Consider the following 57,671-nt stretch of genomic DNA (forward strand, 5'->3'; position numbering starts at 1 on the left):
AACTCATAAACAATGCGTAAGCGCCACGGTAATTAGGCTGAAGGGCTTACATAACCTAACACAATGCATCGCGTTGTGATTAATACAACAAGCTAAAAAACGTCCTGAAAGGACAGCATAGTCAACATTAATCACATCGCTCTACATTCCCGTAGGTAGAATGCGTATGCGGCGACAGAAAAGGAATATCTAAGTTGGCAGAACGAAGAATAAACAAGGCTCCTATAAAAAGTGCAAACCAAGGAATGAGTTTTTGACTGTTGAACCTAAAGTACTTTTTAAGGTAAACGCCACCTAATGAAATGAAAAGCATCAAAGGTGTAGTACCTAAACCGAAAAGCAACATAAAGCTTGCTCCAGATTGTGCCGTGCCCGAGTTAAGTGCAGTTGCTAGTGCCAAGTAGACCATTCCACAGGGAATTAAACCATTCAGCATACCTGCAAAAAATCCCCAAAACGGCAGCTTAAAAACCTTGCCCATCAGCTTACTAATTGGGAGTACCATTTTATTTTGCACTTTTTGAAAAGAACTCACGTACCTCCCACTCAACTGCGCTATCGTAAAAAGTATCAATACAATGCCTATGATTAAGCTGAGCGTTTCTTGCTTTGCAAAAACTGAAAATGTATTGCCAACCAAGCCAACCAGTAAACCTAGTAAAGTATAAATCGATATTCTTCCTAACTGATATAACGATACTTGGAAAACATTATGCCAAAGCTTTTTTTTGTCTAATGGCAAGCCAAGCACAATTGGTCCGCACATAACGGCACAATGTACACTTCCCAAAAAGCCCATTAAAAAAGCCAAGGGTATCAAACTCATATCGTGATATCTTTGGTAAATAAATAGTCTTTGCCGCTAGAGCGCCATTCTATTTTTAACGACCATAGTCCCCTGTCTAAGTTTGAAGTTTCTATAATGATCGAGTTTTCATCTCCCACAGTTTTACCGCTCGTATTTACATCTTTCTTTTTAGCCGATGGACGCATTAACGTAAGCTGATAATCTGCCGCGTCTTTTAACTTCAAAACGATTTGACTTTGGCCAACAGTAACCTGGGGAATAGCATCATCGTTTAAAACATTGCTTTTCGCTGCGTATTCCTTATCGTAGTTGATGCCTTTTTCATAGTAATCTTCTTCCACTAAGGCATCGTTATCGTGATTTTTGAACATATAAACCACCATTCCTATAATGAACGACATGAACAATGCCATGCCTAAAATTAATTTCGTTCCCCAATTCATTACTTAAATTGCTTTATTGATAAATTGTTTAATTGTTGATTAACTGAAAACTGTCAATTGTTCACTGCCAACTGGCTAAGGTTGCGAAAAAAACGTTGTGCTTGTTTCACTAATCACCTTCCCTTCTACCACTATTTCAAATTTAACTTTACTTTTAAAATCTTCAATGTTTTTAGGCTGCTTAATTAAGAAGAAAGTTAAATGTGCTGAGCCTTCTTTTGGCAAAATTGTATCTGCTTGTATAAATTCAATTTTATCTTTCGCATCGTCGGATTTGAACATAAATTTCATATCCTTATTGGTTTTATTAATTAGCTCGGCGTTGTATAAATTGGCAATACTGCCATCTGGGCGTTTTTGATATAGCGTTCCACTGGCTCTTAAAACAGTCGTCTGTACATCTTCTCTTTTATAAATTAAGGATGAGAAAATGATCATCACCACTGCCAAAACAGCGGCATACCCCCAAGCTCTAGCACCTAATTTAAATTTGTTTCTATGTTGTATAAAATCGTGAGTATAAAAACCGATTAGTTTTTCGGGTTTACCTATTTTGATCATTACTTCATCGCAGGCATCAATACAAGCAGTACAATTTACGCACTCTAGCTGTGTACCTTGCCTAATATCAATTCCTGTTGGACAAACATGTACGCACAAATTGCAATCTATACAATCTCCTTTCAAACTTTGGTCTAGGTTCTTTTGGATACGGCCTCTAGGCTCGCCACGTGTTTCATCATAAGCTACGATCAAACTTTTATTATCCAACAAAACGCCTTGCAATCTGCCGTAAGGGCAAATAACCGTACAAACTACTTCTCTTACGTAAGAAAATACGAAGTAAAAAATAAAAGTAAATATCCAAATTGAGATAAAACCTACGGTATGTTCGCTGATAGGCTCTGTAATGATCTGGTATAATTTATCGGAACTAATGATATAAGCAAGAAATACATTGGAAATCAGAAAGGAAATCGCCAAAAACAAAAAGTGCTTAAATCCTTTTTTAAAGACTTTCTCCGCATTCCACTCTTGCGCATCTAGCTTCTTCTGTTGGTTGGCATCCCCTTCTATCCAGTACTCTATTCTACGGAAAACCATCTCCATAAAAATAGTTTGCGGACAAACCCAACCACACCACAACCTGCCTAAAACTACGGTAAAACAGACAATAAACAACACCAAAATCAGCATTGCTAAAGCAAAGAGATAAAAATCTTGCGGTGTGAAGATGAGGCCGATAAATACAAACTTCCTTTCTAAAAAGTTAAGCAGTACTAATTGCTCGCCATTGAGCTTAATAAAAGGCAGGGAAAATAAAAGCAGAAGCAATACATAACTTACCCATTTCCTTTGGTTGTATAATTTACCAGAGGGTTTTTTAGGGTAAAGGAATGTTCTGCCTCCGCTCTTTTTATTGTTATTTTGGATTTTTGCCATCTCTATATCTTTCTGCACTTGTTCTTAAAAGATTGCTTCGTCGTTCCTCCTCGCAATGACGACAAAGGTTCCGTCATTTCGACCGTAGCGGAGAAATCTTTGGACTATTCAAAAGAGCCTATTCAAAGATTTAACTCCGTTGATTTCCAATTCTCCATTTCGTTGCACTCCAGTCGAAATGACGTATTATTAAAGCAAACCTAATTAGCTACAGCTTCTGCCGCAGCTGGGTCATATTTTTCACCTTGTGGTGCTTTTGCATTTGCAGGTTTAGAACCTTGTAAAGAGATAATGTAATTGGTTACTGCACTGATATTTGCAGAGCTCATATTTTTCTCCCAAGCCACCATACCCTTTTCTGGCGCACCATATTTTACCAATTTGAAGATATCTTTTACGCTACCACCATGTATCCAAAACTCATCTGTTAAGTTTGGTCCTACCAAGCCTTCGCCAGCAGCACCGTGACAAGCCACACAATTCGCATCGAAAACACCCTTGCCTACCGCAATTTGCGATGGATCTATCTTCACAGAGTTTTCATCAACAGACGAAGTAGATTTAGCTAGAAACTTTTGTTTTGCGATATCGGCTTTTGCCATTTCGGTCTTGTACTCATCATCTTGTCTTTCGCCATGCTCACCAATATGATAATAGTAAAGATATCCTGCAGCGAAAATTAATGTACCATAGAAAAGCACGTTAAACCAAGCCGGAACAGGATTATTCAACTCCTTAATGCCATCGTAAGAGTGCGGAATTTCTAAATCCTTTTCTGCCGAAAGTGGTTTTAAACTCAACAACTTGTTCCAAATACTAGGTTTTTCACCGTGTTGTTTTACCCATTCTTCGTACTCTAAAGCTCTTTCTTCCTTCGTTTTATACGGCGTTGGATTTTTACTTTCTTGGTAAATTACCTTAAAACTTTTATACAATGTGATGGCAACAAACAACAAGATAATTGAAAATACCAACAAGGTGATGATTAGTAATTCTGTTGTGCTCATGCCTAAAGATGGCTCTGCAATAACTACCTTTGTTTCTTCTTCGGCAGCGGCAGCAGCTTCTTGTGCAAATGAACCAAAAGCTGTAGCCAAGAACATCATTAATAAACTAAACTTCTTCATATCCATCTGTTGTTTGAGGTTCGTTAAAAGGTAGATTACTCATTTCTGCAACTTGTGCTTTACTCATTTTGATAAGATAAATACCCACCAAGATGAAGAAAACCATAAATATGAGCAGTGATGCGATGAGATAAAACTCACCGCCTGCTAGATCTTTTATTTGCTTAAACATAATTTTTACTGGTTAGATGGAATAGTTGTTTTGTTAGCTTTGATATCGGTACCCATACGTTGCAGGTAAGCAATTAGGGCAATGATTTCTCTGTCGCTCTTTACTTCGATATTGTTTTGCTTCAAATCTGCAGCAATTGCGTCTGCTTGCTCTTTCAATTTAGCTTGCGCAACTTTATCGAAATTTTCTCTGTATGGTACACCCAATGTTTGCATTGCTCTAATCTTAGCTTCAGTCATGCTGATATCTAATTTTTGAGTAATTAACCAAGGGTAAGCTGGCATAATACTACCCGGCGACATAGACGTTGGATCTAACATGTGGTTATAGTGCCATGCGTTAGAATATTTACCACCAATACGGTGCAAATCTGGTCCGGTACGCTTACTTCCCCATAAAAACGGATGGTCGTACACAAACTCGCCTGCTTTACTGTATTCGCCGTAGCGCTCAGTTTCTGACCTAAACGGACGGATAGTTTGAGAGTGACAGTTCACACAACCTTCTTTGATATATAGATCTCTACCTTCTAATTCTAGCGGAGTGTAAGGCTTCACACTGGCTATAGTTGGCACGTTACTTTCAATAGTGAACGTTGGCATCATTTCTACCATACCACCAATCAAAATCACAATCATAGAAAGCACCATGAATTTCATTGGTTTACGCTCTAACACACGGTGCCATTTTTTATCAGCTGGGTCTTCGTGAGTGATTTCCTTTTCTAATGGCATTGCTTCAGCTTCCTCTTCTGCAACCAATTTACCTTTCAACATGGTTTTAGCCAAGTTGTAAGTCATCGCGATAGCGCCAATTAAGTACAATGCACCACCGATAGAACGTAGCACGTGCATCGGGATAATTTGCAGCGTAGTGGTTAAGAAGTTAGCATATTTCAACAAACCTTCGTCGGTAAATTCTTTCCACATTAAGCCTTGTGTAAAACCAGCCCAATACATTGGAATAGCATAGAATAAGATACCTAATGTGCCAATCCAGAAATGGAAAGAAGCTAGTTTTTTAGAAAATAACTCTGTTTTGTAGATACGTGGAATTAACCAATATAATATACCAAAAGTTAAGAAACCATTCCAACCTAATGCGCCTACGTGTACGTGAGCTACAATCCAATCGGTAAAGTGGGCTACGGCGTTGATTTGTTTCAACGATAACATTGGCCCTTCGAAAGTTGCCATACCGTAAGCAGTAAGGGCAACTACCATGAATTTTAGGGTTACATCTTCACGAACTTTATCCCAAGCACCACGTAAGGTTAACAAACCGTTAATCATACCACCCCAACTTGGTGCAATTAGCATAATTGAGAAAGCTACGCCTAAAGATTGCGCCCATCCTGGTAAGGAAGTATATAACAAGTGGTGTGGACCAGCCCAGATGTAGATGAAAATTAACGACCAAAAGTGAAGAATACTCAATTTATATGAGTAAACCGGACGATTAGCCATTTTAGGCAAGAAGTAGTACATCATACCCAAATATGGTGTGGTTAAGAAGAATGCAACCGCATTATGTCCGTACCACCATTGTACCAAGGCATCTTGCACACCGGCAAAAACATAGTAACTTTTTAAGAAAGATATTGGCAGCTGAAATGAATTTACGATGTGCAACACCGCAATAGTTACAAAAGTAGCAATATAGAACCAAATGGCTACGTAAAGGTGTCTTTCTCTACGTTTGATGATGGTACCGAACATATTGATACCGAAAACCACCCAAATTAAGGTGATGGCAATATCAATTGGCCACTCTAGCTCTGCATACTCATGCGATGAGGTAATACCTAAAGGCAAGGTTATAACCGCCGAAACAATGATTAATTGCCAACCCCAAAAGTGAATTTTACTTAATGCCGTACTAAACATTCTTGCTTTAAGCAAGCGTTGTAACGAGTAGTAAACACCCATAAAAATGGCGTTGCCCACAAAGGCGAAAATTACCGCATTGGTGTGGAGCGGTCTTATACGACCAAAAGTTGTGTACTGGTTGCCCAAGTTCATGCTTGGCGAAAACAGTTGCGTGGCAACAAGTAGTCCTACTAGCATTCCGATGATGCCCCAAACGATGGTTGCAATACCGAAATCTCGTACAATCTTGTTGTCGTAGGTAAATTTTTCTAGCTGCATAATTGAATAGAAATAGAATTTGTAATGTTTATGACAAAGTTATGGCAGTGATGGAGCACTGGTGATGATTAGCATTAGTCGGAAATGTGATTTTTATCACTTTTCTCGTTGATGTCATTTTTCACCTCATCGTCGAACAAAATTCGAACACTTGGTGTGTATACATCATCGTGCTGACCAGTTTTGAGCGCCCAAAAGAAGGCTCCCAGAAAAACCAGTGCTACTAGCACGCTGCAACCGATTAAGAAATAGAGTATGTTCATTTGTTTGGTTAACTGTTGAAATTGTTTAATTGGTTAACTGTTGTTTGGTTCATTGGCCCATTTGTTCATTTGGTTTACTGCCTTTCATAGTACTTTTCTCTCCCTTTTAGGGAGAGATGCCGAAGGCAGAGAGGGTTAAACCTCTCCCTAACCCTCCCGAATAGTCGGGACAGGTACTCCTTGAAAAGGAGAGGAAATCGAGCAGTGCTAACTGCGTAACCCATTCTTCCTTGCAAAATACCTCGTTGCCAAACTTGTAAAACTGATGATTGTAATGGTGCTTATCGGCATTAAAATAGCGGCAACTAAGGGATATAAAGTTCCTTGCACGGCGTAGTAAACCCCTATCAAATTATACGAAGTAGCTATAGCAAAGCTGATTTTTATCGTGGTTAATCCATCCTTACTTAATTGGATGAAATTTGGCAACAAACCAAGCGAGCTACCACTCATAATGGCATCACAGCCCGGTGTAAAGTTGTTGATGTTGTCTGTAATAGCTATACCGAAATTAGCTTGTTTCAAGGCACCAGCATCATTTAAACCATCGCCCAACATCATCACTTTTTTATTTCTGGCTTGCAAAGCTTTAATTTCATCCAACTTTTGCACCGGACTTTGGTTAAACAGCATCGAGGTTGATGGCTTAAATATCTTCTTCAACTGCGGCTCGTCCTTATTCGTATCTCCAGAAAGTACTTTTAGGTCATAATCTTCATTTAAATGGCTTATTAAAGGTTCGATACCTTCTCGCCATTGTTGCTCTACCGAGAAGCAGCCTTTGTATACTTCATCTATCATGATGTGAACACCACCGTTTTCTTTATCTTGTGCTGCCGCAATTTCGAAAGGTAAGCCACGTTTACTTCCAGCGTAAATCATCCTTCCATTTACAACACCCATAATACCTTTACCCACTACTTCGTTGTACTTGGCAATACTGTAAATCTTACTCGGATTTAAAGCTTTTAGCACTTGTCTGCTCAGCGGATGCGATGAATTGTAAAGCAGCGAGGCCACCAACAGCTTCTCGCCCGGAGTTAAATTCCCTTCAAAAGTAATTTCAGAGTGGTGCGTACTGGTCAGCGTTCCAGTTTTATCGAAAACCACCGTATCTAAATCTGCTAATTGCTCTACAGCATCAGTGTTTTTTACGTAGAAACCTTTTTTATCGAACACCGAAAGAATGGCCGAAAGCGTAAATGGCGTACTTAAAGCCAACACGCAAGGGCAAGCCACAATTACTACAGCGGTAAATGCCGACCAAGCTTTTGCATTATCACCCATCCACAACCAATAACCTGTAGAAACAAAAGCAACCACAAATACACCGATACTGAAGTATTTGGCTATGCTATCGTTAAAATTCCTCTTCTTAAAATCGGTTTTGTAAAATTCTTTATTCCATAAACCCGTTAAGTAACTTTGCGAAGCCGGCTTAACTACTTCCAGCTCAATAGCTTCACCCATTTGCCTTCCGCCAGCATACACGATCTCACCCAAAACCTTCTGCTGTGGCTCGGCTTCGCCAGTTACAAAACTCATGTCCAACCAAGCATCCCCCTTCATTAAGATGGCATCAGCTGGCACAAGCTCACCATTGCGTATCAATAGTCGATCCCCAACGACTATCTCGCTAATAGCTACCGGTTTCTCCCGGTTATCTTTGAGGGTAGTTATTGCTATGGGAAAGTAAGAGCGATAATCCCTATCGAATGAAATATGATGATAAGTGCGTTGTTTTACCCATTTACCCATCAGCAATAAGAATACTAATCCCGTTAAGGTATCCCCAAAACCTGGCCCATCATTAAATATGGTAGATATAGCAGTACGTATAAAAAGTACTGCTATAATTAATGCGAGCGGTGTATCCAGATTGATGTATTTTTGTTTTAAACTGGCATAAGCCGATGTAAAATATTCTTTAGCGCAATAGAAGGTTACCGGAATACAGAATGCCAAGTTTAGCCAAGCAAACAAATCTTGAAACTGTTTTTCTAAAGCAGATAAACCAAAATACTCTGGAAAGCTGAACAACATGACGTTGCCCATACAGAAGCCGGCAATGGCAATCTTCCAGATCAGCTGTTTGTTAACTGAGTTTCCTTTCTCCTTTACAACATCTTGTAAACTGATTAACGGCTCGTAACCAATTTGGTTAAGCACTTCTACAACTTGTCTTAAAGATACTTTATCGTGCTTATAGCTAATTGTCACTTCTCTTTTCAGGAAATCTATACGAGAACTGAAAATGGCAGGGTTAATTTTATAGAGATGCTCTAACAACCAAATACAAGAGCTGCAGTGAATGGCGGGAATGTAAAATGTAACTATAGAATTGTCCTTGTCTTTGTAATTGATGAGCTGGGCTATAATGGTTGGCTCATCCAAATATTCGAAATGTCCATCATCTTTTATTCTTTGTCCAGGCGTATCGTTATAAGCGTAATAGTTGCACATATTGTTTTCAGATAAAATCTGATACACGCTTTGGCACCCTACGCAGCAAAAATCTTTCTCGTCGTAGTTTAGCTTTACAGCAGGCAATTTATCACCGCAATGGTAACATACTGAACTTTGGGTAACGGTTGGATTGCTCATTGGTTTGAGTTTTGTTTTTAACTGGGCTTCAAAACACCCCGCCCGTTGGGCACCCCTCGGGAAGAGGGGAATTGCATCCGACATTCCCCTCTTGCAGAGGGGTGGTCGAAGACCGGGGTGTTATCTATACTATCTATATCGCTGCACTAAATAATTGGGTTTTGGGTTGCTGCTGCCATAATCTTTCATCAAAAGCCATGCACACATTACGTAAGAAAGATTTTCCTAATGGAAGTATTTTAACTTCTTTATTTCTGATGGCCACTAGTCTATCTGCTATCATGGGTTGTAGGCGCTCAACTACTGCTGCCGGAATATCATCCACAAAGCAAGTTTCACTTTGGCACATCAAATCAAGAATTTGCCTTCTGATGCGTAAATCTTCCTCGCTTAGCAAATGACCTTTTTGCACAGCCAATTCATCCGACAGAATAAATTTTTTATATTCCTCTACCGTTTTGGCATTTTGGGCAAAGGCTGTACCGCAATCGCTGATGGACGATACTCCCAAGCCCAGTAAAATATGTGTATGTTGATCGGTGTAGCCCATAAAATTGCGATGCAACTTACCTTCCTCACTGGCGATGTACAGACTATCTGTTTTTAATGCAAAATGGTCCATGCCAATTTCTTCATAACCCGCCGCCACTAGCATTTCTCTCCCTTGTTGGTACAAAGCAAATTTTTCATCGCCCTGCGGAATATCTTTCTCTGTAAAATGGCGCTGACCAGCTTTAATCCAAGGCACATGTGCGTAACTATAAAAGGCAATACGATCTGGCTTTAGTGCAATTACTTCATTAATAGTTTCAATTAACCCACCCATGTTTTGACCAGGCAAACCATAAATTAAATCGTAGTTGATAGATTGATAACCGATACTTCGTGCCAGCTCAGTAATTTTTAAAACCTGTTCGGGAGTTTGGTAACGGTTAATCATAAACTGCACCTTCGGATCGAAATCTTGGATACCAAAGCTTACCCGTTTAAAACCCAAGTTATAAAGCACTTGTAAATGATCTGCTGTGGTATTATCTGGATGTCCTTCGAAAGAACAAGCAGCATCGTCATTAAATTTTGAAGCACCCGCAATGGTTTCTAAAAGCTGTTTGAGGTTATCGGCACTGAAGAAAGTTGGTGTACCGCCTCCTAAATGTATTTCCTTGATTTTTGGTCTCTCACCCAACAGTGCACAATACATCTCCCACTCTTTTAACAAGGCATCGATATAAGGGAGTTCTACCCCGTGATTTTTCGTGATACGTGTATTACAGCCGCAATAAGTACATAAACTTTCGCAAAAAGGCAAATGGATATAAAGACTAATTCCTTCATCTTTGTGCTCACCATAAGCTGTAACTAATCTGCGCTTCCATTGTGTTGCGCTAAAATTTTCGTTGTCCCAATATGGTACTGTAGGATAGCTGGTATATCTAGGTGCTGCAATGTTATATTTACGTAAGAGTTCGGCGGCTTCCATTAATGTCCCTCCTCTTCTTCTTTAGTGGTCTTTGCACAATCGTTAGGGCAACAACAAGCCTTACCTACACATTTCCCCGCAGCCCAATTATCAAGATTTTTAATCACCTGTTGCATTCTGGGCATTACCCCTTCTTCACCTTGCTTAAAAGGTACATTTGCAATTTTAAAACCAGCCACTCCAGCTGCATTTAAATTGATATGCTCGGTTTCGAAAGACGAAGTAGCAATATATTTAATGCCCAAAGCCCTTAATCCCATAATAAGTTCCTCATCTAAAGGATCTTCATTAAACACAATCAATGCTTCTTTACCTTGCGCAAACGGCATAGTTTCCCTACTCAAACTATTGGCTATAATAGTGATATCATGTTTCTTATGATTAGCCAACACCAAGCACTCTTTTTCTTCAGGTTTAATATTATAAGCAATAGCCTTCATGAAATCTTTTTATGTTTCACAAAACTAGCTAGCCATGTATCCTTCAGAGTTGAGCGTAGTTATCCAAAAAAGTGATATTCGTCATATTTATCAAGTCATCATTTTACTAATCTTTTATAACAATCATTGTACATCACATTTTGTATTTCTCATAGTATTTTCAACTCATCAGTTGTTTTTTAAGAGAAGGGAACTTTAAATCTTTAGCTATTCCCAGACACAATGCAAGCTGGATGTTAAGAAACAGGTCTAAAAAAATAGCGAAAAAAAATACATGTCAAAAGAGAAGAAATTAAACCATCAAGCAATACAGACATATTAAATAATTTTCATAAAAAATCCCTCTCAAAATATTAGAGAGGGATAGTTAACAAGGTTCTAGTTCTAATAGTAAAAGCAAACCAAGTTGACGTTATGCAACAAGTAAAAGAACCCGACATTCAACTATTACATAACAATTATTTAAGTAGCCCATTCATTAACCAAACACACTGTCATTGATCTTGGTCCATGCGCTCCCAAAACTAGCGACTGTTCTATATCTGCTGTTTTTGAAGGGCCAGCTATAAAAACACCATAACCATACGCATCCCGTCCAATTATTTCGTACGCTTGATGCATCGTAGGAACAAAAGCTTTTATTGAAACCAGTAAGATTAAATGTTGTGCTATAAATGGTAATACCCGCTGTAAGGTATTTACCTCGGGCAACCAACAAGCTCCGTTTTCCGCAACTGCAATATCAGCCCTTAGCACTGCCAGTTCTACATTGGCTAAACTATGCGGATCTGTATCAATAACGTCTAAACCATTAAACTTTAACAATTCGGGAATACTGGATAAAACACGGCCTCCCTGCTTAAAATTTTCATTAATATAGTTTTCAACTTCTTGTAGATGATCTAGCTCTACAAAATTCCCTCCTACATTACGAAGTGCTAATGCAAATTTGTTTGGAAGATCTTCTGTAGATTGAGGGATATTGATATCTGCAAACGATACAAAATTAGGCTGATTTGCCTTTACTGCTTTTAATATGCGCTCTCTACTCGTAACCATATTAACTTTCATTTTTTGCTCTTTGTTTGTACCACTCTCTAAAAGATTGTTTTGCTGCGCTTGGCATTTCTCTTTGGTTGTACCAAGGGTTCAATTTATTGTTAAAAAGATATGGAGCAGCCGTCATCAATCTGCGTCCTACTTTACCTGCCCAACTAAATAAAGATGGATGAGCAAACAAAAAGCTCATTGCTTTCATCCCCCATTTTTTCTTCGCATCTACATATCCTGCGCTAACCAATTCTTGTCGCCATTGGTAAAGCTGGTTGTGGATATCAATTTTAACTGGGCAAACATTAGTACAAGAGCCGCATAAAGTGGAAGCAAAAGGCAAATCAGCATGTTTTTTCATATCCAGATTGGGTGCCAGAATAGAACCTATAGGTCCCGAAATAGTGTATTGGTAACTATGTCCACCACTTTTTCTATAAACAGGACAGGTGTTCATACAAGCTCCACATCTAATACATTTTAGGGAGTTCCTGAAGCTTTCCCTCCCCAATTGTTGGCTCCTACCATTATCAACCAATATAATGTGCATTTGCTGACCCGAACGGGGAGTTCTAAGATGACTAGAATAGGTAGTAATAGGCTGTCCGGTTGCACTACGGGCCAACAACCTCAAAAAAACTCCCAAATGCCTGCGTTGGGGAACAAGTTTTTCGATACCCATTGATGCAATGTGAACATCTGCCAAGTGCGCCCCCATATCCGCATTACCCTCATTAGTGCAAATCACCATTTCTCCAGTTTCGGCTACGGCAAAATTAACCCCTGTTAAAGCTGCCCTTCTAGTCAAAAAAACATTTCTTAAATCTTGCCTTGCAGCTTCGGTCAATACTTGGGGATCTGCCTCGCCAACAGGCGTACCCAAGTGCTCATGAAACAATTCTCCTATTTCTTCTTTCTTTTTATGGATACAAGGCAAAACGATATGACTTGGTGGCTCCTTCGCCAACTGAACAATTCTTTCTCCTAAATCCGAATCGATGACCTCAATGCCATTATTTTCTAAAAAAGTATTCAAATGGCACTCTTCTGTAAGCATCGACTTACTCTTCACCATTCGGTTAATGCCATTTCTCTTTAAAATTGATAAAACAATTTCATTGTGCTCGGCAGCATTGGCAGCCCAATGTACCTTTACGCCATTGGCCAAAGCTTTTGCCTCGAACTGCTCTAAATAAGCACTTAAATTAGAGAGCGTATGCTGCTTGATCTGTGAAGCATTTTCTCTCAATAGTTCCCATTCTGGCAATGTCTTCACGGCTTTATCACGCTTCTGACGTATCCACCAAAGGGTTTCATCGTGCCAGTTTACCCGCTGTTCATCTGCATTGAAAATAGCCGATAGCTCAGAATGATCTTTCATTGATTATCAAATTAACTGGCATTTAAAATTTCTGCGATATGAATAATCTGCACTTCGCTACCCTGTCTTTTTAATATTCCCTCCATGTGCATGAGGCAAGACAAATCAACTCCAGTAATATACGTAGCTCCGTTAGCAATATGATCTGCAACCCTATCTTTCCCCATTTTTACGGAAACGGCTTCTTCTGCAACACAAAATGTACCACCAAAACCGCAACATTCATCTTTACGGGAAAGCGTAACCATTTCCAGCTCTTCTACCATGCTCAATAATTGCAAAGGTTTGGAAAATGCTGGTGCTACCAACTCACTCATTTGCGCTAATTTCAATCCCCTCAAACCGTGGCAACTTTGATGCAAACCTACTTTATACGGAAACCTAGCCTCCAAATCCTGTACTTTCAATACATCTACTAAAAACTCTACCAACTCATATATCTTCAACTGTATTTGCTTGGCTTTCTCGGGATGCTTTGATGAATGCAAATGATCTTTTAGGTGTAATGCACAACTTCCAGATGGACAAACGATATAATCGAAATCAGCAAAGCTTTTCGTAAACAATTCATCGCAAGCTTGCGTTAAATGGGCAAAGCCAGAATTTGCCATCGGCTGGCCGCAACAAGTTTGTCTTTCTGGAAAACATACTTTTACCCCTAGCTTCTCTAACAATTCTAATGTTGCTATAGCCGCCTTTGGATAAAACTGATCTACGTAGCAGGGAACAAATAATCCTACAGTCATCATCATTTAGTAATCGATATAATCACTGTATGGGGATTTGTTTTTCTTCATTGTTTTCCCCTCTCTGGTTTCGTACAGACTATAACCAATTTCCCGAACCTTCTCTATGGTTTCCCAATACGGGGTATCGCAAATATCCACCATGCCAACTTGAAAATTTTCGCCATCGAACCTACCAGTAGTGGCTTGATCTGCAAATTGGTGCCAATGTGTACCAATAATGCTTGGATGCTTTAAGGCTGATTTCACATAATTGAAATAAGCCTGGCCTCGTTCTTCTTGGTTTTTTGTTTTGATTAAGCTAGGATGAAAAAGTCCTCTATCCAAAGCTCCAAAATGGAACTCACCGATTAATACAGGCTTATCGAGATTGTTTGGCAGCTTAAAATTATCAAGTGTTTGTGCATAAATATTGTAGCTCATCACATCACAATATTTAGCGCCTATGGTAACCGCGTTAATATTCGATCTTGCAAAACGACAGCCCAGATAAAGTTTATTTGGAGCCACTTTTTTAAACTCGGTTCTTACTTTTTTGAAATACTCTTCCGTGATTACTTTACTAAAAGCAATGCAATCTACTTTTGAGCCTAAAGGAGCTTTTTCTCTACTTTCTAATAGCGATTGCCAATCTTTAAAACTAGTTTTCCAAGCCGTATTTAATTGCTGTATGGTTTTATATTTGGTTTTAAGTGTTTCTACAAAAGCTATTTTTGCTGCTTGTGTAGCTGGCGATTGTAAAGTCCATTCGGCCAAAGTAGCTTCTTCTCCCCAATTGATTTCGTTATCTACAAAAAAACCTAAACACCAGGGATCGTTCAACTCCTTCTCCCTTTCCAACAATTGCCTTCTAAAATCGCTTGTAAATTGCGGATCAAAAGGATCGTTAAACTTCCACCACATTCCTTTACTGCCTTCAATATAAGGAGATTTCAATTCAATTCTATCCGTGTAGGCCGTTTTACGCTGCATAAAAATCTGCTTATCCGAACTATTGGCAATAGTGTTCAATCCCCAACTTTTTAACCGCTGATGCGCCAAGTCTGCATAGATTTCACGCCAATTCTCACCATATTTACGTTTGATATTGGCCGCTGAGAAATCATAGGTACTGTCAATATTTCTAGCAGTATAATAGGGTTTCAGCAGTTCATCATGAGTGGTATAAAATTCGGCAAAGGCGTTATCTTTTTTTGGCAGATCAGAAAAGTAATGTTTCCTACCGTCTAAAGGCGTAATTCCAGAATGCGGCGTTACCCTAACCACACCATGCGACCAAAACAGATAGCCCTCTGGGTCTACCATCCACCATTTACCCTCTATTTTTTCTACTCTAAAAGAACCTGTTGCCTTTAATTTTGGACCATTTTTCCAACCACCAAACTTTGATCTTTCGGTTGGGCCAGCGTATTTTTCGAGACTGGCCAATTCTTTTTGTCTTGCATCTTTAAGTTCTTGGTCACTATGAATTTTCCCCGGCCACTCTTGGTACTTGAATTGCCCGTATTGGTCTATAAAAGGGAAAAATTCTTTTTCTTGCAAACTCATCCAAGCAGGATTGGCTTGTTTTTCCCCAACTTCTGCTTTGATATAATTGACACTCCAATTCCAATTGTACCTAGGTTTATTGACATACACCGATAGCGAAACAACTTCCTTCAAATCTATATTAGATATCAGTCCCCATTTGGTAAAAGGTGTCATCCGCATCCCCACCAACTGTTCGTCTATCACTTTAGAAAAATCATTCGGAAGAGCAATACTCACTTTACTTGTCTGATTAGGGGCGATATATATTCGCTCTAAAAACACGCCCCGCCTTTTGCCCATACTTGCCCCTTTATTTTCTAATACCACTGTCAATGGCAAATCCCCCAACAAATCATGATTAGTAATTTCGAGCACAAGCTGGTTGCATTTAGATAAATCCCAGTTTCCTTTAATTTCGATGCCGGGAGCTTCTTCTTCCTGTTTTGTTTGCACATTCAATGCATTTCCTTGTAACTTCAAAACACTATTTTGTAGTGCTACAATAGGCTTAATTGATTTGTCGGTGCCCTTGAAAAAATAGATGGCGGGCTCTTCTTTAAACTTGAAAGCAACGAGCATTAAGCTTAAAAAGGCGATAAATAAATAACGGAAGTGGTTCATATCGGTATTATTTAAAGTACTGGGTTTGGTCTGCAGGCCTGATATCTGTTAAATTTCCCTGATAGTGACGAAGATTTCTGGCCTCGTAAGGATATTTCAAAATCGCTTCTTCATTGATATCAATGCCTAAACCTGGCGCATTGCCAATTAGCATTTCGCCATTTTCAAAAACGACTTTCTCTGTACTGATTTCGTTTCTGTAAGGAATATCGTTAGACATGGTTTCTAACAAATAGAAATTTGGAATACAGGCCGCCAACTGTAGGGTTGCAGCATTTGCAATTGGCCCACTTGGATTATGCGGACAGATTGGAATATAATGTGCCTCGGCCATCGAAGCGATTTTCTTCAATTCCATTATCCCGCCAGCGTGAGAAACATCTGGTTGCCAGTAATCGGCGCATTCCATCCTCAGATAATCTACAAAATCGTACTTGCTGTACAACCTCTCGCCACCCGAAACCGGTGTACTGATTTTTTTCCTAACCCAAGCAATTCCCGCTTTATCATCTGGCGGAATTGGTTCCTCGAACCATAAAATATCAAATTCGGCAAGGGCATTTCCTATTTTAACCGCAGTGGGCACATTGAACCTGCCATGTCCCTCTATAATTAAGTGAACCTGATCTCCTACCGCATCTTTTACTGCCCTAATACAATCCAAAGCTTCTTTCAAGGCTTTAGGATCGATGTTCATATATTCTTTACCAAAAGGATCCCATTTAAGTGCTTTAAAACCAGCTTTAACCGCTATCTTTGCCTTTTCAGCAAATTCTTCTGGTTGTTTTGCCCCAGCAAACCATCCATTTGCGTAGCAAGGTACCGATGTTCTTACCTTACCACCTAACAATTGGTATACTGGCACTCCCAAATCCTTACCTTTGATGTCCCAAAGTGCCATTTCTACCCCTGCTAGTGCACTCATCAACACTACTCCACCTCTCCAATAAGCATCTCTATAAATATCATGCACAATGGCTTCTATATCATGTGGATCTCTGCCAACAATATATCGTTCCAACTCCTTTATGGCCGTTTCCACTGTTAATTCCCTCATCTCTAGGGTAGATTCGCCCACGCCATAAATCCCGGCATCGGTAAGTACTTTTACAAAAACCCAATTGGTTCTATACGAATGGCAAATAAATGTTTTAATTCCTGTGATCTTCATCTTATTGTACTTTTTTCCATGTCATTAATCGGATACTTTCGGCTGCTAATGGTTCATTTACGGCTACCGCAGCTTTGCCCGGTGCTGTTATGGTTTCGAGAACGTAGCCTGGAACATTCAAGGTAAACGGTTGTGCTGTAGCGCCATAGTTCCAAACTATCACACCCAACCTATTTCCGTTTTCGAATGCTTTTGCTACTAGCTGATTGCCCGTAAAATCAAATTTCTTTCCATCTATATATTTGCCGTGCCATAGTAAGTCGGCATTTTCACGCTGAAAATCTATAATTGCTTTAGTATAGACTTTCATTGCAATTGGATCTTGAGAAGTCACCAATTCTAAATCTGGCTTACTGATAACATTCGCATAATCTTCGGGTACTGGAATACGGTTTTCTTTCAAATAACGTACATCCGCAGCGTACCTCGATTCCAACTCCTGACGGAAACCATAAACGGTAGCATAGTTCAAAATCAGCCTGTTGTTTACCGGAGAAGGATTTCGGGTAGTGGTCAGCATTTCTGGAAAGGTGTACTTAAACATCTCCGGATATACCGAACTGTAGGCAGTTTTACTATACTTTCCTTCAATTTCCTTTTGCGTAGGCACGTAAACGCCATTTTCGTAACCATGAAACCAAGCAACAGAATTGAGTACAACATCACTTAATCCTTCAGTCATCACAATAAAATCTGGGTTGATGGTTTTCATGGTGGTGGCAATTTTTCTTAAAAAGGCATATCTATCGCCAGTGTACATCACCTCTGGTGTTTTGTGATTATGGCTTGTAGCGTAGCAGTATTTTGGTGCTGTTACCGCAAGCTGATCGTAGATGATACCATCTGCGCCATAATCATTCGCCTCTTTCGCCAATTGGAGCATTCGCTCGTACCACAAATCAGCACTTAAACAAGCCAAACCATGAAATCTTGCTGGCGCATCTTTATACTTATGCCATTTTTGGTAGTCTAGCTGTTTATCTTTTTTAACAATGTTGATGGATTTACCGATAGAATCCCAATAGTTGGTTCCATTTTGGTCCATTAGCTGACCGTTAACGTAAATAATGGAACGTTTGCCCGCCTTTTTAATATCTGTCAAGGCTTTAACCAAAGCTTTGTGTCCGCCCATTAAAGTATCTGGATAATAATCTGGATAGAAACGGTCGTGGCCGCCATGTGCCCAGCCATACAAACCAATGATATCCAACCCTCTTTCTACAGAAAGTTTGTTCATTTCATTTAATGCCGGATAGTCCCACATTACTTCGTTATTCTGTTGTTTAAGAATGGTCAACATCCAACCAGAAGCATTTTTTGCCCAAGTTGGCACTTCTACCAAAGGCATCGAAGTATCGAACCATTTACGATAAACATCGGCTGCCTGGTGCCAACTCCCCTTGAAAGGATAAATCACCAGCGCAGGAAAATCGTATTGTGTTTGAGGATGAATAGCTACCTGATGACTGAAAGAAAAATCATATTGCTTTTGGTTCTCCACATAATTTACGTTGAATATTTTCGAACCATGCTTAACATCGTGGCTACCAAAGTAAACCCCACCGTTTTTTCCTTTAAAGGCGCACCATTGCATCGTTGCAAATCGAGATGGATAATGTGCGGTTAATCCGTAGCTTCCAGGATTAGCCTTGTCCGAAATCCATGATAGGCCGCCTTTAAAGCTCACTTTCTTAGCGGCAATTTTAGCTGTCGGCGTAATCACAAATTCTTGACCTACCCCATTCGGCATCATTAGGTTATAATCTTCCATTTTCAAGTTGATACCGTTTACAATAGGGCCATCAAACTCTACTACCACTAGTTTTTTTTCATTATTGCGTATTTTAGATGACAGGCTAAACTTTTGACCTTCGGTAGTGAAAATAATATCAAGTGCTATTTGGTAGCTCTGGGAAGCTTTCTTCAATTGCGTATAGGAAACCATAAAACCTCCCGCTATTTTTTTAACAGTAGAAGTTTGTCCTGAGCTTTGTAGCAAGATGGTGTCGAAATTTTGTTCTGGGTCTTCCAGTTTCAGTTTCCATTTCAAATCTGACAGAGAGGTAGCCGCCAAACCATTGTTAAAGTTCATCTGGGTTTTTCCTTTTGCATAGCTAAGCTTACCCAAGGAAGTATTTAACGAATAGCTGTCCTGCTGGGCAAAACCAGAGAACCAACTCATCAGTAATAGCAGTATTGTTGCAAATCTCATAAAATGATATTTTAAATTATAGATTAAATATTTTAGCAGTTCCCGGCTCCATCAGTTCGCAAGTCAGGCCAAGTTCTTGAATAGATTGATTGAAAAAATCTGGTGCTACGGTATTCGATTCGAACATGCCGTAGTGCATGGGCATAGCAGCTTTTGGTCTAAATGCTTTTACTACTTCTACCGCTTCTTCGTCAGTCATATTTCCCAATTTTCCGTTGATGCAAATCATCATTAAAGACAAACCTTCCTGTATCTCTTTTTTTAGCGAGGGAATGAGTTGAGCATCCAATAACGTATCGCCAGAAATATAGATTTGATGTTTGTGATAGGTAAAAACAAAACCAATGGAGTATGCATCGGTATGAAAAGCGGGCACAGCATTTACACTAAAAGTGCGTGAATGATATATTTCGCCTTTATTTAATACCTGAAATTGCTTTGGGTTAAAACCTAACCTAGCGTAATGTTCGGCTACACTGTTTGGGCCTAAAAATTTGCAGATTGGATAATAGCTTGTTAGGGCAGTCACCGTTTCCTCGTCAAAATGATCGGCATGGTCGTGGGTGAATAGCACATAATCTGGGCGCAATTCTTCCGAAACAATAGGAATTGCGATCATTCGTTCTATCCCTCTTGCAGCCAAACTGTTTGACAAGTATGGATCTACAACTACCCTTACTCCATCAAATTCAAACAAAAAGCCCCCCTGTCCCAACCAAATTACTTTTAAGGTTTCCATTTTGCTCATCGTTATCTGATATACATTCCACCATTGATATCAATGGTCACACCAGTTAAGTATTTAGATTCATCGGCGCACAAGAAAGCAACTACATTGCCCACATCGTCAACCGAGCCTAAACCTAAGGGAACAGTTTTCGCCAATTGTTCTACTCCTTCTTTTCCATGTATTTTCTCTAGCAATTCGGTATGGATAATGCCTGGAGCAACCGCGTTAACCGTCACGTTATATGAAGCGCCCGTTCTGGCCAAGGTTTTCATTAAACCTAACTGACCGCTTTTAGATGCTGCGTAATGTGCATGGCCGTACAAAGCACCTTGTTGGGCAACCAAAGAGGAAACAAACACAATTCTGCCTGAATTTTGTGCCTTAAAGATTTGCATTGCTTTTTTTGAACAGAGAAACCCGCTACCCAAATTAACCTCCATCATCTTATTCCAATCTTCGAAATCCAATTCGAAAATATCTTTAGCCTGCGAAGTACCTGCATTATTGATAAGAATATCTAACTTGCCATAGCGATCTGCGATTTCTTTGAATAGCCTTTCTACCTCGACTTCCTTACTTACATCGGCGTTAATCATTATTGCTTCTACGCCTAATCCTTTCAGTTCGTTTAGCGTTTCTTCCGCAACTTTATCATCGCCAATGTAATTGCCTATGATAGTTGCCCCTTTTTTGGCCAATGCTATGGCAATGCCCTTACCAAGCCCCTGCGATGCACCCGTAACGAGTGCAATTTTATCTTTAAATTCGTACATATATTTTAATCAGCCCTCTTATTGCTTTCTTTTGTTTCTGTTAATGTTACCGATAGCTCGTCTACATGAAATGTCCCGATATCAATTTTTAGCTCTATTTTTAAAGGATGGTTAGGATCAGCTTTAAACTCTTCACGATAGTGCTGTTTCCCACTTTTAGTATCTTCAATATTCAATTCCATAGCTTTCTCCTCAAAAAAACCATACGAGGCCGTTACTACCACAAAGCCTCCCTCACCTAAAACAGTAAGTGGCACACAAGTAATTCTATCTCTATTGACCTGTTGAATGGTATCTCCCAATGCAATGGTAGACACCCCAATTTGATAAGAGAAAGTAGCCTTTTGCTGAGGCTGGATAGGTTTTAATGGTGATAACAGCTCAATTTCCAGATAAGGTGGATTTTGATGGATATTATTTGGAAACTCTTTAATGATGTTCCTAGAGTAGATCATTCCCCTGCCCTGTGTCCATATTTGTACGGTTGAGTTATCTGGATAAGGCTGGCCTAATTCCGTTTCAAAAAAATTGACATATACCTTTCCGTTTTCCTTGTTTAAATAAGCTACCCATCCTTGGTCGCTATCGGCAGCTATCTTTCCAATCAGATATTGAAAATTGAGCTTAAGTTGTTTATTTTCTATTCTTATTTGAGGATTATTGACCAAGCCATGCATTACATAAAAACCTGTAGCATAACTACTTTTTTCTGCCAATGGCAAAATGAGTTCGTAAGAATTATTTTCAAAATTTTCTGCATGCAACTGTGCTACTGGCCAGATGGCCCACTCTTTCACTTCCCCACTTTTATTTTCAAACACACAATCTACCTGAATAATCGTATTGCTATCATTAATAGAAACTGTTCTTGAAACCTGCAGACCTGTATATGGATCGACCTCGCTTTCCAGATAAAACTCGTTTCCATTTTTCTCTAACGCAAATACACCTCCATCCAAAACCACATCTGGTGGACCTGGCCAAAGTGTCTTCTTACCCCATCCTTGTGGGGCAGGCCAAAGCTTTTCACCACCATAATTGATCCACTGCCCCGCAGACGCTTTTTCTCTATAGTTTTCGGTAATGATATTTGATGGATTATTGAACAAGAATGAATAGCCATCTAGGCTGATTTGCATGATCCTTCCACCAATTTCGGGCACAAACTGAACCTGAAGCCATTTGTTGACACCTTCTACTACCTTGAAATAATCTCGAAAACTCATTTTTTAAGTGTTAGTTGTAATTTTTCGAAATCCTTTTTATAAAACCTGCGGTAACCGATAAACAGTATAATTGCGCAAACCAACCAAACTACCGACAGCAAAGAAATACCCGAAGCCAAACCTATCTGCGGCTTTAAATAGCCCAATACCAAAGGTGAGAGTGAGCCTACTGAAAATCCTATCATCTGCATCATGCCCGAAGCCGAAGAATGGTATTTTTCTGGAATTACATCGAATAGCACGGAGTAAGTGTTGGCATCGAAAAATGCCCTGGCAAAACCAAAACCTGCCAAACCAATGTAAACGGGCAATAAGGTGGTAGACTGCCCAACCAACAAAATAAACGGTATAGCAGCCAACAAGCCTATTGCCTGTAGCAACATTCGTTTCTGTGGATATCGTTCGGCCAGTTTATCAGAAAATTTTCCGGCAAAGAAGATGCCTACAAAAGCGGCAATATGTGTAAAAAACATCGACATAAAACCTGCCTTAGAAAGTGATAGGGAGAAGTTTTCGTAAAGATAAGTAGGTGTCCAAGTAAGGTAGCCCACCAAAACAAATATCAATCCGCTAAAAGCGATGGTAAGAATGAGTGCCGTAGGAGTTTTGAACAGAATTAATATGGCCTCTGTTAATTTAGGTTTCTCTTCTTCGGTTGTTGGTTCACTCTTTTTATCCTTCAACCTAAAAATCATATAGATACCATGAACAACTCCCACAGCCCCAAAAACATAAAATGCATTACGCCAGCCCCAATTTTCGGCAATATAGCCAGCTAAAAAGCCACTGGCAATAATACCCACATAATAGGCTGTTTGATGGATAGACATGGCAAATGCCCTCGTTTCTTTATGATAACCTGCCAACAGGGAATAGTTTGCAGGCCCAAACATGGCTTCGCCCAATCCCGTGGCCGTACTTCTAAACAAGATGAACATCAACAAAGTAGAACTGATACCTGTAAGCATGGTTGCCCCACTCCATAAAATGATACTAAAAATGATGATCCATTTCTTGCTCCAGCTATTTCCTAGAATGCCTGAAATGGGAACAAACAGTGCGAATACCAAATTAAAGATTGTGGCTATCAATCCAATTTCTACATCAGTTAGGTGCATATCGGCCTTGATAGAGGGCAACACTACATTGAATATTTGCCTATCTGCCTGATTTAAGAAAAATGCAATCCATAAAAGGAAAAGCACTTCCCATTTGTATCTCTTATTGGTGTTCATCTTTAATATTGCGTGTTTAATAATTAAGGAATGCGCTTAAACCCGAAATCATTTGTGTTTGTTGATATACATTACCAAAACGATCGGTTGCCTTGACCATATATTGTGCACTGGCATTTTGTGGTCTGTAATGAAAAATATGATCTGGTCTTCTAAACCATGTGGTTGAGGTGTTTGGCGTTGCAGGTTCTGCCTTGCCCAATCCTTTAAAAAACTGATAAGCCGCTTTATCATAATCTTCCATTCTACTCATATCTCCAGTTTCTACACCATTTTCAAAAAATTCTACTTTCCATGCTTCGTCTACATTCCATACATTGGCAGTAACATAACCAGAAAGATCGCCAAAAGAAAAGGCAGGATACATTCTTATCTGATAGCTTTTATCGAAGTTGGTTGACTTGTAGTACCAATTGCTTATAGTTTTATCAGAAATTTGGTACACACCATAACCATTCGGCGTACCATCGGCATTGATAGTTCCTGTCCACCAAGCACCGCACGCAGCACCATGTACATGTTCGTAGGTATTGGCGGAAACCAGTACATTTTCATTATAGTGCGTATGTCCCGACATCACATGTACTTCTTTAAACTCAGACATCAGCGCCTGTGCATCTTTTAACCTAGCTACGCTGCTGCCATTACGTAAAGGGATATGTACAGCCAAAATTAGGAGCTTGTCTTTATCTACAAATTTCAAATCGTCCCTTAACCATTTAATTTGTTGCTCGGTAAAGCCTGCCGTATAGTTTTGCTGCCCAGTGTACAATACATCGTCCATGACTACAATATGTGCATTGCCCCTATCAAAAGAATAATTAACCGGACCAAAAACATCCTCATAACCCATCATTGCATCAAAGTCATTATTGGTGGTCTGTAGGTGATCGTGGTTGCCAATTACCGGAAATAACTTGATATGATCTGATTTTACCGAGGTTTTCATAGGCTGCAGTAACGAAGGTGCATCGTAGATGATATCGCCCAACATCAATCCATAAACATTGCTATGTGTTTTTGCCGAGTTGTTAATATCTACCATCGACTCTTTTTGGAAACGCCCCAAATCTGTATTGGTTCTTACTTGTGGATCGGCAATGGCATAAAGTGTGAAATCTTTTTCAATGCCATTTTCCAGCATCTCCAATGCAAAATCTTGTCTAAAGATAGCTTGCTGTTTATCAATTTTCACATAAAAATCTGGCAAACCATCTTTCATCTGCACTTTTGCTATAGCTGGAATAACATAATGAACAAATCTTGCATTAGAAGCACGACTTAGCTGATAGACGCCTTTTTCATCAGTCTGTACTACGCTGTAACCATCACTTACGGCAACGCCCTTAAGAGGTTGCTTTGTTTTTGCATCGGTAATGATCCCAACTAGGTTCATTCCTAATTTAACATCTATGCCTTCTAAATTTGTCTGGGGTGGCTTGGTTGGTTCAACCACTGGGTCTTTCTTTTTAGAACAGGCTATTAAACCACAGCAGAGAAGTATCAGCAATCTAAATTTTACAGTATTCATCATGACTATTCCAGCTTATAGATTAATAATTAGGATTCTGCTTCAAATTAGGGTTGATTAATATATCTGATGCAGGAATAGGCCACAAATAGTGCTTATTCTTATCAAAAACCCTAGTTGATAGTTTTCTAATTAACGATTGGTTCATCGTTGCAAAATTTGGCGTACCATCGTCATCAATGTCTGGTGTGCCCGGAAAGAACCATAAGCCAGGTACCACCAATTTAGTACGCAGATCGTTATTAGCTGCCAACAACCCGTAATTAGGTCTATTCATTACTTTTTCTGCTAATTTCCAACGTCTAATATCAAAATACCTCAATCCTTCGAAAGCCATTTCCATTCTTCTTTCCATTCTTAATTGCTTCCTTAAAGCTACTTGTCCAGTTACAGTAACCGCAGGATAGCTTGAAGTCTGTCCAACAGCTACACCATAGGCTCTTGCCCTTACCTGGTTAATGGCATCCAATACAGAAGCATCAATATCATTAAGCTCAATTTTGGCCTCGGCATACATGAGCAATACATCTGCGTAGCGCATCAATATTTTATCTGGTGCAGCCTGCAAATCATCAGTCCAATCGCCATCTATCCCTTTTTTCAATACCAGTCCGTTATAAGAAGCGTATTGGTCTCCAGCTTTAGAGTCTTTGTTGGCGATATAAATGCCACTGGCATAACTCCATACCCTAGAAGAATCTGGATGTGGCGAATAAGTGAAACCCAAATGCGGTTTATCGAACTCAGCAATAGTTGCCGTACATCTAGGATCTCTGTTTAAAAATGGCTTACGTGGATTGTAAAGAGGCGATTCGTCAATAGGTTTGCCATCTGTACACAGATAAGAACAGAAAAGATCCCATGATGGATTACCTGTACTGGTTCCTCCTACCGTTCTTGGCAAGTAGGCAGTGATATTCCCTCCCCTTAAAGCAGCATTGAAATCTGCACTTAATTCAACCGATCTAGGAATGATAAATACTGACTCTACAGCATTTTTTGTTTTCGACAAAAAAAGTTCCGAGTATGAGGGATATAAACGATATTTCTGCAGCTTGATACATTCATCGGCAGCAGTTTTAGCAGTTTGCCAATCTTCCATATACAAGGCTATTCTTGCTTTCATAGCGTAGGCAGCTCCTTTTGAAACCCTTTGCACCTCACTTCCACTAAAATCAACAGGAAGGTTTTGGATGGCATAATCAAAATCTTCATATACCTTTTGTAGCGCCACAGTCCTTGCCGTTCTGCCCATTTTAAAGGCTTCCTCTAGCTCTAGTTCCTCATTAAAATATACAGGATCTCCAAAAAGTGTAATAATTCTTGAATATTGGCATGCCCTAACAAATCGGGCGGTAGCTACATATTTGCGATAATCTTGATCGCTAAGGTTAGCTTTTGCCCTGTCAATATTTGCCAATATGGTGTTGGCACGACTGATGGCCTTATAACTGTATGACCAAATACCCCCAACCATTGCCGTTTGGCTATTGAAAGTGCCGCTGGTAAAAGAGAGTAAAGTTGTTCTATTGGTCCAATCATCTGCCAACTCATCAAAAGCTGCTGTAGCTGTTGGTATTTCTGTTTTTACTACTGGCCAAAACTGGTGCAAGAACAATGTATTTAGGCTCATTTCTATTTGAGCTTTGTTGGTGTACCAGGTTTCATTAGAGGCCTCTGATAAGGGATGTAAATCTAGCTTGGTGCAAGAAGTTAATGCTGATATCCCTAATATCGATACTAAATATCTTAATTTCATTTCTTTAAAGATTAATAATCCACTATAGTTTAACTGAAAGTCCAAATACGATTGATTTGGTAATTGGATAGCCTGTACGGCTCACTTCTGGATCCCAGCCTTTAGGATACTTGCTGAAGGTAAAATAGTCTGTAACGTTGGTATACAGTCTAGCACCCTTAATTAAGCTCTTTTGTCCGAAAACATGATCAAAAGTATAACCTAAAGAAATATTCTTTATCCTTAAATAAGATCCATCAAACAGCCAATAATCAGACATGGCATAGTTGTTATCGCCGGTAGCATCAGATAGTCTAGGATATTTGGCTGCTGCATTTTGCGCTGCATTGTTGTAAACACTCCAATAGTTGCCATCTACAAAATCGGGTATATTGTACCATTGTGCTCTCAACGGACGCACCATTTCTTCTGTTAGCAATGCCGTTTGTTTAGCTACGCCTTGTATTACCATCCCAAAATCGAAATTCTTATAAGAAGCAGAGATATTTGCTCCAAAGAGATAACGAGGTAAAGAACCACCTAACAATACCCTATCAAATTCTGGAGAAATCACGCCATCAGGCACGCCATTTGGACCGCTGATATCCATATATTGTAGGTCTCCAGCGGTAATGGTATTGGCCGTACGAGGAGAATTAGTAGCACTTTGCGCACTCTGATAGATGCCTACACTTTTGTAACCATACCATTCATTAAACTCACTACCTTTAAACTTTACCTGGTTGCCCAAGAACTCAGTGCCCTTTAAATCTCCCATTACAGATCTATAGTCTGATAGGTTAGCTGAAACCGAATACCTGAAATCGTTTACCTTATCGTTCCAACTCAACTCCAGATCCCAGCCCTTGGTGTGCATCCTGCCCGCGTTCTGTTGCGGATTAGAGAAGCCCATATAGGTAGGAATTTGTAACGCCAACAACATATCTTTAGTAGTTTTCTTATAAACCTCAAACGAAACACCTAATCTGCTCTTCAAAAACTGCGCATCTACACCCAAATTGGTAGACTCAGTGGTTTCCCATGAGATATCCCTAATCACATATTGATAGGCCGAGGCTCCTTGTACGCCTGTCACATTACCGCCTTGATACAGCACTGGTGTATTAAATTCTAAGGTAGACTGGTAAGGATAATTACCAATACGCTCGTTTCCTAACTGCCCCCAAGACCCTCTCAATTTGAGGTAAGAAATTGCCGGAATATTTTTCATGAACTTCTCTTGACTGATTACCCAACCTGCAGAAACCGATGGAAATGTTCCCCAACGATTATCTTCATGAAACCTTGAAGAACCATCATACCTTAAATTAGCTTGCAGGTAATATTTATTATCATAATTGTACATTAACCTACCGAAATAAGAACGATATGCATATTCATAAGCATTGCCAGAGTTGTTAACAAAATTCTTAGGTCCTGCATCTAAATATCCATAATAAGTCATGCTGTACTGATCTCTTGAAGCTGTAAGACTTTCGTAGAAAGAATAGAAATTTTCATAGCCAGCCATTGCATTTAGGTTATGTTTACCAAACGACTTGGTATAATTTCCAATCAATTGAGTGGTAAACTTTTTATTATCTCCCCTAGACTCTAACAGGCTTGTTGTATTTGCCCCTTGAATAAAACCCGAAACAATAGAAGGATCATCATATTGAGTATAAGGAACCGCCAAAGAAAAGTTCTTAGATTTCGAAAAGTTGTACTCTGGCGAGAAGATAACCGACAGCTTTAAGCCTTCTAACGGCGTAACATCTAATACGCCACGTCCACCCAATTGGGTTCCTCCTTTATCTATCTTACCACCGTATCTTAATAATCCGTAAGGATTTGTACCCGTTTTACCTTCGGCTAAACGACCATCAAGATATTCGGCAGCATAAATTGGCGCTGCATAACGCATTTGTGCCGACGGACTATAAGAAGGATTTACATTCTTTTCTATATTAGAAAAAACATCTACCGAAGTTGAAATAAATTTATTGATCTTGATATCGTTGTTAATCCTTGCCGTTACACGATCGTAGGAAAGATTATATTTAAATAAACCTCCAGAATTATCGTAACCGATACCAATTTTAGTCCTACGCTTTTCATCTCCCCCAGATATGCTCAGGAAGTGATTATGTCTTAAAACATTATCTTTTAAGATGTAATCTAGCCATTTGGTATTTGGATACCTATCTGGATCTTGCGCATTCAAGGCATCATAATCGGCAATCAATTGCTGAGGATGTATAGAATATTCGTTGTTTGGAAGATTGGCAATCTGGTTCCATGCCAATTCATTCTGCATTTGCATATAGCGGGTTGCACCCACAAAATCGGGCATATTGGTTGGTCGCTCTATAGCCGAAAATGTAGAATAATCTATGTTAACGCCAGATCTGCTACCACGTTTGGTTGTAATAAGGATAACACCAGCGGCAGCCCTAGAACCATAAATAGAAGAAGAGGCTCCATCTTTAAGCACCGAGATTTGGTCTACATCTTGTGGATTAACATCATTTATACTGGAAACAGGTACACCATCTACAACCACCAGTGGACTACTTTCCTGAATGGAAGTAACGCCTCTAATTAATATAGAAGCTCCAGTTCCTGGCGCAGAACTAGATCTGCTTACAGTAACACCTGCCACAGCTCCTTGTAAGGCTTCAGAAATTTGGGTGGTATTACGTTTACTTACTTTTTCTCCGCTAACCGAACCAACCGCACCGGTTAAATCTTTTTTAGCCACCGTTCCGTAACCAATTACCACTACTTCGTTCAAATCGTTCTGCGAACTTTCCAGAACCACATTGATTTCTTTCTTACTACCAACAAGTATCTCCTGGGTAACATAGCCTATAGCAGAAAACACTAATACATCGTTGGCAGAAATACCGCCAATAGTGAAAGTACCATCACCATCGGTCATCACTCCCTTGTTTTTAACATTTTTTACCGAAACCGATACACCTGGTATTACACCCGTAGCATCTTTAACTGTACCCCTTAACTGTGTTTGAGCGTAAGACAGGTTGCTCAGTAGTAAGAGCATAAGAACAAGCACCGAGTGCCATTTCCTACTTTGCAGCAAACGCCTTAACACAAGACCCTTGCAAACCTTTTTGTTCATTTTTTTCATTTAATCTCAATTTTGCATAGCTTTATCCGCTTTAACCACTGTAGTGTGGTGTGGTGCAAAAATGCAAGCTATAGATTAGATTTAAGTTTATATTTGGTTAAGTTTTTGTTATCAACACCAAAACTGTAGTGTAGTGTGGTGTGGTATTCAAATGTAGAATTTAGTTTTTATTTCTACAAACTTTTTTATTTTTATTTCCGATATGATATTTAAGATCGAGGCAGATTCTGCCGTTCCAGTATATAAGCAGCTTCTAAACTCCTTTGAGGAGCAGCTCAAAAACCAACAGTTGAGCAATGGAGATATTCTACCTTCTATGAATGTGCTGAGCCAGCATTTGGGTATTTCTAAAGAAACCGTAAAAAAAGCCTATACTATTTTACGTGAGATGAACTATATAGAATCTAGTCATGGAAAAGGTTTCTACGTTAACGTAACAAAAAATATAAACCAAAAAGTATTAGTTATTTTTGATAAGCTTTCTGCCTATAAGTTGCTTACTTATCAAGCATTGAAAGAATCGTTAGGCTACAGTGCCGATATTAATATCATTTTGCACGACCAAGACATTGAGCTTTTTGCCCAAATGGTTGAAACTAACTTAAACAACTACGATTTCTTTATTATCTCTGCAAATTTTAAATTAGAGAAAACTATACAGGACAAGTTGGTGCAGGTGCTAAAACGTATCCCAAACCGAAAATTATTGTTGTTAGATAAATTAGTAAACCAACTACCAGGAAATTTTGGAGCAATTTATCAGGACTTTGAAAATGATGTTTACGATGCTCTTAGCGAAAAAGCCAAACTAATAACCAAATACGAAAAGGTAAACGTAATCTGCTCTCCCAATAGTTTATACTATACACTAATATCAAAAGGGATACAGAAATTCTGCAAGGAACACCAACTAAGCTTCTCAAACTTCACCAATTTTGATGCTGAGAATATTCAGCCCAATGAAATATATGTGGTACTTAACAGACAGCTCGACGAAGAACTTTTTAGTATCTTAAAGATGGTAAAACAGAAGAATTATAAATTGGGTAAGGATATTGGAGTTATCTCTTATAATGAATCTCCTATCAACGAATTTATATTAGATGGACTTACCGTACTATCAACAGATTTTACAGAGATGGGCTTGTTAGCCGGAAATATGATTAAAGAAAAATCCTTGCGAAAGATCAGAAACAAGTTTGAATTGATTGTTCGTAAGACTTTATGAAAATTGCTAAATGTTTTGTGTGTACCTGTAACCATATTATAGATAAATTTAGATCTTAGCTATTAGTACGGCTTTAGAATGAATGTACTATCCAGGTTCTGCAAAAGAAATCGGTATTTAAATTTTGTAGTTGAAAACATAAAAACGAAAATTAAGGACAGGCTATAAAGTAATTTTACAACAAAAAAGCCACCCAAATTAATGGATGGCTTTGTGGGCCATGATGGGCTCGAACCATCGACCAAAAGATTATGAGTCTTCTACTCTAACCAACTGAGCTAATGGCCCATCAAAAACGTATGTTGTTTTTGCGAGTGCAATGTTACATATTTGCAGCGAATTTTGGAAACACTCAATGGAAAAAATTAAAAATATTATTTTCGATTATGGCAACGTGATATTTGCTATCGACTTCATAAGAACTCAAAACGCTCTATCACAATTGGGTATCCCCAACGTTACAGATTTTTTTGCGCATAAGGGGCATAATCAATTATTTGACGATTTTGAAACTGGCAGCATCTCTCCTGCCCAGTTTAGAGATGGTATTAGAAAAGTTGCCGATAAATTAGACCTCACAGATCAACAAATAGACGATGCTTGGAACAGCCTTTTACTAGGTGTATCTGGCAACAACCACGACGTTTTGTTAGAAGTAAAACAAAAATATCGCACCTTCCTGCTCAGTAACAATAACAAAATTCATTACGATTGGATCATTGCTTACTTGCAGAAAGATTTTGGCTTCAATAACTACGACGATTTCTTCGAACGAGCATATTTCTCTCAAGACACTACCATGCGCAAACCTAATGTAGAGATCTTTGAGATGGTTTTGAAAGAAAATAACCTAAATCCTGAAGAAACTGTGTTTATAGACGACAGCCCACAGCATATTGAAGGCGCTAAAAAAGCTGGATTAAATACCTTGCTTATGGACGTTCATCCAGAGAAACTACGTGATTTTTTAGTGCATCACCAATTATTATAGTTAATTTTAGGGGTAATCCGTAAATGTATGAGCACCAAAAAATACAAATCTCTACAAGAGTTTTATCCCTTTTATCTTAGCGAACATCAAAATACCACCAGCAGAGTACTTCATTTTATAGGGACAGCATTGGTTGTTATCTCTTTAATTGGCGGTATATTATTTCACGATCTACGTTTTCTTATAGCCATCCCATTTTTGGGCTATGGCTTTGCATGGGTTGGCCACTTCTTTTTCGAAAAAAATAAACCTGCAACTTTTCAATATCCTGCGTACAGCTTAGCCAGCGATTTCATGCTGTTCTGGGATTTACTTAACGGCAAGCAATCTTTTAAGGTGAAATAGCTTCTGCCTATTTGCCTATAGAGAAAAGCACTTTGACATCATCAATTGCTTACCGTACCTTTAAATAACCAAAAGGTATGGACATAGCAAACAAAACAAACAAGCGAAATGTCTTTTCAATAGCATTTATAGCTATCGAAAAAATACCATACATCGTTAACTAAAAAATTAATAAAGCATGGAAAATAACTCTCAAGACATCAGCAAATGCCCGTTTCACAATGGTAGCATGAAAAGCAACGTTGGTGGCAGCGGCACCAAAAATCGTGATTGGTGGCCAAAACAACTTAAATTGAACATCCTACGCCAACATTCATCTTTGTCTAACCCAATGGGAGATAATTTTGATTACGCAGCGGCTTTCAATAGCTTAGATTACGAAGGTTTAAAAAAAGATCTACATACGCTAATGACCGATTCGCAAGATTGGTGGCCAGCGGATTTTGGACATTACGGTGGTTTATTCATTCGTATGGCCTGGCACAGTGCAGGTACCTACCGCGTAGGCGATGGCCGTGGTGGCGCCGGACAAGGACAACAACGCTTTGCACCATTAAATAGTTGGCCAGATAATGTAAGCTTAGATAAAGCTCGTAGGTTACTTTGGCCTATTAAACAAAAATATGGCAACAAAATATCTTGGGCAGATTTGATGATCTTAACAGGAAACGTAGCCTTAGAATCGATGGGTTTTAAAACATTTGGCTTTGCTGGTGGCAGAGAAGATGTTTGGGAAGCAAGCGAGGATGTATATTGGGGCTCTGAAACTACATGGCTTGGTAACGAAGAACGCTATTCTAGCGGAGCCGAAGGTGTTAGTGGACGTGGTGTACTCGTTTCTGACGATGATGCCGATGGTCAAAAGCACTCACACGACTTAGAAAAACCACTTGCGGCAGCGCACATGGGGTTAATTTATGTAAATCCAGAAGGACCTAATGGAACCCCCGACCCAATTGCAGCAGCTAAAGATATAAGAGAAACTTTTGCACGTATGGCAATGGATGATGAAGAAACTGTTGCTTTGATTGCTGGAGGTCATACTTTCGGTAAAACTCACGGTGCGGCTTCTTCAGAACATGTAGGCAAAGAACCTGAAGCTGCAGGTTTAGAGTCGCAAGGCTTTGGCTGGAACAACAGCTTTGGTACCGGCAAAGGACCTGACACCATTACCAGTGGTTTAGAAGTAACTTGGACAACCACGCCTACACAGTGGAGCAACAACTTCTTTGAGAACTTATTCGGTTTTGAGTGGGAGTTGACTAAAAGTCCGGGTGGCGCACACCAATGGGTAGCCAAAACAGATCAGGAAATTATTCCAGATGCTTTTGACCCCGCTAAAAAACACAAACCAACCATGCTTACTACCGACCTTTCTTTAAGGTTCGATCCAGCCTACGAAAAAATCTCAAGACGTTTCTTAGAAAATCCTGATGCTTTTGCAGATGCTTTTGCTCGTGCTTGGTTTAAGTTAACACACCGTGATATGGGACCAAAAGCCCGTTATCTTGGTCCAGAAGTACCAGCCGAGGAATTAATTTGGCAAGATCCTGTGCCAGCAGTTAATCATATATTAATTGATGAAAACGATATCACCTCTTTAAAAGGTAAAATACTAGAAACTGGTTTATCTGTCGGAGAATTAGTTTCTACCGCTTGGGCTTCGGCATCTACTTTCCGGGGCGGCGACAAACGTGGTGGTGCCAATGGTGCCCGTATTCGTTTAACTCCTCAAAGATATTGGCAAGCTAATAATCCAGTGCAGCTAGATAAAGTTTTAAGCGCTTTAGAAAGTGTACAGAAACAGTTTAACGATAGCCAAAACAGTGGCAAAAAAGTTTCCATCGCCGATTTAATTGTATTAGCTGGAGCTGCAGGGATAGAAAAAGCTGCTAAAGATGCAGGTCTAAATATAGAAGTTCCTTTCACACCAGGTCGTACAGATGCTTCTCAAAATCAAACGGAGGTTTCATCTTTTGCATTCATGGAGCCAGTTGCCGATGGGTTCCGTAACTACAAAAAAGGACGTACAGTCGCTTCTACGGAAGAATTATTGGTAGATAAAGCGCAGTTATTGACCTTAACATCACCAGAATTAACCGTATTAGTTGGTGGCTTACGTGCTTTAAATGCAAATTATGATGGCTCTGCTCACGGAGTATTAACAAAGACACCTGGTCAATTAACTAATGATTTCTTCATCAACTTACTAGACATGAGCACCGCTTGGAAAGCTACTGGTCAAGATAAAGAAACTTACGAAGGTGTTGATAGGAATACTGGAGCAACCAAATGGACTGCTACTCGTGCCGATTTAGTTTTCGGTTCAAATGCAGAGTTAAGAGCTATCGCCGAAGTTTATGCCAGTGCAGATGCTAAAGAGAAGTTTGCAAATGATTTTGTAGCCGCATGGAACAAAGTGATGAACTTAGACCGATTTGATTTGGCATAGGTCACAACCTTCTAAAATATCACGTCGTCATTTCGAAACGAAACATAGTGATTGAGAAATCTAGCAACAATCTAACTATTGCTAGATTTCTCCTCCTTCGTTGTCGAAATGACGACTTTGCTTATACCAAAGTCCTCCTATTGTAACAAAAGCTTTTCTTTTTGCTTTTCTCCTTTAACAAAAGCATCTTTGTTAAAATGAGCAACAACAATACATCAGAAATAAAACCTAGCTTCTTGAAAAAGAAGAAGGAGATTGTATTGTCTTTCGCTCTTCCATCAACGCTATTTTTGAGCATCACTATTAATCCAATTGCTTTAAACGAGAGCAAGGATTTTATTAACTAAACCCCGATTTCAGCATTTTTCTTTTAAGGATCTCGGGGAATAACCACCTACGATTTTAATTCTATGCCTTCGGCCTAACAGCCCAAGGCTATCTATTCATTAAATTTTCATATCAAATGGAAACAAAATCAATTTTATTATCAAAAAGCGATTACAAATTTTTAAACGAGCATCTGGAAAAAGCTGTGATGAGCGACTACAACAAGTCTAGATTAAGAGAAGAAGTTAAAAATGCCAAAATATTTGATGACGACAAGCTTCCAACTGATGTTGTTTCGCTTTACACGGAGGCTAAGATAGAAAGCACAAGCAATGGTCAAACTTTTGTATTTAAACTCGTTTTACCTAAAGACGCTAATATAAAACAACAAAAAGTATCTATCTTTGCGCCTATCAGCATTGCCTTATGGGGTTACCAAACCGGCGACCTTATAAATTGGGAAATGCCCGATGGCATCAAAGAGTTCAAAATCATTTCTGTAAGAAAACTTGCAGAAAACGAGCACTAATATTTAAACAGCTAACTTTCTAACGTTGGTGTCCTCGCCAACGTTCAAATTATAAATTTCAACCGTTAAGTTATGAAGACAGAACGTTCAGAAAAACTAAAAAAGTGGATTAAAAAGCTTGGCTTTTGGGGCTTTATGTTCTTTTTAGTAAAGGGCTTGGTTTGGTTAGCTGTTGGTTATTTTATTGTGAAGTAAGTTGCAAGCATCAAGTTTTACAGGATGATTAGCTAAACTGAGCAAATAACGTAAAACTTGATATTCGACACTAAATCCCTCTCCTAGTCTTCTCTTTGCTAATTAAACCTAACTCTCTACCGGTTTGCCCAGCTACAGAAGTATTTTCTTGTGCTCTTCTAAATAAGTAAGGCATTACCGCTTTAATCGGTCCATAAGGAACGTATTTTGCAACATTATAACCAGCATTAGAAAGGTTGAAGCTTAGATTATCGCTCATCCCCAAAAGTTGGGCAAAATAAACGTGGGGATGGTTATGCGCTATCCCCTTTTCATCAATTAGTTCGGTTAATAAACGACTACTTTCTTCATTATGTGTACCACAAACAAAGCCAATTCTATCTATGTTTTCTACACAGAAACGCAATGAAAGGTTATAATCTCTATCAGTTGCTGTTTTATCTGGCTGTATTGGCGATGGGTACCCTTGCTCTTCGGCACGTTTACGCTCCTTTTCCATATACGCACCACGAACCAATTTAGCTCCTAAAACAAAACCGGCTTCTTTTGCAATGAGATAGTCGGCTTCCAAACCTGCTAGCTTATCATGGCGGTAGATTTGGTAGGTATTAAAAACAATCAGTTGTTCTTTATTGAACTTCATCATCATTTCTATCGCCAACAAATCAATGGTGTCTTGTATCCAAGTTTCTTCCGCATCTATCATTACTGGTACCTTTCTTTCAAAGGCTGTGCGACAGATTTTCTCGCAGCGTTGCTTTACTCGGTCAAATTCAGCGGTTTCAATTTCAGTCAGCTCTTGTTTGGCATCTAATTTTTCCAATAATGCAAATCGGCCAATGCCAGTAACTTTAAAAACTGTAATCGGTATTCTTGGATCGCCATCTGCACGCTCAATAGTTCTGATAATTTCTTCGCAGGTAAAATCGAAAACATGCTCTTCATCCTCACCTTCTACAGAATAATCTAAAATTGTTCCAACTTTTCCTTGATGCAACTGCTCAATGGTGTGCTCACATTCTGCAATGGTTTCGCCACCGCAAAACTGTTTAAAGATGGTTGCTTTAATGGCTCCTTGTATCGGCAAACCAATATTCAGCATAAAATTAGCTACCGGAGGACCAATTTTAGTTAGAAAATTACTTCCAATCATCTTAAAAAGCCAATACGCTTGTTTCAGTTCACCGTTAGATTTGTGTTTAAAAGCTACTTCAGTATTGTTGAAGTCTATTTTTTGCTTGGGAAAAGCATCCATTTTTTATAAGTATTAGTCAGAACGCTGCAAAAATAGAAATAACTAGGCTACCTAGCACGAAAGACTTTCAAATAATTGTAAATTGCGCCGTTATGATACAATTTAAACTAGAAGGGGAATTTATCCCACTAATTGCATTGTTAAAAGCTACTGCACTCGTTCAAAGTGGCGGAGAAGCACAATCTATTGTAGAAGAAGGACTTGTAAAAGTTAATGGAGTTACAGAAGAACGTAAACGCTTAAAGGTTCGTGTTGGTGATAAGGTTCAATTTTTGAGTAATACTATAGAAGTAATTTAATGGAAGCTTTAAAAAACAACGACCATTTTATCCATTTCGAAAGTGGATTAGCACCATTGAATGATATTCTTGCTGCAAAAAACTACAGCAAAGTTTTCGTTTTTGCAGACTCTACCACAGCTGAAGTTTGTATACCCGTATTTCAGGAGTTTTTACCTGATTTAGATAATTTTGACATCATAGAAACCGACCCGGGAGAAGAAAACAAGAACATTGATTTCTGCATAGGCATTTGGAAAACCTTATTAGATTTTGAGGCGGACCGTAAGTGTTTGATGATTAATCTTGGCGGTGGCGTAATTACCGATATGGGTGGTTTTGTTGCTTCTACCTACAAACGCGGTATCGATTTCATTAACATTCCTACTACCCTGCTTTCGCAAGTAGATGCTTCTGTAGGTGGTAAAACAGGTATCGATATTGATAATGTGAAGAATATGGTAGGTACTTTCAGTTTGCCACAGGCTGTATTTATCGAAACCAAATTCTTGCAAACTCTGCCGCAACGTGAATTATTATCTGGCTTCGCCGAAATGATTAAGCATGGTTTAATTGCGGATGCGACTTATTATCAAGAACTAAAAGAAAGCGATTATACAAACATTAGTGCAGCAGCCATTTATCATTCTGTGAAAATTAAAAACGAGGTGGTATTGGCCGATCCGTTTGAAAGAGGTTTACGAAAGATTTTAAACTATGGTCATACTATCGGCCATGCCGTAGAGGGATATGCCTTAGTAAATGATAAAAAACCTTTAACCCACGGCGAAGCCATAGCAATTGGAATGATTTGCGAGGCTTATTTATCAGTGAAATACTGCAACTTATCTCAGGATGAGTTAACCGAAATTGCCAGTTATATCCTATCGTTGTATCCAAAATACGAAATTAAACCGAAGAGTTTTGAAGATCTGATGGTACTAATGCAAAGCGATAAAAAGAATGAGGATGGTTTTATCATGTTTTCGTTGCTGGACCAAATTGGAAAATGTGCTTTCAATTGCAAAGTGACTAAGGAAGATATTTTTAATAGTTTTACTTACTACAATAGTTTGTAATAAAAATGACGTTTACCGGAAGTGATATTTCTGTAGGCACACTATTTAGTTTTGTGATCGTTTTGACCATAGTTGAGATGTATTTCAGCTATTCTCATGATAAAAAGCTTTATACTAAAAAAGATACCTGGACCAACATTTATTTAATGGTCTGTGCCATATTGGTAAACTTAACCATGAAGTTTGCCACTTTCTATTTATTGAATTATTTCTACGATTTTAGGCTTTTTGAGATACACAATCCATGGGTGTACTGGATTGTTTTGGTACTTGCGCAAGATTTGCTTTATTGGTTTTTACACACCGTGGGGCATAATGTGCGTTTTTTTTGGGCTATGCACGTTACCCATCATTCGTCAGAACATTTTAACCTAACTACGGGATTTCGTTCTACAGTTTTTGAGCCTTTTTACAGAGTATTTTTTTACTTGCCTTTAGCTTTTATGGGTTTTAACGCTATGGATATCATGTTTGCCTATCTTATCACGCAGATTTATGGCAACTTGGTACACACCAGAACCGTGGGAAAACTCCATCCAGTTTTTGAATACATCTTCGTAACACCTTCTCATCACAGAGTTCATCACGCTTGTAACATCCGTTATTTGGATAAAAACATGGGTATGGTACTTATTCTATGGGATAGAATGTTCGGTACTTTCCAAGAAGAGTTACCTGAAGACGAAATAAAATATGGTTTAACTACACCACCTGAAGATAAAGGGGCTTTTAACATTATTTTTCACGAGTTTTTAGCTTTAAGTAAGGATGTAAAAAAGGCGCCAGCTTTTTCTGATAAGCTAAAATATATCTTTAATCCTCCTGGTTGGAGCCACGATGGCAGCACTCAAATTGCGAAAAAAATGCAAAAAGAGCTACTAGAAGTAGAAAAGGAAAGCCACTACATTGGAAACAGCGTTAAAACTTTCAGTTAAAATACCGTTTCGTTATTTGGTTCAAAAACCACAAAATAAAATTATTTTCATTTAACTATTGACAAATTAAATTTGTTGGTGTACATTTGACACCAGAAGACAAAAAATGAATTTTAACACTACATATTGGTTTGGTTACTTTTACTACTTTAGTAAGAGCCAGGGCTAGTATGCAGAAAAATATATAAAAGATATTTAAAATGTGTAAAAAGGTCCTGGCTAAAAAGTCAGGACCTTTTTTTGTTTAGCGCAATTATGAAGACAAAAACAAGGGTAGCCATACAAGGTATTAAAGCATCATTCCACGAAGAGGCAGCGTTCAAATTTTTCGGTAGAGATATTGAAACAGTTGAGTGCAACTCGTTTAAACAAACCTGCGATGTATTGGATGACGATAAAGCTGACTATGTAGTAATGGCAATTGAAAACTCTATTGCTGGTAGTTTATTACCCAACTACACTTTAATTAGAGAATACAATCTTGCCGTTGTTGGCGAAGTTTACCTACCTATCCAGTTACACTTATTGGCATTACCAGGTGTAAAATTCGAAGACATTAAAGTGGCTACATCCCACCCTATCGCCATTAGGCAATGTGTAGATTTTTTCGAGGAATTTCCTCAAATACAAGTAATAGAAGGAAATGATACTGCCGCTTGTGCTAAAAAAATAAAAGACGGACAGCTAAAAGATACTGTCGCTATTGCCAACGCCTTAGCTGCAGAAACTTATGGCTTAGATATCATTGAAAGAAGAATAGAATCTAATAAAAAGAATTTCACCCGTTTCTTAATTCTTAGAAAAGACAAAGCTGAAGTGGAAAAAGGGATCAATAAAGCCTCTATCTGTTTTCAGGTTGGTCACCACGTTGGTGCTTTGGCTCAAGTACTTCAAATCTTTGCAGAATTGAATGTTAATTTAACAAAAATACAATCTATGCCAGTACTTGGTCGTAGAAACGAATACTACTTTTATGTAGATATCGAATGGAAAAGCATAGAAAACTATGATACCGCCATTAGAAAAGTGTTAAAGTACACTGTGAATTTCAACATCATGGGCGAATACATTAAGAACGACAAAGTATAGGTTAACTGTTTAAACTGCGGATTTGGTTAACTGTCAACAGTACAATTAACCAATTTCAACAATTAACCAATTAACCTCAACAACAATAAAGCAATTTAACAATACAAATTATCCTAAAAAATGAAACTTAATTTAAACATCGAGCCTTTAGAAAACTGGCTAACGGCAAACAACCAGCCTTTATTAATCTCTGGACCTTGTAGTGCAGAAACTGAAGATCAATTATTAACTACTGCACATTTACTAGCTGCTACTGGCAAAGTAAGTGTTTTAAGAGCTGGTATTTGGAAACCTCGTACTCGTCCGGGAGAATTTGAAGGAATTGGCAGTATTGGTTTAGAATGGTTAAAACGTGCTAAAGCAGAAACTGGATTACCTACAGCGGTAGAAGTTGCTAATGCAAAACACGTGGAAGAAGCTCTAGCTGCTGGCGTAGATATCCTTTGGATTGGTGCTCGTTCTACTGTAAACCCTTTCACAGTACAAGAAATTGCTGATGCTTTACAAGGACACGACATCCCTGTTTTGATTAAAAACCCAGTAAATCCAGATTTACAATTGTGGATTGGAGCTATTGAGCGTATCAATAAGGCAGGAATTACCAAAATTGGTGCTATTCACCGTGGTTTCTCTTCGTTCGAGAAATCTTCGTTCCGTAACGAACCAATGTGGGAACTTGCTATCCAATTAAAAACGCTTTGCCCAGATTTGCCAATCATTAACGACCCAAGTCACATTTGCGGTAACCGTGAACTAATTCCTTACATTTCTCAAAAAGCGTTAGACTTAGATATGCAAGGCTTAATGATTGAGTCGCACTTAGACCCATCAGTAGCCTGGACAGATGCTAAACAACAGTTAACTCCTGCCGCAGTAAGCGAATTAATGGACCGTTTAACAGTTCGTGAGCCAGAGTCGGCAAACGAAGCTTTTGTAGATAAATTAGCTGATTTACGTAAATCAATTGATAAGATTGATGATTTGTTACTGCAAAAATTAGGTGAGCGTATGTCTATCGTTGAGAAAATTGGCGAGTACAAACGTGATAACCAAGTAACTGTATTGCAAGTTAATCGTTGGGATGAAATCCTTAAAAAAGGAACTTCATTTGCTAAAGCTTTGAAATTAGATTTGCATTTTACTGAGAAATTCTTGGAATTGGTACACGGCGAATCTATCCGTAAACAAACTGAAATTTTAAACGCTGGCCAAGCTACTCAAGCAGGAATTGCAGCTGAGCAACACACAGAAGTAAAAGCTTAAGGATTTTACTCATTTTTTAGGATAAAAATGCTTCAGTGTTCCGTCATTTCGACGAGGAACGAGGAGAAATCTAACAATTTGCTAGATATCTCACCCGAAGAATTATCGGGTTCGATATGACGGAACAACTGAAGTCTTTAACCTATATCGACCTAATACCAACCAAACCATGCATAAAAATGCGATTGTTTCTTTTAAAGGAACACAAAATATACAAGCGGAAATACAACTAACAGGCTCAAAAAGCGAATGCAACAGAGCACTGATTATCAAATCGTTGAGCAAGAAATTGGTAAAAGTAGAAAACTTATCAAACGCTGCCGACACCGTTACCCTAAATGCTATCCTTTCTGATTTAGATACCTATGAGAATGATAGCACTATCGAAAAAACTGTAGATGTAGGTCCAGCTGGCACTGCCATGCGTTTTTTATCAGCCTACCTATCTGCTAAAAATGGAAACTTCCTACTAACAGGAACCGAACGCATGAAGCAACGTCCCATTGGGATTTTAGCTGATGCCTTGAAAGAAATTGGTGCAGATATCAGCTATGCTGAAAAAGAAGGCTTCCCTCCGTTGGCTATCAACGGCCCATTAGCTCAAACAAGTTCGCACATCAAAATAAAAGGAGACATTAGCAGTCAATATATTTCGGCTTTGCTGATGTTAGCTCCTACCCTTAAACAAGGTTTAACCCTAGAAATTGTTGGCGAATTAACCTCTAAACCATATGTAGAAATGACTTTGGCAATGTTAGCCGAATGTGGCATTTCGCACGAATGGAATGGAAATTTAATTACCATCAAACATCAAGAATTTAAGCCCTCTACGCTTATTGTTGAACCAGATTGGAGCGCCGCTTCTTATTGGTACAGCATTGTAGCTTTGGCAAAACAAGCACAAATTACCTTACCGCACCTGCGGGATAAAAGTTTGCAGGGAGATAGCCAAATCAAAACCATTATGGAGATTTTTGGCTTGAGTACTACTAAAACTGATAACGGAATAGCTTTTACAAAAGACCAAGCCATTAAAGACACCGATAAAGTTTTAGACTTAAAAACTTGCCCAGATTTGGCACAAACCATTGTAGTTGTTGCGGCTGCTTTGGGAATAAATATGGCTTTTACAGGTTTAGAAACCTTAAAAATAAAAGAAACCGACCGTGTTGCGGCATTGCAAAACGAGTTGGCAAAAATTGGCGTGAAGCTAAATGAAGATAACTTAGTTTACACTTTAGATTGCGCTGAACTTCATTTCCCTAAAAAGGTAAGCATCGCTACTTACGAAGACCACCGTATGGCAATGGCTTTTGCTCCTTTGGCTTTATTAATTGAGGAACTGGAAATTGAAGACTATAACGTAGTTGAAAAATCTTATCCTTATTTTTGGGAAGACTTAAAGAAGGTGGGATTTGAAATCAGTATTGCGTAATGCGATTTGCGTATTGCGACATTACCCATAACTAAACAAAATACAGCTAACGCTATTTGCGTGCTGCAATTAATAAACCAATAGACGAAACTGTATTGCACAAGAGTATCTCAATACTCAATACTCAATACTCAATACTATAAACATGGCAGGCAACTCATTCGGACAATTATTTCGCATTACAACTTTTGGTGAATCTCATGGTGTAGCCATAGGCGTTATTTTAGATGGATGTCCGGCAGGATTGGAGATAGATTTAGATTTCATACAATCGGAGCTAGACAAAAGAAAACCTGGTCAATCGAAAATTACTACTCAACGTAAGGAAAGCGATACCGTTCAAATTCTTTCTGGAACTTTTGAAGGAAAAAGCACAGGAACGCCAATTGCGATGTTAATTCCAAACGAAGACCAGCGAAGTAAAGATTACGGGCACAATGTGGATGTTTACCGTCCAAGCCATGCAGATTACGTTTACGATGCCAAATACGGCATTCGCGACCATCGTGGTGGCGGGCGTTCTTCGGCAAGAGAAACCGCAGCTAGAGTAGCCGCTGGCGCAGTTGCAAAATTGTTGTTAAAGCATCATGGCATTAATATTTTTGCTCACGTTACAGCAGTTGGAAAAATAAACGCACCTATTTTAGGAAGCGATAACATTGCTGAATTATTGGAATTAAGAGAAGCTAATATTGTTCGTTGCGCCGACCCTGCAACAGCAAACGAAATGATTGAATTTATCGACAGCGTTCGTAAAGATGGTGATACTGTTGGTGGTAAAGTTTCTTGTGTGATAAAAGGATGTCCTGCGGGTTTAGGAGAACCAGTTTTTGATAAACTACATGCAGATTTAGGCAAAGCAATGCTGAGCATCAATGCGGTTCATGGCTTTGAATATGGTTCTGGCTTTGAAGGTACTGAATTAAGGGGTTCTGAGCATAATGATGTCCCATTACCAAAATCTCAAGAAGAAAATCAATTTAAAACCATTACCAACCACGCTGGCGGTATTTTAGGTGGCATTTCTAACGGAATGGATATTACTTTTAAAGTGGGTTTTAAACCTGTAGCTACCATTATGCACAATCAACAGACAATTAATGCTGCTGGCGAAGCTTCGGAGATTAAAGGCAAAGGTCGTCATGATCCATGTGTAGTACCAAGAGCTGTGGTAATTGTAGAAGCAATGGCTGCTTTGGTTTTGGCAGATCATCTGTTAAGGAATAAATCTTCTAAATTGTAAAAAATGTATCGGTATTTAACGTTGTTGATGTTTTTGGTAAGCAGCACTTGCTTCGCACAGTCTTTTAAGGAACAAATTGCTACACACCGCGAGCACTACAAAGCAGATTTTGTAAATAGCGAACGTGCACCACTAAAAGAACCTGATTTAAAATATCTTCAATTTTACGATGCCGATAGCACTTACAAAATAGACGCAAAAGTTACCCTGCTAGAAGGTGAAAAAGCCTTTAAAATGCCAACTTATGCAGGCACCACTGCAGACTATATCCGCTATGCGAAACTGACATTTGAGTTAAAGGGCAAACCTGTACAGTTAACTTTATACAGAAACATTGCCTTAGCTGCCAATGCTGCTTACAAAGATTATTTATTCTTACCTTTTACCGACCAAACCAACAACAAAGAAACTTACGGAGGTGGTCGTTACATCGATTTAAAAACTACCGCTATTGTAGATGGGAAGTTAGAACTCGATTTCAATAAAGCATACAATCCATATTGTGCTTACAGCGATGGTTACCGCTGCCCTATTCCGCCAGAAGAAAATGATTTACAATTGGAAATTAAAGCTGGTGAGAAAAAATATACAGGCGAGAAAAAGAAACGAATTTAGTCACTATTTTCAATATCAGTAATTATAGGTATTCCTTTCTTTCGTAGAATTGTCGATTTTAGTTCTTCAACTACAAAAGAAAAGCGATATGCAAAATCTGTTAAAATATTGGCAGTGCCTACTTCTTATTTACCCGCTGTTACTAGGTTGTCCTGGTAAAAAAACTGATCCCGAACCAGAAAAACAACCTACTGCCCAAGAAGTAATGGCCGATTGGTCCAAAGAGGTTAGTTTTACAAAAATCACTGTTTCATCTGGAACTTGGAGCTATAAAGACATCGTTTTCAACAACGGAAATGCCGCTCTTTTAGATAACGATAATAGGATTTTCTTCTCTTATGATAATGGCGTTACTTGGACCGAACGCGTAAAAATCTCTGGTAATACACTGCAAAGTATAGCCCTAAAACCCGATGGAGAAAAGCTATTTATTGGAGGTATTAGTTTAGGGCCATACACTTTCGGAGCTAAATTTTGGGTTTATAACACGCCAAAAAATGGAACTGTAAGCTTAGATTACAACGGCGAAGCCATAACAGCTCAACTCAATGACCCTATTAACCACGATTTTCAGCGTACACAATGGAATGGTGATGGTGCTGTATACGCTAGCTTTGGTCGCAGCAATAAAATGGATGGCTTTTTCGGCAACATTACTCCCGATGGAAGAAAGATTTTTACTCGACGAACTCCTTCCTTTTCTCGTATAAACGATAAAAACCCTACCCAAGCACCATCACACTGTGCCGGGTTTTACATCAAGAACAATAGCGAAACCACCATTCTTTGCGCTTACGAGTATATTCCATCTGGAATGACCAATGTACTTACTCCCTACCAATCCGACACAAAAGGTAGTGGTAACAGTTGGCTAAATCTTTCTCTTTACTGGAAAGCCGATTTGGTGTACCACATTGGGCAAGACCTCACAGGAAAACATGCTGTATACGTATCGCAAGCCAATAGGCTGTTTTATGATGGAAAGCACCTCATTAACCATAAAAACCTACAAGGCGAACTGCAATGCGCTTCTATAGACAATAATGGCTATTTGTGGGTTGGTACGAGTAACGGTTTATACAAAGCCACTAAAAAAATGCCCGATTTACCTAAAACCGTATTCGATAAATGAAAACGATAACACTTTCTCTTCTACTTCTTGGCTGCTTGTCAAACATACAGGCACAACAGTTATTTGTATCAGCTAACAGTAAGTTTAGCAGCGTTGACCCTGGTATAAGCGATGGTAAAAAATTTATAGTAAAAGCAGGAAAATACGAGCAAATTTATACCACAAAGAGTTGTTTTATAGCTGTAGATAAAAATGGAGAAATTGATTTGCTTGATAGGAATACAGCAAAAAAAATTGGACAACAACGTTACAGATTCGAAGATGGTTTTGCTTGGAATATTAAAAAAACTGTGGGAAGTCAACATTTAAAGCAATATGAACATCGATTTTATATCCTTCGTAACCAAAATAGCGAATACAAAAAATATGCTTTGTACAACTTAGATATGAATCCTATAACCGACTTTGTTTACGATGGCATTTATGGAGACAGACAGCATTCTTCTAAAAAAATAGCACTAGAACGTTTAATTATTAAGAAGGACGATAAGTTTGGTATAATGTTAGAAAACGGAACGGTACTTATTGAGCCTAAGTATAAAGCATTAAAAAAGGCAAGTGTATTAGTAGACGATATACATGATGTTTTTGAGGTAATGAACCCTGAAAAACCCAACGAATTACTGTACTACATTCACCCTGACGACAAAATTGCATATGGCGCCAATGCTTTAAAGTTCTTTCGAGTATCAAGCAATGAGTTTAATTTAAAAGAGGCCATGAATTACCTATTAAGTAATCTAAATAATTTAAAGCCTGAAGACAAGTCTGTAATAGGTTTTATAAATATTTCGCCCTTTCATACCAAAACACCAAATAACGACGAAGGTTTTGAATGGCTTGTAAAAGCATATAAAGAAAAACAAACTTATTATACAGCACAAAAATTAGCTTACTTTTTAGATAGAGAAAAGCAATATGTAAGTTACTTAGAGCAGTCTGATTTTTATATCGAATTATTAAAATACTTATCGAATTTTAGTAATGCTTATGCTTATAAATTAGGAGATGCATACGCTTATGGTAAAGGTGTAAATAGAGATGTAGATAAAGCCATTGAATACTATACTAAAACCACAAATACATCAGAAAATGTGTTGTATGACGCTACTGTTACTAGCGCATTTGGCGAGTTAGCTAAGCTGTATAATGAAAAAAGTGATGTTAAAAATAGAGACAGAGCCTTATTATGGTACATGAGAGGTGGTAGAAAAGACAATCCACTAACCGGAAAAACATTTGCCAACAGATTAAGTGTTGGACAAGTAGTTAGCTACCAAAACAAACCAGCTGCTATTGCTGCCATAACACTAGATGGGGTTATCCTAAGTGATGGACGAAAAATACCTGCAACATCAACAGAATATACTATTTTAAATACCAGTAACGCTAACTATTTGGTAAAATGCAAGTATTGTTATGGTATCGGTAAGGTTACACGTACTTATAAAAATGTAACTACCTATTTACCTACCCACACCACAAAAGAATATATTGCTGGTTCTTCTATAACTGGACCTCAAATTAAAACTACAACTACTGGTGGTCCTATTACACAAGATATACATGTAGAAGGGCAATGTTCTCGTTGTAATGGCACTGGAAAAATAATACCCGCCAGTAGTTTAGAGAGAAATTAATACAATAACAACTTATGGAAGTGTTAATATTTATATAGCTGCTAAAATTAATTATACCAGCATAGATTATTACATCAATTTTAAAAATATAGTTAAACCAGCCATTTAACAAAGTCTTTTTAACGAAACCTTATATGATAAATACTTAGCATGAACACCAGCTACACCTTTAAAAAATCGGCATTCGAGAAAATACAACATTGGGAACTAACCGATAACGGACTCTCGTTTAAGCAAGAAGGCAAGACTGATGCACTCATCCCCTACCAATGTATTTCTACCATAAGGATGCAATACAAGCCTTTTCGATACAGAACCTATAACTACAGTTGTATCATATCAACGGGAACTAGCTCGGTCGAACTGTTTTCTACCAGTTACGAAGGCTTTGCCGATTTTAGCGATTTAAGAGAAACCTACACTCCATTTGTAAAAGAGTTGGTAAAAACAGTTCAAGAAAATAATCCAAACTGCATTATCCAAGTTGGACAAACTTCTAGCGTGTTTTACGGCACTTTAGCCCTCAATATCTTTCTATTATTTGTGCTATTAGGACTAGTTTATTTCATTCCTATACAAGGCAGTATGTCTATCGTTATTAAGCTAGTACTTGTTGGTTACTATTTCTTTTACGTGGTAAAATCTTTCAAAAAGAACAAACCTAAACAAGCTACAAGCAGCGAAATTCCAAACGAAGTTTTACCCTCATTTTAAAACAGATGAAGAAACTATACTATTTATCAATTTTACAATTCCTATTCCTTAGCACGTTCGCCCAGCATCACCTTATTGTAGGAGTAAACGGTACACAGCACGACATTAAAACAGCAAAGCTGAATAACTTTGTGAGCACCTTTAACAGCTATTACCAAGCCAACGGATTTGTTCCACTTACAGATTTTTCGTCGAAAATGCGTGGATTAGGTTTTAGTACTGGCTATCGCTTGATGGGCAAAGAAGGGTTTAATTTAGGTATGATTTACGTGTTCAGCAAAAATGGACAAGACAATAGCACCACACTAGCTACAAAATCTGGCTACGATTTTAATTATCGGGCAAAAAACCACGACTTTATTTTCGAGTTAGGTTATAATATCGGAGGTATTTTTACCATCAACGGTGTTTTTGGCATGGGTATACGTGGCAACGATATGGAAGTTTGGAAAGTTTACGCCAACGGCGATAGAAGTTTTGGCTACGAAAACGATATTACAGGCCACTACAAAACCAATTCTTTTACTATGGACTATGGCGGTTCTGTAGGTTTAAAACTTTGGAAATTCTACGTACCCATTCGTGTAACCTATGGCTCTGCCCTATTTAACAAAGGCGAAAGCGTACTAATGGATTACAGTACCAATCGTTATCGTAGCAATGAATTTCCGCATGATTTTAAACAATGGATAGGTTCTAACACTACCTACGACGAAACCAACAGTATTGGTCAAAATGAATTTGTAGGTATGAAAATAAGTGTTGGTTTAGAATTTATGATACCACTAGGAAAAAAATGATTGAATTACTAATGAACTAACAAAATGAAAAAAATATACTTTTCTATTTTAGCAATAAGTCTTTTACTTAGCATTTACGGCTGTAAAAAAGAAAGCTATCGCATTGGCGATAAAATGCTTGGCGAATGGAATATCGATGTTTACCGTCGTTCTGAAATTAAAGCCGATGGCACCGAAACCATTACCAAAGACGAAAAAAATGTTGGTCACTGGCGCTTTTATAGTAACTCTAGCACCAAAAGCATTGTAGATTACGACTTCTCCTACACGGGTTCTCCGGCTGCAAGTATAACCGGTGGCGTTATCTTTATTTCTGAAGAAGGCAAGCGTATGATTTTACCAAATTTCAAATGTAAAGGTATTGGCTGTGATGAAGCTTACACCATTCAAGAATTTTCTGGCAGAAAAATGGTAATAGAACAATACTCGCCACAAACCAATACAGACCAATTGGTTTATAAACTGAGAATGGAGTTGAGTAAAAAATAGCAGTAAAATCCATCTACAGTAAATTTTTAGCTTAATGCCCATGAGTAAATACAAATGGCTTATGCCTAATGTAAACAACCTTTTAATATGGATGATGTCTATCATTATGCTATTAGGTGTACTTGTTTTTAACTGGCAGGCCGAAACCATACTGATCACTTACTTTTTTGAAACCATCATTATTGGCTTCATTCACATTTTTAAATTGCTAGCTACTTTTCTATTCAGTAAATCAGCCTCAACTGAAACAGGTAAGCACAAAACGTCAGATATTTTTCAAATTCCATTTTTTATATTCCACTATTTCTTTTTCATATTCATTCAGTCGACCTTTGTTTTTATGTACCTCAGTTTTTTCATAAAAGGTATTAAAGACGACATTAATGTTTTAAAAAACTATCATTTTTTGCTTCAACAGCAAGATATGCAAATGGCTTTTATAAGTCTATCGTTATTTAGTGTGGCTATGGCATTAAAAAATTTCTTTTTACCTAAACGTTTTTTACATACCAACGTTAAAAAACTATTCATGCAACCCTACCTACGTATATTTATACAACAGTTTGTTACCATAATAGCAGGTTTTGGAATTTTAATTTTCAACATGCCCATAGCTTTGGCAGTGTTACTCATCGTAACACGATTGGTAGTAGATTTGGCTTTGCAAGAAGCTGCAAAAAATGAAGAATTCAAAAAGATTTTTGTCAAATATCTAGCACAATCGCAAAACGAAAAAGAAATAAAAAAAGTAGAAAAACAAGTTGAAACTTTTTTGAACGAATAGTTTGGATAAAACATCCTTCTATAAATAAGTTCAAAATATCTACGAATACACTATATTTAGCAGATATGAAGATTAACTGCTTGATCATAGACGATAATGAAATCGAAAGAGATTTGTTAGAAACTTACTTACGCAAATTTAGCGAACTTGAAATTGTTGCTATTTGCGAAGATGGGATACAAGCACTAGAAGTACTGAGAAATCAAAAAGTAGACCTTGTTTTCTCAGATATAGATATGCCAGACCTATCGGGTATCGATTTACTGAAGAACATCAAAAATGCACCAGCATTTATTTTTGTAACCTCACATTTAGAACATGCTGTAGAGAGCTTCGAACTTGATGCCTTAGATTTTATTGCCAAACCTTTAAGTATGGAAAGATTAACGAAATCAGTTAATAAGGCTTTAGATTACCTACACTTGAAAATTAGGGCTAATGGCGAGATTACAGATAAGTTAGCGGACAGTGAAGGCATTTTTTTCATCAAAGAAACTAAAGGATACACACGCCTAAACTACGATGAAATAGTTTACATTGAAAGTTTGGGAGATTTCTCCAAACTCTTTACCCCTCATGGCGTGCATATCACTTTAATAAACCTAAAAAATCTGGAGCACCAACTCCCTAATTATTATTTTAGGATCCACAAACAATATATTGTCAATTTCAATAAAATCGTAAGCGTAAATACTCACGAAATTTTACTAGAAAACGATTATAAAGCTCCTTTAAGTCCTTCCTATCGGGATCAAATTCTCTCAGTAATTAACCAAAGAACCTTAATTAGAACCAAAAGAAAAGATCTTAATTAATTTCTCATTTAAAGGCGACGTAGTTTGATCACATCTTGATAAACATATATGCCAAAATTCATTAAGAATTTCCAAAAACTTTTACTTTTAAGATGTTTCATCGAGGTATGCGTTATCTAATTTCACATCCAAATTAGGCGAAAAACCTTAAGCATTTTTTGCTAGTCGATGAAAGTATCATTTTAATATATGAAAGTATATGATGGGTATACGAAGAAATAATTGTGCTAAACCAAAGGCAAGCAAAAAGTAAAAATAGTACCTTTTGGCTGGTTAGTTGTCACAGTTAATTTAGCTGTCATCAAATTAGCGAATGATTTGCACAAAGTTAACCCTAAACCTGTTCCTTTTTCTTTGTTTGTACCTAAAGTGGTTTCCCCAAGTTGGTTTACATCAGTATTGAAGGCTTGAATTTGTGTTGCACTCATGCCTATTCCAGTATCACTAATGGTTACACAAACTTTATCAGCTTTTTCTGCCAAATCAATCGTTATAATCCCTTCTTTGTCCGTAAACTTAATAGCGTTGTTAAGGATATTTCTTATGATAAGCGAAGTCATATTCTCGTCTGCAATAGCACTGTAATTAGATATTGGTTGATAGCTAATATTAATTCTCTTTTGCTGTGCCTCTGCTTGTAAGGCATCAACTGCCGATTGTACTACATTCGCAACATTAATAACTACTGGATTTGGTTTAAAGCCCTGCATCTGGCTGTAAGCCCAATTCAATAGATTTTCCATCATGGCCGAAGTGTAACCTAAAGAGTTTTTAAGATTTGCTGCATATCTTTTCAGCTTTTCCTCACTTACATCTCCATTCTCTAATAGATTGATGAAAGAAATAAGCGAATTTACTGGTGTACGCATATCATGACTTACTACGCTGAAAATTCTATCTTTTACCTTAGCTAAACTCTCCAGTTCTTCCTTCTGTAATAACACGAGCTTATTTAGCTTCGCGGTTTTACGCTGCGCTTGATAAACGTAAATTGAAGCAGTTAATAAAACTACTGCTAAAACACCAAAAAATATCGAGAAATTTCGATTGAGCTTGATTTCATTTTCCTTGATCAGAAGTTGCTGATCTGCTTGTTCTTTCTGCAGTTTTGCACCCAACCTTTGTTGTTTTAATTGGTTTTCCCGCTGGATTTTTTCACGCTCTAGGTTAGCCTGCTTTTGTAAGAAGCTTAACCTTTGGATATTCTTCTCTTTATCGCTAAGTGCTAGTTGTTGTTGCTTTAAAAGCAATTGTTGTTGTCGCTCTTTCACCAATAACACCTGTTTATCTAATGCTAAATTAGTAAGCTGCTGTTTGGTTTGATAATCTTTTTCCTTAACCGAAAAATCAAGCTGCATTTGCTTACGGGTAATCTCTTTCTCCTTCTCCTGATTAAAAATTTGTTCCTTAAATGAAATAAAGCTTCTAAAATTCTTTAATGCATCTGTAAATCTGCCATTCTTCTCATCTAGAGTAGTAAGTGCTAAATAACCATCTCTTTGCAGGCTTAAAATCTTATTTTGATTACCTATTTCGATAACTTCTTTAAGTAAAGGTTCGGCTTCAAGGTAAAGATCTTGGGCAATGTAAAAATTGGCTAGGCTTAACACACTTGATGCATATTCCTTTTTAGCAGTTGTATTCGCATAATAATCAACAGATTTCTGATAACTTATCTTGGCCAGTTCCTTATTGCCTATAGCTTTATAGATATCTCCCTTAGTCTGATAAATACTACCTTTTAGAGAGAAATTATCATCAACTTTCTCTGCATATTTCATAGCTTGGTCAAGGTTCCATAACGCTTTATCAAAATTTTCTGACTTAGCTACTTGAAGTTTTTTAAGATCTTCATCAGTAGCACTGAAATAAGCATCGCCTAAGTTGGCGTAGCATAAAGCAATTCCATACTCATTACCTTCAATATTTTTAAATATTTTTAATGCTTTATCTAAATACAGAATGGCACTGTGATACTGTTTCAAACCGGTGTATACACTCGAAATATTTACATAACAACCTCCTACGCTGCCAACATCCTTAATTTCCGTGAAAACATCAACCGCTTTAAAGTTGGCATCCAAAGCTTTTGAATAATCTGGAATATTGGCATACATTGCACTCAAATTCTGATAAATACCACCAATCCATTCCTTATCATTTAATTCAGTAAATTTCTCTAGCGCTTTTCGGTAGTATTCTTCAGCTATAAAGTACCTACTAAAAGTATGGTGATAAAATCCAATTCTGTAGTAAGCATCAGCGATAAAAGTTGGCTTATTTAATTTTTTAGCGAGGGCTATGGTTTTTTCGATATAAATATTGACTTCAGTTGCTTTATTCAACCTCATGTAATTTCTATACAACTGGTTATAGCGAGTTAGTTTTAAAGAATCTTCAATTTGGTGTTTAACATTTAATTCTAATATACTGTCGATCTTTTTTTGAGGATTACTTGATTGAGGCCAAACAAAATTGGAGTAAATACATAGCAAGAAAGCTAGCGACAAGAGAGACTTCATTTAGGAAAAGAAAAGTAGTTCGATTTAGCCTCTAATATACAGAAAGATAGCGTGTAGAAAACAGAAAAGGCGACAAATATCGCCTTTTCTGTAAAATCAATTCAAAATTATAGATCAATATAATTTAGGATACCTATCTGGATTAGTTTCATTCATCATTGCATAAGCAATTTCAATAATATCATCTACAGATGGCTTTGCAAAATAGTCACCATCAGAACCATAAGGCGGACGATGCGCTTTCGCTGCCAAAGTTTGAGGTTTACTATCCAACAAATAATAACCTTTTTGTACTTCTAAGATTTGTTGCAAGATATAAGCACTTGCACCACCCGGCACATCTTCATCAACCACCAAAAGCTTATTTGTCTTTTGCAACGATGCAGCACACAACTGATCTAAATCAAATGGAAGCAATGTTTGTACATCAATAACTTCTAGTTCAATTCCAAAAGCTGCTAATTCTTCAGCTGCCTCTTCCACCAGCCTTAAAGTAGAACCATAACTAACCACAGTAATATCTGTTCCAGCTTTAATTATTTCGGCTTTGCCCAATGGTACGGTAAACTCACCCACATTATCAGGCAGTTTTTCTTTCAAACGATAACCATTCAAGCATTCTATCACCAAAGCAGGTTCATCAGATCTGAACAAAGTATTGTACATACCAGCAGCCTGGGTCATGTTACGTGGTACACAAATGTGCATTCCTCTTAATGAACCTAAAATCATGCCCATTGGAGAGCCAGAGTGCCAAATACCTTCTAACCTGTGTCCTCTACTTCTAATAATTAAGGGTGCTTTTTGCCCCGCTTTTGTTCGGTAAGACAAAGTTGCTAAATCATCACTTAAAACGGTGATGGCATATAATAGATAATCTAAATATTGAATTTCGGCAATTGGCTTTAAACCTCTCATTGCCAAACCAATACCCTGTCCTACAATCGTTGCTTCTCTAATACCAGCATCAGTAACCCTTAAATCGCCGTACTTAGCTTGCAAACCTGCAAATCCCTGATTTACATCGCCAATGGCACCTAAATCTTCTCCAAAAGCTAGCAACCTAGAATCTCTGGCAAAGTTAGCATCAAAACAAGCGTTTAATATCTCCCTACCATCTAACATTTTGCTGGTTTCATTGTATTGAGCCGCAACGGTGTTAACATTGAAAGGACTTTCTATTCCTTCTGTGTGAAGTTTAGAGTTATATAATTCGGCAAATACCGAAGTTTTATCTTCGTACCATTTAATTAAAGTACTTCTATCTGTAGATGGTAAATTCACACTTAAACGTATGGCTTTTCTTGCAGCAGAAACCACTTCCTTACGCAAAGCATCATGCGTAGAAGCTAACTGCGCTGCAATTTTAGTTAGTGTAGGATTTCCATTAGCCAAATTGTTGATCATCCGCACCACATCTGCCTGCTCTTGTTTAATCGAATCTAAAAACTCATTCCAAGCTTCTTTCTGCACTTCTTTAACATACTTTTTAGCACTCTCCTCTAGCTCGTCAAGTTCTTCTTTAGTTGCAATAGCAGATTCAAGCATCCAATCACGCATCTTCACAATGCAATCGTGTTCCTTTTCCCAAGCTAAACGTTCTTTGCTTTTATAACGTTCGTGAGAACCCGAAGTAGAATGGCCTTGTGGTTGCGTTACCTCGGTTACGTGAATTAAAACTGGTACGTGCTCGTTTCTGCAAACCTCAATAGCTTTAATGTAAGTTTCGCATAAAGCGGGATAATCCCAGCCTCTTACCTTGAAAATCTCGTAACCGTTAGTACCTTCTTCACGCTGAAATCCTTTTAGTACCTCAGAAATATCTTCTTTTGTAGTTTGATATTTTGCAGGAACGGAGATACCATAGCCATCATCCCAAACGGAAATTGCCATTGGCACTTGCAGTACGCCTGCCGCGTTAAAAGCCTCGAAAAACACCCCTTCAGAAGTAGAAGCATTACCTATAGTACCAAAAGCAACTTCATTTCCATTAATAGAGAAGTTTTTTAAATAATCGAGTTCTTTATTTTGCTTGTAAAGTTTTGATGCATAAGCTAAACCCAACAAACGAGCCATTTGACCACCTGTGGTAGAAATATCTGCAGAGCTATTTTTTACTTCTGTTAAATTTTTCCAGCTACCATCTTCATTTAGGGAACGTGTAGCAAAATGCCCATTCATTTGTCGCCCAGCCGATGCAGGATCTGCATTAACATCTGGATTAGCATATAATTGTGCGAAAAATTCTTTAATGGTCGAAATTCCAGTAGCGAAGGCAAAAGTTTGGTCTCTGTAGTAACCAGCACGCCAATCGCCTTTTCTAAACATCTTGGCCATAGCTAATTGAGGAACCTCTTTCCCATCGCCAAAAATGCCAAACTTGGCTTTGCCTGTTAACACTTCCTTTCGCCCTAACAAACTCGCCTGACGGCTTTCTACAGCAATTCTGTAATCGTTTATTACGATGTCTTTAAAAGCATCAAAACTTAGTTCTGAAGCGTCTATCTCATTGGTAATAACTTTCCCGGCTGACCTCATAAGCTACAAGTTGGTTAAGGCGCAAAGATACAATTCTTTCTTACTTTGACTTAAGTATAGCGGCAAATAATATTTGGAATACTTTTTGTTTTAAACTATAAACACTAAATTTGTTCAAACACAAAAATTATGAAAAAGTTACTTTTAATGTTAGTCGCAGTTGTTGGATTAGGCCTAGCTGCCAATGCACAAACTAAACCAGCCGAGTTTAAGTTTGAGACTGAGACTCACGACTTTGGTAAAATAAAATTAGACCAAGCAGTTAGTTACACTTTCAATTTTACTAACGAAGGTGAAGCGCCATTAATTATATCTAAAGTAGAGCCAACTTGCGGTTGTACTGTAGGCGAATACACACAAACACCTGTTAAAAAAGGGGAAAAAGGTTTCATAAAAGTTACAGTAAAGAAATCAGGATCGCCACTACCATTTAATATGGCAGTAACAGTTACTTCTAACGCAAGAACTACCACTAAAGTGCTTTATTTAAAAGGCGAAACCGTAGCAAATGCAACAAAATAGGTAGTTTCTATCCAATTAAATATTTTTCTGAGAACCTCGTTATTACAACGGGGTTTTCTTATTTTTGTGCCATGCCAAAAATATCAGAAAAAGGGCTTCAAATGCCCGCTTCGCCAATTAGAAAACTAACTCCGTTTGCCGATAAAGCTAAAACCGACGGAAAAAAAGTATATCATTTAAATATCGGTCAGCCAGATATTGAAACCCCAGAAGGAATGTTAAACGCCATTAAAAACATTGATTTTAATGTTTGGGCTTACACACCATCTGAAGGAACATTGGCTTACAGACAAAAACTAACCGAATATTATAACAAATTAGGTTATAACATTACACCAGAAAACATCTTGGTAACAGTTGGTGGCTCTGAAGCCATCACTATCGCTATGCAAACTTGCGTAAACGAAGGCGATGAAATTATCATCCCGGAACCT

At 38.2% G+C, this 57,671-nt stretch carries 50 protein-coding genes and 1 tRNA gene (1 of these 51 cut by a window edge); 24 read left to right on the forward strand and 27 right to left on the reverse strand.

Going from position 1 to position 57,671, the window contains the following annotated elements:
* Positions 1-127: 127 nt before the first annotated feature.
* From REI64_RS05060 to REI64_RS05170, 23 genes are all read right to left on the reverse strand, one after another.
* The gene (locus REI64_RS05060; RefSeq protein ID WP_308849017.1) at positions 128-826 is read right to left on the reverse strand and encodes a sulfite exporter TauE/SafE family protein; all 699 of its coding nucleotides are present in this window, start codon (positions 824-826) and stop codon (positions 128-130) included.
* Positions 823-1,251 (reverse strand): FixH family protein, encoded by a 429-nt coding sequence (locus REI64_RS05065; protein WP_308849018.1) that lies wholly within the window; start codon positions 1,249-1,251, stop codon positions 823-825. The genes REI64_RS05060 and REI64_RS05065 overlap by 4 nt, the downstream gene beginning before the upstream one ends.
* Positions 1,252-1,326: 75 nt before the next feature.
* Positions 1,327-2,712: a cytochrome c oxidase accessory protein CcoG gene (ccoG, locus tag REI64_RS05070; RefSeq protein WP_308849019.1), complete on the reverse strand. Its 1,386-nt coding sequence runs from the start codon at positions 2,710-2,712 to the stop codon at positions 1,327-1,329.
* A 182-nt stretch (positions 2,713-2,894) separates the two neighbouring features.
* Positions 2,895-3,821: a cbb3-type cytochrome c oxidase N-terminal domain-containing protein gene (locus REI64_RS05075; RefSeq protein WP_308849020.1), complete on the reverse strand. Its 927-nt coding sequence runs from the start codon at positions 3,819-3,821 to the stop codon at positions 2,895-2,897.
* Positions 3,808-3,993: a hypothetical protein gene (locus REI64_RS05080; protein WP_308849021.1), complete on the reverse strand. Its 186-nt coding sequence runs from the start codon at positions 3,991-3,993 to the stop codon at positions 3,808-3,810. The genes REI64_RS05075 and REI64_RS05080 overlap by 14 nt, the downstream gene beginning before the upstream one ends.
* Before the next feature lie 5 nt (positions 3,994-3,998).
* Complete coding sequence (ccoN, locus tag REI64_RS05085; protein WP_308849022.1) at positions 3,999-6,140, reverse strand: cytochrome-c oxidase, cbb3-type subunit I; 2,142 nt, start codon at positions 6,138-6,140, stop codon at positions 3,999-4,001.
* A gap of 74 nt (positions 6,141-6,214) precedes the next feature.
* Positions 6,215-6,403 carry a cbb3-type cytochrome oxidase assembly protein CcoS gene (ccoS, locus tag REI64_RS05090; protein ID WP_308849023.1) on the reverse strand — a complete coding sequence of 63 codons (189 nt, stop codon included), beginning with the start codon at positions 6,401-6,403 and terminating at the stop codon, positions 6,215-6,217.
* Positions 6,404-6,610: 207 nt separating this feature from the next.
* The gene (locus REI64_RS05095; RefSeq protein ID WP_308849024.1) at positions 6,611-9,007 is read right to left on the reverse strand and encodes a heavy metal translocating P-type ATPase metal-binding domain-containing protein; all 2,397 of its coding nucleotides are present in this window, start codon (positions 9,005-9,007) and stop codon (positions 6,611-6,613) included.
* Between the two features lie 133 nt (positions 9,008-9,140).
* Positions 9,141-10,487, reverse strand: coding sequence for an oxygen-independent coproporphyrinogen III oxidase (gene hemN, locus REI64_RS05100; RefSeq protein WP_308849025.1), 1,347 nt, complete (start codon positions 10,485-10,487; stop codon positions 9,141-9,143).
* Positions 10,487-10,927, reverse strand: a complete 441-nt coding sequence (locus REI64_RS05105) for a lactate dehydrogenase (protein ID WP_308849026.1) — start codon at positions 10,925-10,927, stop codon at positions 10,487-10,489. The genes hemN and REI64_RS05105 overlap by 1 nt, the downstream gene beginning before the upstream one ends.
* A 462-nt stretch (positions 10,928-11,389) precedes the next feature.
* Positions 11,390-11,998, reverse strand: coding sequence for an LUD domain-containing protein (locus REI64_RS05110; RefSeq protein ID WP_308849027.1), 609 nt, complete (start codon positions 11,996-11,998; stop codon positions 11,390-11,392).
* Entirely contained in the window at positions 11,988-13,358 is a 1,371-nt protein-coding gene (locus REI64_RS05115) for a lactate utilization protein B (RefSeq protein ID WP_308849028.1), read from the reverse strand. Before REI64_RS05115 ends, REI64_RS05110 begins: the two co-directional genes overlap by 11 nt.
* 11 nt (positions 13,359-13,369) lie before the next feature.
* Positions 13,370-14,104 carry a (Fe-S)-binding protein gene (locus REI64_RS05120; protein WP_308849116.1) on the reverse strand — a complete coding sequence of 245 codons (735 nt, stop codon included), beginning with the start codon at positions 14,102-14,104 and terminating at the stop codon, positions 13,370-13,372.
* Positions 14,105-14,110: 6 nt separating this feature from the next.
* Complete coding sequence (locus REI64_RS05125) at positions 14,111-16,255, reverse strand: beta-galactosidase (protein WP_308849029.1); 2,145 nt, start codon at positions 16,253-16,255, stop codon at positions 14,111-14,113.
* Positions 16,256-16,262: 7 nt separating this feature from the next.
* The gene (dgoD, locus tag REI64_RS05130; RefSeq protein ID WP_308849030.1) at positions 16,263-17,426 is read right to left on the reverse strand and encodes a galactonate dehydratase; all 1,164 of its coding nucleotides are present in this window, start codon (positions 17,424-17,426) and stop codon (positions 16,263-16,265) included.
* Between the two features lies 1 nt (position 17,427).
* Complete coding sequence (locus REI64_RS05135) at positions 17,428-19,638, reverse strand: DUF6259 domain-containing protein (RefSeq protein ID WP_308849031.1); 2,211 nt, start codon at positions 19,636-19,638, stop codon at positions 17,428-17,430.
* Between the two features lie 16 nt (positions 19,639-19,654).
* Positions 19,655-20,377, reverse strand: a complete 723-nt coding sequence (locus REI64_RS05140; RefSeq protein ID WP_308849032.1) for an MBL fold metallo-hydrolase — start codon at positions 20,375-20,377, stop codon at positions 19,655-19,657.
* 11 nt (positions 20,378-20,388) lie between these two features.
* A complete protein-coding gene (locus REI64_RS05145) occupies positions 20,389-21,141 on the reverse strand; it encodes a 3-oxoacyl-ACP reductase family protein (protein ID WP_308849033.1) in 753 nt (250 codons plus the stop codon).
* Between the two features lie 5 nt (positions 21,142-21,146).
* Positions 21,147-22,367, reverse strand: coding sequence for a DUF4380 domain-containing protein (locus tag REI64_RS05150; protein ID WP_308849034.1), 1,221 nt, complete (start codon positions 22,365-22,367; stop codon positions 21,147-21,149).
* Positions 22,364-23,602 (reverse strand): MFS transporter, encoded by a 1,239-nt coding sequence (locus REI64_RS05155; protein ID WP_308849035.1) that lies wholly within the window; start codon positions 23,600-23,602, stop codon positions 22,364-22,366. Before REI64_RS05155 ends, REI64_RS05150 begins: the two co-directional genes overlap by 4 nt.
* Positions 23,603-23,618: 16 nt before the next feature.
* Complete coding sequence (locus tag REI64_RS05160) at positions 23,619-25,136, reverse strand: calcineurin-like phosphoesterase family protein (RefSeq protein ID WP_308849036.1); 1,518 nt, start codon at positions 25,134-25,136, stop codon at positions 23,619-23,621.
* Between the two features lie 19 nt (positions 25,137-25,155).
* Positions 25,156-26,892 carry a RagB/SusD family nutrient uptake outer membrane protein gene (locus REI64_RS05165; protein ID WP_308849037.1) on the reverse strand — a complete coding sequence of 579 codons (1,737 nt, stop codon included), beginning with the start codon at positions 26,890-26,892 and terminating at the stop codon, positions 25,156-25,158.
* 22 nt (positions 26,893-26,914) lie between these two features.
* A complete protein-coding gene (locus REI64_RS05170) occupies positions 26,915-30,022 on the reverse strand; it encodes a TonB-dependent receptor (protein WP_308849038.1) in 3,108 nt (1,035 codons plus the stop codon).
* A 202-nt stretch (positions 30,023-30,224) separates the two neighbouring features.
* Here REI64_RS05170 and REI64_RS05175 point away from each other — a divergent pair, with 202 nt between their 5' ends.
* Positions 30,225-31,250 carry a GntR family transcriptional regulator gene (locus REI64_RS05175; protein ID WP_308849039.1) on the forward strand — a complete coding sequence of 342 codons (1,026 nt, stop codon included), beginning with the start codon at positions 30,225-30,227 and terminating at the stop codon, positions 31,248-31,250.
* A gap of 214 nt (positions 31,251-31,464) precedes the next feature.
* On the opposite strand, the gene REI64_RS05180 is transcribed toward REI64_RS05175, so the two are convergent.
* Positions 31,465-31,538 (reverse strand) — tRNA-Ile (locus REI64_RS05180).
* Between the two features lie 67 nt (positions 31,539-31,605).
* Here REI64_RS05180 and REI64_RS05185 point away from each other — a divergent pair.
* The 6 genes from REI64_RS05185 (at position 31,606) to REI64_RS05210 (ending at position 36,089) form a co-directional block, all read left to right on the forward strand.
* A complete protein-coding gene (locus tag REI64_RS05185) occupies positions 31,606-32,241 on the forward strand; it encodes an HAD family phosphatase (RefSeq protein WP_308849040.1) in 636 nt (211 codons plus the stop codon).
* 27 nt (positions 32,242-32,268) lie between these two features.
* Positions 32,269-32,586: a DUF962 domain-containing protein gene (locus tag REI64_RS05190; RefSeq protein WP_308849041.1), complete on the forward strand. Its 318-nt coding sequence runs from the start codon at positions 32,269-32,271 to the stop codon at positions 32,584-32,586.
* Between the two features lie 178 nt (positions 32,587-32,764).
* Positions 32,765-35,038 (forward strand): catalase/peroxidase HPI, encoded by a 2,274-nt coding sequence (gene katG / locus REI64_RS05195; RefSeq protein ID WP_308849042.1) that lies wholly within the window; start codon positions 32,765-32,767, stop codon positions 35,036-35,038.
* Between the two features lie 197 nt (positions 35,039-35,235).
* A complete protein-coding gene (locus REI64_RS05200) occupies positions 35,236-35,385 on the forward strand; it encodes a hypothetical protein (RefSeq protein ID WP_308849043.1) in 150 nt (49 codons plus the stop codon).
* 116 nt (positions 35,386-35,501) lie between these two features.
* Positions 35,502-35,894: a GreA/GreB family elongation factor gene (locus tag REI64_RS05205; RefSeq protein WP_308849044.1), complete on the forward strand. Its 393-nt coding sequence runs from the start codon at positions 35,502-35,504 to the stop codon at positions 35,892-35,894.
* Positions 35,895-35,966: 72 nt separating this feature from the next.
* Positions 35,967-36,089, forward strand: coding sequence for an alanyl-tRNA synthetase (locus tag REI64_RS05210; protein ID WP_308849045.1), 123 nt, complete (start codon positions 35,967-35,969; stop codon positions 36,087-36,089).
* 70 nt (positions 36,090-36,159) lie between these two features.
* Here REI64_RS05210 and REI64_RS05215 read toward each other — a convergent pair whose 3' ends face one another.
* Complete coding sequence (locus REI64_RS05215; RefSeq protein ID WP_308849046.1) at positions 36,160-37,344, reverse strand: proline dehydrogenase family protein; 1,185 nt, start codon at positions 37,342-37,344, stop codon at positions 36,160-36,162.
* A 92-nt stretch (positions 37,345-37,436) separates the two neighbouring features.
* Between REI64_RS05215 and REI64_RS05220 the strand changes: the two genes are divergently transcribed.
* The 15 genes from REI64_RS05220 to REI64_RS05290 all read left to right on the forward strand — a co-directional run bounded on the left by REI64_RS05220 (position 37,437) and on the right by REI64_RS05290 (position 51,655).
* Positions 37,437-37,643, forward strand: coding sequence for an RNA-binding S4 domain-containing protein (locus REI64_RS05220; protein WP_308849047.1), 207 nt, complete (start codon positions 37,437-37,439; stop codon positions 37,641-37,643).
* Positions 37,643-38,701 carry a 3-dehydroquinate synthase gene (gene aroB / locus REI64_RS05225; RefSeq protein ID WP_308849048.1) on the forward strand — a complete coding sequence of 353 codons (1,059 nt, stop codon included), beginning with the start codon at positions 37,643-37,645 and terminating at the stop codon, positions 38,699-38,701. Before REI64_RS05220 ends, aroB begins: the two co-directional genes overlap by 1 nt.
* A gap of 5 nt (positions 38,702-38,706) precedes the next feature.
* Positions 38,707-39,636 carry a sterol desaturase family protein gene (locus tag REI64_RS05230; protein WP_308849049.1) on the forward strand — a complete coding sequence of 310 codons (930 nt, stop codon included), beginning with the start codon at positions 38,707-38,709 and terminating at the stop codon, positions 39,634-39,636.
* Between the two features lie 255 nt (positions 39,637-39,891).
* Entirely contained in the window at positions 39,892-40,725 is an 834-nt protein-coding gene (locus REI64_RS05235) for a prephenate dehydratase (RefSeq protein WP_308849050.1), read from the forward strand.
* Between the two features lie 120 nt (positions 40,726-40,845).
* Positions 40,846-41,988, forward strand: a complete 1,143-nt coding sequence (locus REI64_RS05240) for a chorismate mutase (RefSeq protein WP_308849051.1) — start codon at positions 40,846-40,848, stop codon at positions 41,986-41,988.
* A gap of 169 nt (positions 41,989-42,157) precedes the next feature.
* Positions 42,158-43,423, forward strand: a complete 1,266-nt coding sequence (gene aroA, locus REI64_RS05245; RefSeq protein ID WP_308849052.1) for a 3-phosphoshikimate 1-carboxyvinyltransferase — start codon at positions 42,158-42,160, stop codon at positions 43,421-43,423.
* A 145-nt stretch (positions 43,424-43,568) separates the two neighbouring features.
* The gene (gene aroC / locus REI64_RS05250) at positions 43,569-44,666 is read left to right on the forward strand and encodes a chorismate synthase (RefSeq protein WP_308849053.1); all 1,098 of its coding nucleotides are present in this window, start codon (positions 43,569-43,571) and stop codon (positions 44,664-44,666) included.
* Positions 44,667-44,669: 3 nt separating this feature from the next.
* Positions 44,670-45,281, forward strand: coding sequence for a DUF1684 domain-containing protein (locus tag REI64_RS05255; RefSeq protein WP_308849054.1), 612 nt, complete (start codon positions 44,670-44,672; stop codon positions 45,279-45,281).
* Positions 45,282-45,369: 88 nt separating this feature from the next.
* The gene (locus REI64_RS05260) at positions 45,370-46,413 is read left to right on the forward strand and encodes a hypothetical protein (protein WP_308849055.1); all 1,044 of its coding nucleotides are present in this window, start codon (positions 45,370-45,372) and stop codon (positions 46,411-46,413) included.
* The gene (locus REI64_RS05265; protein ID WP_308849056.1) at positions 46,410-48,053 is read left to right on the forward strand and encodes a hypothetical protein; all 1,644 of its coding nucleotides are present in this window, start codon (positions 46,410-46,412) and stop codon (positions 48,051-48,053) included. Before REI64_RS05260 ends, REI64_RS05265 begins: the two co-directional genes overlap by 4 nt.
* 150 nt (positions 48,054-48,203) lie before the next feature.
* Positions 48,204-48,767 (forward strand): hypothetical protein, encoded by a 564-nt coding sequence (locus tag REI64_RS05270; protein WP_308849057.1) that lies wholly within the window; start codon positions 48,204-48,206, stop codon positions 48,765-48,767.
* 5 nt (positions 48,768-48,772) lie between these two features.
* A complete protein-coding gene (locus REI64_RS05275; RefSeq protein ID WP_308849058.1) occupies positions 48,773-49,567 on the forward strand; it encodes a hypothetical protein in 795 nt (264 codons plus the stop codon).
* 24 nt (positions 49,568-49,591) lie between these two features.
* The gene (locus tag REI64_RS05280; protein WP_308849059.1) at positions 49,592-50,056 is read left to right on the forward strand and encodes a hypothetical protein; all 465 of its coding nucleotides are present in this window, start codon (positions 49,592-49,594) and stop codon (positions 50,054-50,056) included.
* 40 nt (positions 50,057-50,096) lie between these two features.
* Positions 50,097-50,840 carry a DUF6498-containing protein gene (locus REI64_RS05285; RefSeq protein ID WP_308849060.1) on the forward strand — a complete coding sequence of 248 codons (744 nt, stop codon included), beginning with the start codon at positions 50,097-50,099 and terminating at the stop codon, positions 50,838-50,840.
* Between the two features lie 65 nt (positions 50,841-50,905).
* On the forward strand, positions 50,906-51,655 hold the full coding sequence (locus REI64_RS05290; protein ID WP_308849061.1) for a LytTR family DNA-binding domain-containing protein: 750 nt from the start codon (positions 50,906-50,908) through the stop codon (positions 51,653-51,655).
* 227 nt (positions 51,656-51,882) lie between these two features.
* Here REI64_RS05290 and REI64_RS05295 read toward each other — a convergent pair whose 3' ends face one another.
* Both REI64_RS05295 and REI64_RS05300 read right to left on the reverse strand, forming a co-directional pair.
* Positions 51,883-54,177: an ATP-binding protein gene (locus REI64_RS05295; RefSeq protein ID WP_308849062.1), complete on the reverse strand. Its 2,295-nt coding sequence runs from the start codon at positions 54,175-54,177 to the stop codon at positions 51,883-51,885.
* 114 nt (positions 54,178-54,291) lie between these two features.
* The gene (locus tag REI64_RS05300; RefSeq protein ID WP_308849063.1) at positions 54,292-56,715 is read right to left on the reverse strand and encodes a thiamine pyrophosphate-dependent enzyme; all 2,424 of its coding nucleotides are present in this window, start codon (positions 56,713-56,715) and stop codon (positions 54,292-54,294) included.
* Positions 56,716-56,844: 129 nt separating this feature from the next.
* Here REI64_RS05300 and REI64_RS05305 point away from each other — a divergent pair, with 129 nt between their 5' ends.
* Positions 56,845-57,237, forward strand: a complete 393-nt coding sequence (locus REI64_RS05305) for a DUF1573 domain-containing protein (protein WP_308849064.1) — start codon at positions 56,845-56,847, stop codon at positions 57,235-57,237.
* Positions 57,238-57,308: 71 nt separating this feature from the next.
* Positions 57,309-57,671, forward strand: partial view of a pyridoxal phosphate-dependent aminotransferase gene (locus tag REI64_RS05310; RefSeq protein ID WP_308849065.1) — the 5' portion only. It continues 837 nt past the right edge of the window; only the first 363 of its 1,200 coding nucleotides appear in the window; it begins with the start codon at positions 57,309-57,311; its stop codon lies off the right edge, out of view.

This window comes from Pedobacter sp. (assembly GCF_031119335.1).
Taxonomy (GTDB): Bacteria; Bacteroidota; Bacteroidia; order Sphingobacteriales; family Sphingobacteriaceae; genus Pedobacter.

Bases quoted from the DNA above. Each gene is read 5' to 3' on its own strand.
- REI64_RS05060 (WP_308849017.1), bottom strand. From the start codon at position 826: ATGAGTTTGATACCCTTGGCTTTTTTAATGGGCTTTTTGGGAAGTGTA.
- REI64_RS05065 (WP_308849018.1), bottom strand. From the start codon at position 1,251: ATGAATTGGGGAACGAAATTAATTTTAGGCATGGCATTGTTCATGTCG.
- REI64_RS05075 (WP_308849020.1), bottom strand. From the start codon at position 3,821: ATGAAGAAGTTTAGTTTATTAATGATGTTCTTGGCTACAGCTTTTGGT.
- REI64_RS05080 (WP_308849021.1), bottom strand. From the start codon at position 3,993: ATGTTTAAGCAAATAAAAGATCTAGCAGGCGGTGAGTTTTATCTCATC.
- ccoN (WP_308849022.1), bottom strand. From the start codon at position 6,140: ATGCAGCTAGAAAAATTTACCTACGACAACAAGATTGTACGAGATTTC.
- ccoS (WP_308849023.1), bottom strand. From the start codon at position 6,403: ATGAACATACTCTATTTCTTAATCGGTTGCAGCGTGCTAGTAGCACTG.
- REI64_RS05095 (WP_308849024.1), bottom strand. From the start codon at position 9,007: ATGAGCAATCCAACCGTTACCCAAAGTTCAGTATGTTACCATTGCGGT.
- hemN (WP_308849025.1), bottom strand. From the start codon at position 10,487: ATGGAAGCCGCCGAACTCTTACGTAAATATAACATTGCAGCACCTAGA.
- REI64_RS05105 (WP_308849026.1), bottom strand. From the start codon at position 10,927: ATGAAGGCTATTGCTTATAATATTAAACCTGAAGAAAAAGAGTGCTTG.
- REI64_RS05110 (WP_308849027.1), bottom strand. From the start codon at position 11,998: ATGAAAGTTAATATGGTTACGAGTAGAGAGCGCATATTAAAAGCAGTA.
- REI64_RS05115 (WP_308849028.1), bottom strand. From the start codon at position 13,358: ATGAAAGATCATTCTGAGCTATCGGCTATTTTCAATGCAGATGAACAG.
- REI64_RS05120 (WP_308849116.1), bottom strand. From the start codon at position 14,104: ATGACTGTAGGATTATTTGTTCCCTGCTACGTAGATCAGTTTTATCCA.
- REI64_RS05125 (WP_308849029.1), bottom strand. From the start codon at position 16,255: ATGAACCACTTCCGTTATTTATTTATCGCCTTTTTAAGCTTAATGCTC.
- dgoD (WP_308849030.1), bottom strand. From the start codon at position 17,426: ATGAAGATCACAGGAATTAAAACATTTATTTGCCATTCGTATAGAACC.
- REI64_RS05135 (WP_308849031.1), bottom strand. From the start codon at position 19,638: ATGAGATTTGCAACAATACTGCTATTACTGATGAGTTGGTTCTCTGGT.
- REI64_RS05140 (WP_308849032.1), bottom strand. From the start codon at position 20,377: ATGGAAACCTTAAAAGTAATTTGGTTGGGACAGGGGGGCTTTTTGTTT.
- REI64_RS05145 (WP_308849033.1), bottom strand. From the start codon at position 21,141: ATGTACGAATTTAAAGATAAAATTGCACTCGTTACGGGTGCATCGCAG.
- REI64_RS05150 (WP_308849034.1), bottom strand. From the start codon at position 22,367: ATGAGTTTTCGAGATTATTTCAAGGTAGTAGAAGGTGTCAACAAATGG.
- REI64_RS05155 (WP_308849035.1), bottom strand. From the start codon at position 23,602: ATGAACACCAATAAGAGATACAAATGGGAAGTGCTTTTCCTTTTATGG.
- REI64_RS05160 (WP_308849036.1), bottom strand. From the start codon at position 25,136: ATGATGAATACTGTAAAATTTAGATTGCTGATACTTCTCTGCTGTGGT.
- REI64_RS05165 (WP_308849037.1), bottom strand. From the start codon at position 26,892: ATGAAATTAAGATATTTAGTATCGATATTAGGGATATCAGCATTAACT.
- REI64_RS05170 (WP_308849038.1), bottom strand. From the start codon at position 30,022: ATGAAAAAAATGAACAAAAAGGTTTGCAAGGGTCTTGTGTTAAGGCGT.
- REI64_RS05175 (WP_308849039.1), top strand. From the start codon at position 30,225: ATGATATTTAAGATCGAGGCAGATTCTGCCGTTCCAGTATATAAGCAG.
- REI64_RS05185 (WP_308849040.1), top strand. From the start codon at position 31,606: ATGGAAAAAATTAAAAATATTATTTTCGATTATGGCAACGTGATATTT.
- REI64_RS05190 (WP_308849041.1), top strand. From the start codon at position 32,269: ATGAGCACCAAAAAATACAAATCTCTACAAGAGTTTTATCCCTTTTAT.
- katG (WP_308849042.1), top strand. From the start codon at position 32,765: ATGGAAAATAACTCTCAAGACATCAGCAAATGCCCGTTTCACAATGGT.
- REI64_RS05200 (WP_308849043.1), top strand. From the start codon at position 35,236: ATGAGCAACAACAATACATCAGAAATAAAACCTAGCTTCTTGAAAAAG.
- REI64_RS05205 (WP_308849044.1), top strand. From the start codon at position 35,502: ATGGAAACAAAATCAATTTTATTATCAAAAAGCGATTACAAATTTTTA.
- REI64_RS05210 (WP_308849045.1), top strand. From the start codon at position 35,967: ATGAAGACAGAACGTTCAGAAAAACTAAAAAAGTGGATTAAAAAGCTT.
- REI64_RS05215 (WP_308849046.1), bottom strand. From the start codon at position 37,344: ATGGATGCTTTTCCCAAGCAAAAAATAGACTTCAACAATACTGAAGTA.
- REI64_RS05220 (WP_308849047.1), top strand. From the start codon at position 37,437: ATGATACAATTTAAACTAGAAGGGGAATTTATCCCACTAATTGCATTG.
- aroB (WP_308849048.1), top strand. From the start codon at position 37,643: ATGGAAGCTTTAAAAAACAACGACCATTTTATCCATTTCGAAAGTGGA.
- REI64_RS05230 (WP_308849049.1), top strand. From the start codon at position 38,707: ATGACGTTTACCGGAAGTGATATTTCTGTAGGCACACTATTTAGTTTT.
- REI64_RS05235 (WP_308849050.1), top strand. From the start codon at position 39,892: ATGAAGACAAAAACAAGGGTAGCCATACAAGGTATTAAAGCATCATTC.
- REI64_RS05240 (WP_308849051.1), top strand. From the start codon at position 40,846: ATGAAACTTAATTTAAACATCGAGCCTTTAGAAAACTGGCTAACGGCA.
- aroA (WP_308849052.1), top strand. From the start codon at position 42,158: ATGCATAAAAATGCGATTGTTTCTTTTAAAGGAACACAAAATATACAA.
- aroC (WP_308849053.1), top strand. From the start codon at position 43,569: ATGGCAGGCAACTCATTCGGACAATTATTTCGCATTACAACTTTTGGT.
- REI64_RS05255 (WP_308849054.1), top strand. From the start codon at position 44,670: ATGTATCGGTATTTAACGTTGTTGATGTTTTTGGTAAGCAGCACTTGC.
- REI64_RS05260 (WP_308849055.1), top strand. From the start codon at position 45,370: ATGCAAAATCTGTTAAAATATTGGCAGTGCCTACTTCTTATTTACCCG.
- REI64_RS05265 (WP_308849056.1), top strand. From the start codon at position 46,410: ATGAAAACGATAACACTTTCTCTTCTACTTCTTGGCTGCTTGTCAAAC.
- REI64_RS05270 (WP_308849057.1), top strand. From the start codon at position 48,204: ATGAACACCAGCTACACCTTTAAAAAATCGGCATTCGAGAAAATACAA.
- REI64_RS05275 (WP_308849058.1), top strand. From the start codon at position 48,773: ATGAAGAAACTATACTATTTATCAATTTTACAATTCCTATTCCTTAGC.
- REI64_RS05280 (WP_308849059.1), top strand. From the start codon at position 49,592: ATGAAAAAAATATACTTTTCTATTTTAGCAATAAGTCTTTTACTTAGC.
- REI64_RS05285 (WP_308849060.1), top strand. From the start codon at position 50,097: ATGAGTAAATACAAATGGCTTATGCCTAATGTAAACAACCTTTTAATA.
- REI64_RS05290 (WP_308849061.1), top strand. From the start codon at position 50,906: ATGAAGATTAACTGCTTGATCATAGACGATAATGAAATCGAAAGAGAT.
- REI64_RS05295 (WP_308849062.1), bottom strand. From the start codon at position 54,177: ATGAAGTCTCTCTTGTCGCTAGCTTTCTTGCTATGTATTTACTCCAAT.
- REI64_RS05300 (WP_308849063.1), bottom strand. From the start codon at position 56,715: ATGAGGTCAGCCGGGAAAGTTATTACCAATGAGATAGACGCTTCAGAA.
- REI64_RS05305 (WP_308849064.1), top strand. From the start codon at position 56,845: ATGAAAAAGTTACTTTTAATGTTAGTCGCAGTTGTTGGATTAGGCCTA.